The organism is Chryseobacterium nakagawai (assembly GCF_900637665.1).
Lineage (GTDB): Bacteria > Bacteroidota > Bacteroidia > Flavobacteriales > Weeksellaceae > Chryseobacterium > Chryseobacterium nakagawai.
Genome location: NZ_LR134386.1, coordinates 5,536,015 through 5,593,685, shown reverse-complemented (window position 1 = coordinate 5,593,685; position 57,671 = coordinate 5,536,015). Strand labels below are relative to the sequence as shown.

Below are 57,671 nucleotides of genomic sequence, written 5' to 3'. Positions count from 1 at the left end.
CAGACTCCTACGGGAGGCAGCAGTGAGGAATATTGGACAATGGGTGAGAGCCTGATCCAGCCATCCCGCGTGAAGGACGACGGCCCTATGGGTTGTAAACTTCTTTTGTATAGGGATAAACCTAGATACGTGTATCTAGCTGAAGGTACTATACGAATAAGCACCGGCTAACTCCGTGCCAGCAGCCGCGGTAATACGGAGGGTGCAAGCGTTATCCGGATTTATTGGGTTTAAAGGGTCCGTAGGCGGATGTGTAAGTCAGTGGTGAAATCTCACAGCTTAACTGTGAAACTGCCATTGATACTGCATGTCTTGAGTGTTGTTGAAGTAGCTGGAATAAGTAGTGTAGCGGTGAAATGCATAGATATTACTTAGAACACCAATTGCGAAGGCAGGTTACTAAGCAACAACTGACGCTGATGGACGAAAGCGTGGGGAGCGAACAGGATTAGATACCCTGGTAGTCCACGCCGTAAACGATGCTAACTCGTTTTTGGGTTTTCGGATTCAGAGACTAAGCGAAAGTGATAAGTTAGCCACCTGGGGAGTACGTTCGCAAGAATGAAACTCAAAGGAATTGACGGGGGCCCGCACAAGCGGTGGATTATGTGGTTTAATTCGATGATACGCGAGGAACCTTACCAAGGCTTAAATGGGAAATGACAGGTTTAGAAATAGACTTTTCTTCGGACATTTTTCAAGGTGCTGCATGGTTGTCGTCAGCTCGTGCCGTGAGGTGTTAGGTTAAGTCCTGCAACGAGCGCAACCCCTGTCACTAGTTGCCATCATTAAGTTGGGGACTCTAGTGAGACTGCCTACGCAAGTAGAGAGGAAGGTGGGGATGACGTCAAATCATCACGGCCCTTACGCCTTGGGCCACACACGTAATACAATGGCCAGTACAGAGGGCAGCTACACAGCGATGTGATGCAAATCTCGAAAGCTGGTCTCAGTTCGGATTGGAGTCTGCAACTCGACTCTATGAAGCTGGAATCGCTAGTAATCGCGCATCAGCCATGGCGCGGTGAATACGTTCCCGGGCCTTGTACACACCGCCCGTCAAGCCATGGAAGTCTGGGGTACCTGAAGTCGGTGACCGTAACAGGAGCTGCCTAGGGTAAAACAGGTAACTAGGGCTAAGTCGTAACAAGGTAGCCGTACCGGAAGGTGCGGCTGGAACATCTCATTTTAGAGCGTCTTTTAGACGATAAACAAAATTAGTATCTTCGGATACAGAACTTACTTAAAGTTCAAGCTTTAGTTTTTTGTTTGGTTGATTATATTAAAAATACAAAACCCACTAGAAATTAGTAAAGGGATTGAGAGAGACAAGGATGAAGATAGGATGGTCAGTTAAATCTGATATCTGTTATCTGAAATCTGTTAGTCTAACAGACAGTCTCGTAGCTCAGCTGGTTAGAGCGCTACACTGATAATGTAGAGGTCGGCAGTTCGAGCCTGCCCGAGACTACTAATTATAAGACGGGAAGATATAAGACATCAGATGTCAGACAATAAAGTCTGTAATCTGAGATCTAAAATCTGAAGTCTACTAGAGGGGAATTAGCTCAGCTGGCTAGAGCGCCTGCCTTGCACGCAGGAGGTCAAGGGTTCGACTCCCTTATTCTCCACAGTTTTGGAAGACTGATTTAAAAGTTACGGATAGAGCCAAAAACAATATTCGTTCATCAGTTAGACAAGAAGAATTTAAGATCATTGACATTAACGGTAAAGACATCACAAAGAGATAACCGAGCACTTTCGAGTGCCGAGTTTATAAAAATATCGATAAATTTATTTATCAAAAAAATACTGAACTAATTTAATATTAGGAAAGAAATCGTTAAGGGCGTATGGCGGATGCCTAGGCTTTCAGAGGCGACGAAGGACGTGGTAAGCTGCGAAAAGCTGCGGGGATTGGCACACACGAATTGATCCGCAGATGTCCGAATGGGGCAACCCGTCTGGTTGAAGACCAGTCACTCTAAATTTATTTAGAGAGCAAACCCGGAGAACTGAAACATCTAAGTACCCGGAGGAAAAGAAATCGAAGAGATTCCGTAAGTAGTGGCGAGCGAAAGCGGATTAGCCCAAAAGCTAATTTATGTTTAATAGAATGTTCTGGAAAGAACAGCCGTAGAGGGTGATAGCCCCGTATATGAAAGGCATATTTAAGTGATAAATGAGTAGGGCGGGACACGTGAAATCCTGTCTGAATATGGGGGGACCATCCTCCAAGGCTAAATACTCCTGAAAGACCGATAGTGAACAAGTACTGTGAAGGAAAGGTGAAAAGCACTTCGAATAGAAGGGTGAAATAGAACCTGAAACCGTACGCCTACAAGCGGTCGGAGCAGCATTAAGCTGTGACGGCGTGCCTTTTGCATAATGAGCCTACGAGTTAATTTTACTAGCGAGGTTAAGGACTTCAGGTCCGGAGCCGGAGCGAAAGCGAGTCTGAATAGGGCGGATAGTTAGTAGGATTAGACGCGAAACCTTGTGATCTACCCATGGGCAGGTTGAAGCTCTGGTAACACAGAGTGGAGGACCGAACCGGTTGACGTTGAAAAGTCTTCGGATGACCTGTGGGTAGGGGTGAAAGGCCAATCAAACTGGGAGATAGCTCGTACTCTCCGAAATGCATTTAGGTGCAGCGTCGTATATAAGTTTATTAGAGGTAGAGCTACTGATTGGATGCGGGGGTTTCATCGCCTACCAATTCCTGACAAACTCCGAATGCTAATAAATGTTCTACGGCAGTGAGGGCATGGGTGCTAAGGTCCATGTCCGAGAGGGAAAGAACCCAGACCAACAGCTAAGGTCCCAAAATATATGTTAAGTTGAAGCAACGCGGTTGGACTGCATTGACAGCTAGGATGTTGGCTTGGAAGCAGCCATTCATTTAAAGAGTGCGTAACAGCTCACTAGTCGAGCGGTCCGGCATGGATAATAATCGGGCATAAACATATTACCGAAGCTATGGATTTGTATTTTAGATACATCTGGTAGGAGAGCATTCTATTTGCGCCGAAGCAGTACTGTGAGGTATTGTGGAGCGGATAGAAAAGAAAATGTAGGCATAAGTAACGATAAAGCGGGCGAGAAACCCGCTCACCGAAAGACTAAGGTTTCCTCAGCCATGCTAATCAGCTGAGGGTTAGTCGGGACCTAACGCGAACCCGAACGGGGAAGTGGATGGACAATGGGTTAATATTCCCATACTTGCTCACACTAAAAAGGGGACGGAGTGCCGTACTTACTGGAGACTGACGGAATAGTCAAGGCCTAGCCTTCGGGCGAAGCTGCTGTAGGGAAAGTGCTTCCAAGAAAAGCCGAAGTGAAGCAACCCGTACCAAAACCGACACAGGTAGTCGAGGAGAGAATCCTAAGGTGCTAGAGTGAATCATGGTTAAGGAACTAGGCAAAATAGTCTCGTAACTTCGGGAGAAGAGACGCCATCAGCAATGGTGGCCGCAGTAAAGAGGCCCAGGCGACTGTTTATCAAAAACACAGGACTCTGCAAAATCGAAAGATGCAGTATAGGGTCTGACACCTGCCCGGTGCTGGAAGGTTAAGGAAGGTGCTTAGGGTTAAACCGAAGGCATTGACTGAAGCCCCAGTAAACGGCGGCCGTAACTATAACGGTCCTAAGGTAGCGAAATTCCTTGTCGGGTAAGTTCCGACCTGCACGAATGGTGTAACGATCTGGGCACTGTCTCAACCATGAGCTCTGTGAAATTGTAGTATCGGTGAAGATGCCGATTACCCGCAATGGGACGAAAAGACCCTGTGAACCTTTACTATAACTTCGTATTGACTTTGAGTAAGTAATGTGTAGGATAGGTGGGAGGCTATGAAGTGGGCACGCTAGTGTCTGTGGAGCCGACGTTGAAATACCACCCTTTACTTACTTGGAGCCTAACTTCTTTTAGAAGGACATTGCGTGGTGGGTAGTTTGACTGGGGTGGTCGCCTCCAAAAGAGTAACGGAGGCTTTCAAAGGTACCCTCAGCACGCTTGGTAACCGTGCGTAGAGTGTAATGGCATAAGGGTGCTTGACTGTGAGACCAACAAGTCGATCAGGTGCGAAAGCAGGACATAGTGATCCGGTGGTTCCGTATGGAAGGGCCATCGCTCATAGGATAAAAGGTACTCCGGGGATAACAGGCTAGTCTCCCCCAAGAGCTCACATCGACGGGGAGGTTCGGCACCTCGATGTCGGCTCGTCACATCCTGGGGCTGGAGAAGGTCCCAAGGGTTGGGCTGTTCGCCCATTAAAGTGGCACGCGAGCTGGGTTCAGAACGTCGTGAGACAGTTCGGTCTCTATCTATTGCGGGCGTTAGATGTTTGAGAGGGCTTGATTCTAGTACGAGAGGACCGAATTGAACAAACCTCTGGTGTATCAGTTGTACCGCCAGGTGCACTGCTGAGTAGCTACGTTTGGAAGAGATAAGCACTGAAAGCATATAAGTGCGAAACTCGCCTCAAGATGAGACATCTTTTAAGGGTCGTGGGAGATGACCACGTTGATAGGCTATAGGTGTAAAGACAGTAATGTCATAGCCGAGTAGTACTAATTACCCGTAGATTTATAGCCTGATATGGCGCACGAAAGTGCAGCAAGGTTAGCTCTTTGTGAAAGTTTTTATCGATTAAAACAGATGTCAGATATAAGACATCAGATAACAGACTTAAAGTCTGAGATCTGAAATCTATCCTCTGATATCTTATATAAAGCCTTTAGGGTGGTTTTAGCGGTGGGGCTCACCTGTTCCCATTCCGAACACAGAAGTTAAGCCCACCAGCGCCGATGGTACTGCTAACGCGGGAGAGTAGGCCGCCGCCAGTTTTTATTTTATTTTTAAAAGTCTCATACAGTAATGTATGAGACTTTTTTTTGTTATATACTCAAATCCCACAACACAAAACAAATCCAAAACACACCACATCACACTAAAACATTACAACCACAATACAACCACAAAACAACCACAAATCAGTAATGGGTAATCAGGACTGTTCTCAATACCCATCCTGATTATTTATCTAAGTCTTTACCTTTATTCTTTATTCTGAATTTATCCTGGATCTTTTCCTTGTTATCATTACAACTCTAATTATACCCTCTATTGCCATCCTGTAAGGAGTTTCAGCCATAACGTAAAAAGAGTTATAATACTTTTATTTTCAATAGTAAAATAATATTATGATAATTATGGATAATGCTCTTTTGGATGCCTGCAGAATGGCAAGGGGAGAAAGGTTGCTAACAAACTGAAGTATCATACTAATACTCATCATTCATTATAGATTACTTATTGCTCATTATTCATTATCTGACTTTCATCTATTATTTACAAATTGACGCCTTTTTCCCCTAAAATTATTTGTAGTATAGTTTATATTAAATAGAAGTAATTGTGGTAAAAATAAGGCTTATTTAAAGCCATGAAGGAAAGCTTGTAATGAATTACATTTAGATTTGAAAAAAGTCAAAGCAATTAATGATGTAGATAATGAAAAGGAAGAAGGTTTTATTGCTCTTAAGAATAAAATTAGATTGAATCAACCAATTATTGACCTGGCTTAGATAATCATAGAATCATTGTTTCCAATTTAATGTATAGAATTATATAGAAATAAAAAAAAGACTTACATTTCTGTAAGTCTTTTTGCTCCTCCTGCTGGGCTCGAACCAGCGACCCTCTGATTAACAGTCAGATGCTCTAACCAACTGAGCTAAGGAGGAATGTCCTTTGTTTTAAGTGGTGCAAATATAATAGGAAAATCCGTACTAAGCAAGTTTTTATAGCTTAATATTTAGCGAAAATTGCTATTGTTTTATTTCTCAGTAAATTAAAATTGCATAAAATAAATATAATTTAAAAGACAAACACTAAAAATGGGTTTAAAGACTCTATCTTTTGAAACAAGATAAGATATTTCAGCTATAAAATGATCTATACAGGATCACTTTTAACAGATCTGCAGTGCCAAGATCTTTTTTAATTATTCGAAATAATAGAATTTGAAGTGGCTTTATTCTTTGTCTACTAATGTATCCAAATCATTTGTTCTTATTTCTGAAATTAGATTATAATAGGCTCAATTCGTCAATTTTCCTTATGATTGAGAGGGTAATAAATAGAATTTTATTTTTGTTCACAGAATATACTATTTTTGTTATATTTGGTTATAACACTAAACTTGTATTACTTATGAGATCTTCATTCAAGGAGAAATTTTATGAACTTATTCATGATGAATACAAACTCTATTATATAGCTCCTTTTGTTGATGAAATTTCAAATTTCTTAGATGAAAATAGGGATACTTACACTAATATTTTAGACTTTGGATGTGGATTCGGAGACCTTTCTGATGTCTTTTATCAGGCGGGATTTGAGGTTACTGGAATAGATTCAGATATTGAAAGAATAACTGAAGCAAAAGCAAAATATTCAAATGTTAACTTTTTGAATTATAATTATACAGATGTACTGCCTTTTACCGATAATTCATTTGATGTAATTTTTTCAAGCAGTGTTGTACAGTATATAGATCATGATACTTTTTTTAGGGAGTGCCTCAGAGTTTTAAAGAAGGGAGGATGTGTCATTTTTCTTGAAAATCTAAAAAATAATCCCATTACAAGAGTTGGTAGAGCTTATCTGAAATTGAAAAAATTTGATTATCAATCATATCCATGGAATCATTTAACCTTAAAAGAAATTAAAGAAATGAAAAAGTTTTTTAACTTAATCAGGGTTAAAACCTATCATGTCTTTGGTCCTTTACTTTATATATCAGGATTTAAAATTCTGAAACCAATCTTAAAACGGCTTGATAAGATTTTGATGAATTTTAATTTTATAAAACATATTTCCTGGTTAGTTTTAATTATTGGTAAAAAATGATAACAAAAAAGTATTCGAAAGTAAATATAAAAAACTTTATACCGTTCGCTTTTAATATAGTTAGAGCCGATAAAACGGAAGAGTTTTTATCGTTTTTAATTTGGGAAGTTTCTTGGCGTTTTTGTAAAAAGAATATAAAACAAATTCAATTTAATAATACTCTCCCTGATTTGATGATTGAAGGTGGAGTAGATAACCTTCAGAAAGCTTTGAACTCAAAGCTTCGTGAAAGTTCAGTAGATTTTAGTTTAGTGTTTGCTAATGGAAATCATGGGATATTTGGATCAGGAGTAAAGCAGTGTTCAAAGCTATTTTTCCAAGACTATCATGGAACTATTACGGAATGTTTTGATTTTGGAGCTAAGATCGAGGGTATTTTTATAGATAGAAGAGAAAATATTTTCGTTTGTAGTTGGGGGATGGTATTTAAGTCGAGTGATTTTGGATTGACATTTAAAAAGGTTTTGGATTTTTCTTCAAATGAGAGTAGATTCTTATTTGAAACGATAACCGAAACTGAGGATCATGATATACTAATTGGAGAGTATGGAAATATTAAAAAAAATGGTAAATGGGCTTTTGTAGGTTATGTCTATGTATCAAATGATGAAGGAGAGACCTGGAAAAAAAATGACTTTTTAGAAAAACACATCAATAAGCATATTCATATACTAAAATGGGTTCATCAATTGAAATGTTTGATTCTTACAGAGGGTGATGATAAGAAGGGGATTTGGACTAACAAATCTAATAATTATTCATTACAAAGCAAGGATGAAAAATCCGGATGGTTTAAACGGAATAGATTTCATATTCAAAAAGGAGGGTATACAAGCCTCGCCGAGACCAAAGAAAATATAGTATTGGGTACCGATTACTATCATGGAACAAATTTTATTGTATCCACAACCGATCTTAAAACATTTGATTCTGCAATGGTTCCAGATCCATATAGAAGATCTGTAATATTCAGAATGCTTTATTTAGAAAACGAGATTATTTGGGCGAGTTTATACAATCATTTAAGCCCCAATAGAAGCCTACTTATGTATTCTGAAGATTGCGGTAAGTCTTGGTATAAATTTCTGGAATATGATGGTTCTCTACTTAAAATAAGTATAATCAGTAACCAAGTAGGGAACCATTTTTATATTTTGGCAGAAGATCTTATATCTGATGAACAGAAAACATATATCATTTCCCATTAGATAAATGAGTATAAATAAAAAAAGACTTACATTTCTGTAAGTCTTTTTTGCTCCTCCTGCTGGGCTCGAACCAGCGACCCTCTGATTAACAGTCAGATGCTCTAACCAACTGAGCTAAGGAGGAATGTCCTTTGTTTTAAGTGGTGCAAATATAGGACGAATATTTATACCCTGCAAATATTTTTAAGAAAAATTTTCAAAAAATTATAATGTTCCTGTAATGGCTTTAATAATATCGCTTCCAAAGATCAGAGCCATTAATCCTAACAGGAAAATAACTCCCACCATCTGAGCATTTTCCAATACTTTTTGTGGAACCGGTTTTCCTACGATCATCTCATATAGTGTGAATATAACATGTCCGCCATCAAGTCCCGGAATAGGAATAAGGTTAAGGAATGCCAACCATACTGAGAACATTGCTGTAAAGCCCCAGAATGCTGTCCAGTCAATAGAAACACCTCCTTGTGCATCTTTACTTACCGGCATATTCTTTACAATAGCAAGCGGGCCACCCACTTTTTTATAGCCCTGGACTTTCTTGTTGAAAATTAATTTAAACTGTTTAATCTGATAAGTTAAACTCTCAATAGTAAGGGTAAACCCTCTTTTTATAGAACCGAAAAAACTATATTCATTATGAACCATAAATTTCTCAGCTTCCTTGAAAGAAAGAATTCCAATAGTTCCTTCTTTAGATATGGGGATTTTAAGGTCCTCAATCTGATTGTTTCTTGATACCTGGAAATCTACTATTTTCCCTGCATTAGGAACTACCAAAGGTTTTACTTCATCATAATAAGAAACAGGTTTCCCATTGATGGCAACAATTTTATCACCCACCTTTAACCCTGCATCCATTGTAGATTGAGTAACGATCGTATCAATAATAGGAGACATTCTTGGGGTTAAGAATGATCTTGGTTCCGGATCATGAAATGCCATTACTTTTCCATCATCATTGGTTGGGAAAGTAACTTCTTTTCCATTTCTGGAAACGGTTATTTCATCACTTAATAAAACGTCTAGAGCTAGTTTTTTGAAGTCTTTCTGAACTTTTCCGTCAACTTTCAAAATTTTATCCCCATCCTGAAAGCCCATTTTCTTGGCTGCTGCAGTATAGTGAAGTGGGGTTTTGATTTTATCTGCATCAAAAATTGTTTCCCCGTTTTTCCCAACTAAAGCTGAGAATATGATCCAAGCTAGGAAGAAGTTTACTGTAACCCCTCCTAACATAATGATTAGTCTCTGCCACGCCGGTTTAGATCTGAATTCCCAAGATTCAGCCGGTTTTTTCATTTGGGCTGTATCCATACTTTCATCCACCATTCCTGCAATTTTCACATAACCTCCGAAAGGAAGCCATCCGATACCGTATTTGGTTTGCTCAGGATATTTTCTCCAATCGTCGTCAGAAAGTTTTGATATATCGATAGGAACTTCTTCCTTTTTTCCGTTTACCTCTATTACTTCAGTATCAGGTAAGTTCTGAGATAAGAATTTATACTTCCACTTTCCGTTGACTTTCTTCATAGAGAATATGGAGAAGTAAGGATCAAAAAACAAGAAGAATTTCTCTGCTCTGGTCTTGAACCATTTTGCCGGTAAGAAGTGGCCAAGCTCATGAAGAACTACAAGTATAGAGATACTCAGAATGAACTGGAAGAGTTTGATTGCTATTTCCATTAATAAATTTTAGATTTTAATTTGCAAAGGTAACAATTATCAAAACTATGCCAAATAAAAAAGCCTCTCGAAACGAGAAGCTTTGTCATATTTCAGGACTATTTGATTATAAATTGAATGAAACGCCAAGGCTTCCGTTATTACCTACCTCTGCAAATACGCCAATTCTTTCTGTAAAGAAGTATCGCGCGCCGATATGAGCTCCTATTCCAAAGTCTTTTCCAACAACACCTACATCAACACCAGGATAAATATCCAACTTTGGAGGAAGATTTAAAGCTTCTTGCAAGTGGAAATTCAATCTTCCGAAAACAAACACCCGATTGTCTTTATCGTTGTTCTTATAATTACTGAAGTAACCGTTAAGACCGGCCCCCACAGATATAAGCTTATTCAACCCATAATCGTAAGTTCCCGTTATCCCGGTTCCGTATCCCCAGGCACTTAGACCCAGTTGAACCTTTTGATCTCCTTTTCCTGTCCATGCTTGAGCATTGGCCGTGATTCCAAAAAAGAACATCATCACCATAAAAACCAATTTCTTCATAAATTTTATAATTTTTAATGATATTAATAAAAATTACCTGTATCAAAAATGAAACCGAAAGATGTTGAATGCTATGAAAATAGAAGACTTTAATAAATATTAAGATTTATAAGTCCATTTTCTTTATTAAGTATAAAAGCCGTATTTTTATACTTGAGATAATGAATAATTTTAAACAAAATAAAAAGATGGAGATTGCAGGACTCAATTTGGATATCATCTGGAAAAATAAAGCTGAAAATTTTAAAATAATAGAGAATGAACTTCAAAACCTTGAAGCAGATCTGTTTCTATTGCCTGAGATGTTTTCAACAGGCTTTTGTATGGATGCAGCTGAAGTTTCTGACAGGAATGATGAGTCTCTGGAGTTTTTGAAAAAAATCTCAAAAGAAAAAAATGCGGCATTCTGCGGAAGCGTTCCCGTAGAGGAAAATGGTAATTTTTACAATAGGATGTATTTTGTGCAACCGAATGAAGACGTTGCATTTTATGATAAAAGACACTTGTTTTCTTTTTCGGGAGAAGATAAGGTATATACTCCGGGAAAAGACAGAGTGATTGTAGAATATAAAGGAGTGAGATTTTTGCTTCAGGTTTGTTATGATCTTCGATTTCCAGTATTTGCAAGAAATAATGATGATTATGATGCTATTTTATACGTTGCGAACTGGCCTGAGAAAAGAGTGGGTGCTTGGGAACATCTTTTAAAAGCAAGAGCCATTGAAAATCTTTCTTTTGTGTTTGGTTTAAACCGAATTGGAACGGATGGAAATAATTTGTTCTATCAGGAAAGTTCTCATTGTTTCTTTGCAGAAGGGAGAGAAATTTCAAATAAAAATGGAAATATTGTATCAGCTGAGCTGGATATGAATGAACTGAACGATTTCAGAACTCATTTCCAGTTTTTAAATGATAGAGATCATTTCTCAATTGATGTATAAAAATAAAAAAGGCTGAGTTCATATCAACTCAGCCTTTTTTTATCTTAAATATATTGTTGCAGAAGATTAGTTAATGTATTCACATCATGCACTCCGCTTTCCTTCCAAAGAAGTTCCCCATTTTTGAAAACAGCTAAAGTAGGAACTCCTCTTACTCCATATTGTGCTGCAATAGCAGGGTATTGGTCTACATCTACTTTGATGATTCTGGCTCCTTCGCCTATATTTTCTTTTACAGTATTTAAAACCGAGGACTGAACCTTACAAGGCTGGCACCACGTGGCAAAAAAGTCAATAAGTACTGGTCTTTCGGAATTGATGATATCCTGAAATTTTTGTGACATAGTTTTAGTTTAATTAGTTACTTTTTATCTGCTTCGTCCTGGATGCCCTTTACATTTTTCCAACTCGTTCCATCATAGGCTTCCACTCCGTTTTTCTTTAATATTTCCATAGCCTGATCTGCCTGTACTCCTTTATTGCAAAAAACAACTACTTTTTTACCCTTCAGGGTTTCAATTTTGTTTTGAATTTCTGCCAGTGGAATATTGATGGCATTTTTAGCGGTTCCTGCAGCATATTGCTCGGGAATTCTTACGTCTACTAATGTTACATCTGAACTGGTCACTACTTCCTTAATGTTACTCTTGGGAGCGTCTGTTAAATGATTTGTTTTACAGCTACTTAACACTAAAATAGAATATAAAGCAATTCCAAAAAGATTAACTTTCATGAGGCTATGATGTTTTGGATTGACATACAAAATCTGTTGTTGGAAGTTTTTCTGTTTTTTTAATGCCATTAAACCCACCTTCTATTTCAGTAAAGTTTCTGATTCCGTGTGAATTAAGAATGCTGGCTGCGATCATGCTTCTATACCCTCCAGCGCAGTGAAGGAAGAAATGTTCAGAGTCATCAAGATTGCGAGCCCAGTCACTGATGGAATCCAAAGGTCTGTTAAAAGCATTGTCAATGTGCTCTGCAGAATATTCTGTTAATTTTCTCACATCAATTACTTTTGCATCTGGTGTAAACTGCTCTGCAAATTCAGTTGGAGTGATTCTTTTTACTTCATCAATTTCTTTACCTGAGCTTTTCCAAGCTTTAAATCCTCCTTTCAGATATCCAACAACGTTATCGAAACCTACACGACTTAGTCTGATGATGACTTCCTCTTCGGTTCCTTCATCAGTTATCAATAATAAAGGGTGCTTAACATCTACGATTAAAGTTCCTACCCAAGGGGCAAAATCACCTTTTAACCCAATATTGATGGAATTAGGAACAAAGCCTTTATGAAAATCTGCGGCTCCTCTTGTATCAAGAATTAAAGCTCCGGTTTCTTCTGCTATTGTTTCAAAATCTTCCGGAGAAACAGGATTTAGCCCTTTGTCCATTACTGTATCCAAACTCTCATAACCTCCTTTGTTCATGGCTACGTTCATTCCAAAATATTTTGGAGGTGCAGTAAGGCCATCAAGCACTTCTCTAATGAAAGATGCTTTGTCTGGTTGGTTAAGTGCGTAATTTGTCCTTTTTTGATTGCCTAAAATATCTACAGTCTCCTTCTGCATATTTTTTCCACATGCAGAACCAGCCCCGTGAGCAGGATAAACAGTGATGCTATCAGCCAAAGGCATAATTTTGTTCTGAAGACTGTCATACAAAATCCCGGCAAGATCTTCCTGAGTAAGGTTTGTTGCTTTTTGTGCAAGATCCGGTCTTCCTACATCTCCTAAGAATAGAGTATCTCCCGTGAAGATGGCTGTTTCTTTACCATTTTCATCTATTAAAAGATAAGTAGTACTTTCCATTGTATGTCCTGGAGTGTGAAGTACCTTTATTTTTATTTTTCCAATTTCAAAAATCTGATCATCTTCTGCAATAATCGCTACAAATTCAGGTGCTGCCGTAGGTCCGTATACAATTGGAGCTCCAGTTTTTTTACTTAAATCTAAGTGTCCTGAAACAAAATCAGCATGGAAATGAGTTTCAAAAATATATTTTAAAGTGACATTGTCTTTTTCCAGACGATCCAGATAAGGTTTTACTTCTCTTAAAGGATCAATAATGACAGCTTCGTTTTCTGATACAATATAATAGGCACCCTGAGCCAGACAGCCCGTATATATTTGTTCAATTTTCATTGGGTATTTTTTTAATAGTTAAAGATACAAAGTATTAGATAAATTCTAAATCAAATGTTAAATTCAATTGATAGTTTCTTTCAATACTTGTTAAACGATTGTTTAAGTTCTTGTGTTTTTTCAGCAAAAAGAATGCCTTACATAATGGTAAGATGGAAATGCTGTTTTTTATCATGTCTCTCTTGAAAGGCAATTCTTTATCAATACAGTTTTTTAAATTTCAGAAACCATGGTTTGAAATTTGCTTAAACAGGGAAAAGTTGTTTCCCTAGACTATTAATAAAAGTTAGGGGGAGAAATCACAAAATATTTTACAAAAACCTTTATATTTATAAGTTAAAAAACAATCAAATGGCAGACAAAGCACAATTTATTGAAGAATTAAATGCTAGATATACTCCAAAGGGAGATCACATTATACTAGGGAAAGGAATGTTGGATGGAGTAGTAGTTCCCGAAGTGAATGTAACCATTCCATTAAAAACAATCAACCGCCACGGTCTTATTGCAGGGGCAACCGGAACCGGAAAGACTAAAACATTACAGGTATTTGCAGAACAGCTTTCTCATCAGGGGATTCCGTCATTGGTTTTGGATATTAAAGGTGACTTTTCCGGAATTGCAGAAGCAGGACAGATGAACTCTATTATTGAAGAAAGGTATGCGAAAACTCAGCTTCCTTATACTCCACAGGGATTCCCGGTAGAATTGATGAGTATTTCAGGAGGAAAAGGGGTGAAACTGAGGGCTACTGTAACAGAATTCGGACCTATTTTATTAAGTAAAATTCTTCAGCTTAATGATACCCAACAAAGCATCATGTCTATTGTCTTTAAATATTGTGATGATAAAGGACTTCCTTTGATTGACCTTAAAGATTTAAAGAAAGTACTTCAGTATGTGACAGATAATGCACAGGGGAAAGCAGAACTTGCTGCCAACTATGGATCGATAGCACCAGCTTCTTTGGGAGCCATTCTAAGATCTATTGTGGCATTGGAACAACAAGGCGCTGGAGATTTCTTTGGTGAACTAAGCTTTGATGTTCAGGATTTATTAGAAACCAGGGATGGAAAAGGTGTTGTTAATATTCTAAGAGTAGCAGATATTCAGAATAAACCGCAATTGTTTTCTACCTTTATGCTTTCTCTTTTTGCAGAAATCTATATGACCTTTCCGGAAGAAGGAGACAGTGGTAAACCGAAGCTTGTATTATTTATAGATGAGGCACATTTGCTTTTTGATGAAGCATCAAAAACTCTTCTTTCACAGATTGAAACGATGGTAAAGCTTATTCGTTCAAAAGGGGTGGGGATTTATTTTATTACCCAGATTCCTGGTGATGTACCTGAAAGTGTTTTGTCTCAACTAGGATTGAAAATACAGCACGCTTTGAGAGGGTTTACAGCAAAAGATAAAAAGGAAATTTCGAAGGCCGTTGAGAACTATCCAACCACAGAATATTATAACGCTTCCAATCTGATTCAGAATTTAGGTATTGGTGAGGCATTCGTTACAGCTCTGGATGAAAAAGGAATTCCAACACCGTTGGTTCATACTTATCTAATTTCTCCAGAATCCAGAATGGATGTTTTGAGTGAAGCGGAGATTACGGAGTTAACATCCAGTTCAGCGATGGTAGCCAAATATGAAGAAGCAATAGATAGAGAGTCTGCTTATGAAATGTTAACCAGCAGAATGGAGCAAGCAGCCCAAAATCCAACATCCAACCAGAGAGCAAGGCCGGTAAAAGAAGAGCCAGGAATGTTTGAACAAGTGTTGCAGAGCCAGGCAGGTAGAACTTTTACCAATACACTAATGCGGGAAGGTGCAAAAGCTATTCTTGGAATGTTTGGTCTTGGAGGTAGAAAAAGATAATCCAAATGTTATATACAGTAACCTGCTATATTTTGATATATTTTTTGTTATTTTAGCAGGTTATCTTTACTGATGAGAAAATAGTATCGGGTTAAAGAATTGAAATTTTTAATAATAAACACAGCAGTTAACGGGAAAATCAATGTATTCAATTATAGACATAGAAAGTAATGGTGCAGGTTATAGAAATGAATGCATTATAGATATTGCCATCTACAGATATGATGGTCAGAAAATTACAGATCAGTTTATATCCCTTGTCAATCCAGAAGCAGATATTACTCCTTTTGTTCAGAAGCTTACCAATATCACCCCAAAGATGGTGAAAACTGCCCCCAAGTTCCACGAAATAGCCAAAAGAGTTATTGAAATTACCCAAAATACAACTTTGGTAGGGCATAATATTGATTTTGATTACAGAATGCTTCGCCAATCATTTAAAAGGTTGGGTTATGATTTTAAAATCAATACTTTAGATACCATTCCTTTAGCGAAAAAACTAATTCCTGATGAAGTAAGTTATTCGTTGGGTAAATTGGTGAAATCATTGGGGATTCCTTTGACGAATCATCACAGGGCTGATGGAGACGCCAGAGCTACCCTGGAGCTGTTTAAACTTTTAATATCTAAAGATACTGAAAACGAAATTATCCAAAAGCAGCACGAAGAAACCAATGCCAAGAATTATATCAACAAGATTAAGCAATTGACACAGGATCTTCCAAATGAAAAAGGATTTGTTTATTTTCAAGATGAATCAGGGAGGATTATTTTTTCAGACTATGTTCAGGATATCAATAAATTTTCAAAAAAAGTATTCAATTCCAAATCCAAAAAATGGGAACAGGTTCAAAAAGATGTTGAACAGATTAATTTTGAACTTACCGGAACAGATATTATTGCTAAACTGATCCTTAATTCCAAAAATAATAAGAAAAAAGAGGTATTGCCATTCGGCCTGTATTTTAGGAATAATAAATATATTGTTGAAAAAAATACCCTTAATAAAACAGAAAAAGCAATCTTGAAATTCAGATCATTTACTCAAGGAACAAAAGCCGTTCAGTTTATTGATGCTCAGAAAGAATACAATGATGTAGCTGTTTTACAACAGAAAATAGAATTCAGAAAAAGAAATGAGCTTTGGCTAGGTACCGGTAGAAAGTTAGGCGAGAAATTATTTTTAATTATTGAAAACGGGAAAGTATTATCTTTTGGGTTTTATGAGCTCTTTACACAGATACAGACGCTAAGTAAGCTTGCTAAATTAAAAATTAATCTCCAGCTGTCTTCAACGGATTTGAACAATGAGCTGCAGTTAGCTCTTTTGCGTGGCGATTTTGAGACCTTACCGCTGCCTAAATAATAAAGAAAAATAGGGCTTAAATTTTGATTAGAAAGAAGATACTTTTTAAATCAATTTTCTCAGAATAAAAAATAAATAGTATTTTTGCAAAAAATAAATAGAAGCAATGCAAATTCTTAAACAAATAAAAACTGGAAAAAAGGGAGCCATTAAGTTCTCTAAGGTTTGGAATATTTAAAAGACTTGTCTTGCATAAAAAATAATCAATGTGGCAGGCTCTTTTTCTAAGAATCTGCCTTTTTTTATGTTAAAATGAAATTATGAATTCACAAGAATTATTAAAGATCGCCAATGAGTTTGGCACCCCGGTGTATGTGTATGATGCTGAATCCATCAAAGTTCAATACGAAAAACTTACATCTTCTTTTTTAAAACATACTAAGTTTTTCTATGCAGCTAAGGCATTGACAAACATCAATATCCTTAAATATGTCAAAAAGCTGGGTGCATCTTTAGATTGCGTATCTATTAACGAGGTCAAATTAGGATTAAAGGCAGGATTTCCAAAAGAAAAAATATTATTTACTCCAAACTGTGTTGACTTAGCTGAAATAGAGGAAGCAATGTCTTTCGGAGTTCATATTAACATTGATAACATTTCTATTCTTGAGCAATTCGGAAATAAATACGGAAACTCTTATCCTATTTTTGTTAGAATCAACCCGCATATCTTTGCCGGAGGGAACTATAAAATTTCAACGGGGCATATCGACAGCAAGTTTGGAATCTCTATTCACCAGCTTCGTCACATTGAGAGAGTGATGAAGAGCACCAATCTTAATGTTGAAGGACTTCACATGCACACAGGAAGTGAAATTAAAGATCCTGAGGTCTTTCTTCAGGCATTGGATATCATGCTTGAGCTTTCTGAACATTTCCCTAATTTGAAATATCTGGATATGGGAAGCGGATTTAAGATTCCTTATCAAGACAGTGAAGAAGAAACTGACGTTAAAACATTAGGGAGAAAAGTAGAAAAAGTTTTAGGAGAGTTTTCTAAAACAACAGGCAGAAAATTCGAACTATGGTTTGAGCCTGGGAAATTTTTAGTAGGAAAAAGTGGTTACCTTTTAGTGAAAGCGAATGTAATCAAACAAACTACTGCCACCGTTTTTGTTGGAGTAAATTCAGGGTTTAATCACCTGATCCGCCCTATGTTTTATGATTCTTACCACGCTATTGAAAATCTATCCAATCCAAAAGGAGCAGAAAGAATTTATACCGTTGTAGGAAATATCTGTGAGACGGATACTTTTGCATGGGATAGAAAATTACATGAAGTAAGAGAGGGTGATATTCTTGCATTTCACAATGCAGGAGCTTATGGTTTTGAAATGAGTTCAAACTTCAATTCAAGATTAAAACCAGCCGAAGTTTTATTCCTTGATGGAAAAGCTCATCTGATCCGTAAAAGAGATGAATTTGAAGATTTATTAAGAAACCAGATTGAAGTGGTTATCTAATCAATAGAAAATAATATACGAACGGCTGTCCTTTAGGATGGCCGTTTTGTTTTTATGCAAGAGTGGCCAAGTTCAAACAATATGGCTGAAAAAATGAACCCTAAGTCTGGTAGAAAGTATTTTAAAACCGTAAATTTTTAGTTCGCAAAGATACTTCTTTCAGCAAAGGACTTATTTAGAATAGCTGAGTAAAACGCTTTTGCGAACTAAAAGTTATTATACAATGCAAAATCCTAGCGGATGTTGCGTTAAAATAAAAACAATTGAATTAGAGTTTGATGAAAAATTTACAATTTTTTTAATAGTTAAACGTCCCGAAAACTCCAATTAATTGGCTAAATTTGATAGAGCTAGGATGTCTTTATCCTCGATTATTATAATAAAGAACAACCACCAAATCTATTATTTATGGCTAAAAATATAGCAGAGCAAATTGTTGAAATGCTCGAAAGCGCCAATGTGAAAAGAATTTATGCATTAACAGGAGACAGTCTCAATCACCTAAATATTGCGGTGAAGAAAAGCAGTATCCAATGGATTCATGTACGACATGAAGAAGTGGGAGCTTATGCTGCTGCTGCAGAAGCCGAACTTGATGGGCTTGCGGTATGTGCGGGAAGCTGTGGGCCGGGGCATGTACACCTGATTAATGGAGTGTATGAGGCGCACAGATCGCATGTTCCGATGCTGGTGATTGCGTCTACAATTCCCAGTGATGAGATGGGGATGGATTATTTTCAGGAGACCAATACAATAAAGTTATTTGATGATTGTAGCTATTATAATCAAATGATCACGCGTCCTGAACAGGTTCAACGAACAGTTCAAACAGCTATTCAACATGCCATTTCCAAAAAAGGAGTAGCCGTAATCGGTCTTCCGGGCGATGTTTCAGAACTGGATGCGCAGGAAGCAACAACTTCTACTCAAATTTTTAAAACAAATCCCATAATAAGGCCATCAGATGATGAATTGAAAAACTTGGCCACCCTCATCAACGAAAGTAAAAAAGTAACTGTTTACTGCGGGATTGGAGCCGCTGAAGCCAATGTTGAGGTTATCAAGTTAGCTCAATTATTAAAAGCTCCGGTAGGGTATTCATTCCGTGGGAAAATGGCAATTCAGCCTAATAATCCTAATGAGATTGGTCTAACAGGTTTGTTAGGATTTCCTTCTGCCTATCATGCCATGCACGAAGCAGATCTTGTTATTCTTCTTGGGACAGATTTTCCCTATCAGAAGTTTATGCCGGTAAAAAATAAAATCGTTCAGATTGATGAAAGCCCGGAAAGGCTGGGGAGAAGAGCAAAGCTTGAATTGGGTCTTACAGGAGATGTTAAACATACCATTATGGCTTTACTTCCTATGCTGAATGAGAAAACAAATGTTGATTTTCTCAACGAGCAATTGGCATTTTATGATAAAGTAAAAGAAAATCAACTGGAATATGTAAAGGATTCCGGGAAAGAAGATGCTATTCAACCGGAGTATGTTGCTCATACGTTGGACTGGTTGGCTAAAAAAGATGCAATTTTCACTGTAGATACAGGAATGTGCTGTGTTTGGGGAGCGAGATTTATTACAGGAACCGGAGAGAGAAAGATGCTGGGATCCTTTAACCATGGGTCCATGGCTAATGCAATGCCAATGGCTATCGGAGCTTCTCTTTCCCATCCCGATAAACAGGTTATTGCAATGTGTGGCGATGGTGGTTTATCTATGCTGTTAGGAGATATGGCAACCATTTTCCAATATAAGCTTCCCGTAAAATTGATCGTTTTTAATAACAGGGCCTTGGGAATGGTAAAACTGGAAATGGAAGTGGGAGGAATGCCAGATAACGAAACAGATATGATTAACCCGGATTTTGCATTAGTAGCACAAGCCATGGGATATCCCGGAAAAAATGTTCATCAACCTGAAGAAGTAGAAAATGCCATCAAAGAATGTCTGGAGCATAATGGGCCTTATCTACTCAATATTTTTACCAATCCTAATGCGCTGGCTCTTCCTCCAAAGATTGAACTGGACCAGGTTTTCGGTATGACTAAATCTATGGCTCAGCTAATGCTGGGTGGAAAAATGGATGAAGTTCTTGAAACAGTTAAAAGTAATTACAAGCACATTAAAGGGTTGCTATAAAGGTTTGATACAACTATTTTGAAAGCCAGCAGCCTCTATTTTAAAAACTTCATACTTTGTGTGAAGTTTTTATTTTTTATAAATAGGGTAAATATTTACCTTTGCTTATTAATTGATATAAGTAAACAAAATTATGAAAACTATATTCTTATTTTTAGCATTGTGTGTTGTTAACTTTTCATTTGCACAAGATCAGGAAGATCGTGATGATTCTGTTATCAGAGAGAGCAATAAAAATATTTTAAAAATAGATATTAAAGAGCCCTTCATGCAGATCGCAGTGAAGTGTAATGATTTTAAACCTGCTGCTTTCGAAGGAGGAGTTGCTTTGTATAAAAATATCCTGAATAAATATATGTATTCTTATCTAAACTCTGATTTTTATGCTTTAACAGGTGATTTTACATTCATACTATCACTTGATGCTACGGGGAAAGTTGTTGATGTAACAGGTTCACCTAAAGTGGCCAATAGTGAAGTATTTTTTGATGATATGCAGTATGTTGTCAGAAGAATTAAGAGAAACTGGATTCCCGCATCTTGCAGTGGAAAACCTGTACCTTCACAAGTAAAAATGAATATAAACTTTTCTTCCGTATCAGTGGATATGTAAGATTACCGAACTTTAACTATGAAAAAATATCTTTTAATTTTACCTTTATTGATGCTAAGCGGTAAGGCTTTTTCGCAGGCAGCAACAGCTCAATATGAATATCAGAATAGTGCAGATTTTCAAAAAGCAGAATTTCCCGGTGGGGAAGATGCATTTAGAAAAGAGTTTCTGAATATGGTCTATGCTTATGTTGATGTCGCTTTATATGCAATTCAAGGTGAAGTAACCTTCATTTTTAATATTAATTCAAAAGGTAAAATTGATAAACTGGATATACTTCCCAAGTTCAAAAATAATGAGATGTTCATTGATGATATGAAGTATGCTCTTAAAAGAGTAAAAGGAAAATGGAGTCCGGCAACAAAAAGCGGTATTCCGGTAGATTCTAAGGCAATCATGAAAATCAGGTTTAATAATAACACTTATGATCATGATTAAAAATTATCTTCATATGCCCTGAATGATTATGTTTGGGTATGAATTTTTCCAATACATATAAGTCTTTAAAATAGGTTATATTCAGATTATAATTTTGTTAAAATAATCTCCTGACATTCTGTCACAATATTTTGTATCTTTGCAGACTCATTTGTTCGTAGTTTAAAATTCACGGAAAGAATTTGTGTGTTTTTAATCCGAACCTTAAATTGATTATCGTGCAGGAAAAATATATAGACGAAACAAAACAGGGTGAAGCATTTGCGATTGCCGAAAGACCTGAGAATTCTAAAAAACTGTTTTTAGAAAGCTATGGTTGTCAGATGAACTTTTCTGATTCCGAGATTGTTGCCTCCATTCTTAATGAACAGGGGTATAATACAACAATGAAAGTGGAAGAAGCTGATTTGATCCTGTTGAATACATGTTCTATCCGTGAAAAGGCAGAACAGACCGTAAGAATGCGTCTTTCCCAGTTCAAAAATCTTAAGAAAGAAAAACCCAATATGACGGTAGGGGTTTTGGGATGCATGGCGGAAAGATTGAAAACGAAATTCTTAGAAGAAGAACAGCTGGTAGACCTTGTAGTAGGGCCAGATGCCTATAGAGACTTACCCAACTTATTGAAAGAAACTGATGATGGTAGAGATGCCATCAATGTAATTCTTTCCAAAGAAGAAACGTATGCAGATATTAATCCGGTTCGTTTAGGCGGAAACGGAGTTACTGCTTTTGTTACCATTACGAGAGGTTGTGATAACATGTGTACATTCTGTGTCGTACCATTTACCAGAGGAAGAGAAAGAAGCCGTGATCCACATTCTATTATCGAGGAATGTAAAGACCTTGCGAACAGTGGTTATAAAGAGATTACCCTTTTAGGACAGAATGTAGATTCTTACTTATGGTACGGAGGCGGTCCTAAAAAAGATTTTGCCAAAGCATCTGAAATGCAGAAAGCAACTGCGGTTAATTTTGCTCAGTTATTAGATTGGGTTGCTAAGGCCGTTCCGGAAATGAGAATCAGATTTTCTACATCAAACCCTCAGGATATGAGCCTTGATGTATTCAGAATGATGGCAAAGCATCATAACATCTGTAAATATGTACACCTTCCTGTGCAGAGTGGAAGCAATAATATGCTTGAAGCAATGAACAGACAACATACCCGTGAAGAATATCTTGAGCTGATCAGAAAAGCGAAGGAAATAGTTCCGGAAGTTGCTTTCTCTCAGGATATGATTGTAGGATTCTGCAGCGAAACTGAAGAAGATCATCAGGATACATTAAGTCTGATGAAAGAAGTGCAATATGACTATGGATATATGTTTGCTTATTCAGAAAGACCGGGAACACCTGCTCACAAGAAAATGGAAGACAACATTCCGGCTGAAGTGAAACAGAGACGCCTTGCTGAGGTGATTGCCCTTCAAGGAGAGCTTTCCAGAACGAGAATGCAGTCTTATGTGGGAAGAGTTCATCAGATTTTAATAGAAGGAACTTCCAGGAAGAATGAAAACCAATGGAAAGGTAGAAACTCTCAAAATGCAGTTTGTGTCTTTGATAAGCTTGAAGGCCAGAAAATAGGTGACATTGTGGATATTTTTGTATATGATAATACCCAAGGCACACTTTTAGGGAAAATCACAGAATAAATTTAAGTGTTGAAAGCAGTTTACCTTTTTACTCTATTTTCTTTTGTTCTGTTTTCTTGTCAGGCAGAGAAAAATAGGAGTAAATATCCGGATACCGTGGGTGATATAGCTTTTGACAGCAAGTTAGATGAAGCAGGTTTTAAGAAATGTGGAGCAGGAAAAAACAAGCATTTCAGTTTTCAATATTATCACGGACCGCAAAAGTTCGACTATAAGGGAGAAAAAAATGCTATCGTCGAAAAACTTAAAAAAGAAAATATATATTCAGAAAAGAAGATCAATGGTTATATTACCGTTAGATTTTTAGTAAATTGTGAAGGAAAAACAGGATTGTTCAGACTAAAGCATATGAATTCAGAGTTGAAAGATATTGCTTTGGATGAAGAACTGGAAAATAGGCTGTTGAAGTTCACAACATTATTAAATGGCTGGATGCCGAAAGAGATAGAAGGTTTAAAAGTAGATTACTATCAGTATTTAACCTATAAAATTGAAGATGGAAAAGTTTCAGAGGTATTACCTTAGCTTTTTGTTACTTATCGTGTACACCAATACTATTGCACAGGTCAACTGTAATGCAATAGAGGGGGAGGACTGTAAAAAAGCGTGTGAACTTTATAACAAAGCTTCAGAGTTACAAGGTTTCCGCGAGTCTCAGGAAGGTTTTGATAAAGCTATTGAACTTTGTCCGGATTTCTCCAATGCTTATATGGAGAAAGCGGTACCTTATCTTAAAAACGGAGATTTTTCAACCTGGAAAATCCTGATTGATAAAGCCGTTGCCTTAAATCCTAAAATGCACCTTGGTTACAGAGGCTGGTGTAAATTTCAATTTTTAGGGGACTATAAAGGGGCAATTCAGGACTTAGAAGAGTTCCGTCAATATTATCCTGAAGACCTTGGAAGATCTTTAAATGGAGATTATCATTTGGATGTGGTGAAAGCCATGTCCTACAGTGGTTTAGGGAAGAAAGAAAAAGCGGCAGGCATTATCGAAAAGCTTCTGGCTACAAGAGGGTATGTAAAGGGAATGTTTGACCATTACCAGCTTGGCGTTACCTATTTTGAACTGGGCAGATATGATAAAGCTCTGGAAAATTTTGAAAAACAAAGCAAAGAGTACAACTTTGCCGAGAATATATACTTTAAAAGTAAAGTTTCTAAGATCAGAAACAAGGATTATTTGGATTTAAAAATGTTAGCCTTAAAAACGTATGATGAAGGCAAGACAATGAAAGATGTCTACACTCATCATTTTAACAAAGTTTACAGACAGCAGATTGAAGAGCTGTAAAACATTAAATCAATAATCAAAAATTTACTTATGAGCAACGAGCTACAAAACATAAAAAACCGCTTCGGAATTATCGGGAACTTTCCGGCACTTAACAGAGCATTGGAAAAATCGATACAGGTTGCCCCTACAGATATCTCCGTCCTTGTGATTGGAGAAAGTGGAGTAGGGAAAGAATTTATTCCGAAAATCATTCATTCAGAATCCAGAAGAAAACACCAGCCTTATATCGTAGTCAACTGTGGAGCTATTCCTGAAGGGACCATAGACTCAGAATTATTTGGCCATGAAAAAGGAGCTTTTACAGGAGCTACTGCCACCAGGAAAGGATATTTTGAAGTAGCGGATGGCGGAACAATCTTTTTAGATGAGGTAGGAGAACTTCCGTTACAGACACAGGTTCGTCTTTTAAGAGTGCTGGAAAGCGGTGAATTTATGAAAGTAGGATCTTCGCAGGTACAAAAGACAAATGTAAGAATTGTAGCAGCTACCAACGTTAACATGATGAAAGCGATTCATGATGGAAGATTCCGTGAGGATTTGTACTATCGTCTGAATACTGTTCAGATTGATATGCCTCCTTTAAGAGAAAGAAAAGGAGATATTCATTTGCTGTTCAGGAAATTTGCAATAGATTTTGCAGAAAAATACAGAATGCCGGAACTGGAACTGGAGCCAAGTGCTGTTCATTATGTAGAAAATTATTCTTTTCCGGGTAACGTCCGTCAATTGAGGAATCTTGTAGAACAGATGACCGTTGTGGAAAGAAACAGAAATATCACGGCAGAAAAGCTTGCAGAATATATTCCGATGGAAACCCATCTTCCAATGGTCGTTAATAATCAGAGTACACCAAAATCGAATGATTTTGGAAGCGAAAGAGAAATCATGTATAAGATTCTATTCGATATGAGGAACGATATTAATGATTTAAAATCCTTAACTTCGGAATTGATAAAGAACAGAGGAACAGCAGATCTAAGCAATCATGAAAAAAGTCTCATCAACAGAATTTATACTCCTGAAGCTCAGCCACAGGTAAATTCCGGTTCTTTACTATATTTTGAGAATAACGATGCGCCGGCGGTACAAACCCCTACAATCATTTCAAGTCCGGATGACAGCTATGAAGATATTGAGGATATTGAAATAGAAGAAAATAGGCCAGAATCACTTTCTCTTCAGAATAACGAAAAAGACTTGATTATCAAAGCTTTGGAGAAACATAAAGGAAGAAGAAACAGAGCAGCAGATGAACTTGGAATTTCACAAAGAACTTTATATAGAAAAATAAAACAGTATAATCTGGAAGATTAAAAGCACAATAAGTCATGAATGTAAATTTAACACCTAGACCAGTCAATTTTAAATTCGGGGAATATATTAATAAAGGCTTCGAATTTTTAAAGAAAGATTTCGGAAATATTTTTGTTGCATTTTTAGTGTGCATTGTGATGTCAATTATTCCCTTTTGCGGATTGTTAGCAATGGGCAATATGTACAAATATCTTCAGAAACTGAATAAAAACCAGCCTGCAAGCCCCGGGGATATTTTCGACTTTAAAGACTTTATGCCTTATTTTATTTTGCAGCTCATTGTTTTTGCAGCTGTTTTCGTTATTTACATTCCACTAATTATTGTATTGGCATTAACAGGATCAATATCCGGTAGTGATGATCCTAGCCCATTGGCAGCAATTTTTATCATTCCTTACATTATTGTTATAATGATAGCTGTCTATTATTTTGCGTTAAAGGCTTTCTATATTGCTCCTTTAATCAGTCTTAAAGGAATTAAGGATATCAAAACTGCCTGGAATATTTCAAAAGTAATGACTCGTGGGAATCTTATCGCCATTCTTCTTTTCTCATTTGTTATAGGTCTTTTGGCTCAAATTGGAGTTCTTGCCTGTGGGATTGGAATTTTCCTTACCATTCCATTTGTATATACTGCTAATTATTTTGCTTACGAAGATGCCCTTCAACAAATTGAGTTTGATGAAATCACTGAAATTGGATCTAAAAATGAATTTTAAAATTAAAAATATCAGTCTGAAACAGCCATTATTAATGATGGTATTCTTTGCTTTGCTGGGAGTGTTGAATTCATGCTACAGTTTTACCGGATCTTCTCTTACAGATGAAAAAACGGTTCAGATCAATGAGTTTCCGAACAATGCATCTCTTGTAAATCCGTCATTGTCACAACAGTTCTCAACAGATATTCAGAACAGGTTTTTACAAAGAACCACTCTGAAAGGAACAAAATCAAATCCTGATATCCTGATAGAAGGAGAAATTACAGATTATGCGATTACACCTACAACAATCAGTTCCAATACGCAGACCAACCCTGCTGGTGGTGTAGTACAACAGGCTCAGAATAAGCTTACAATTACTGTGAAGGTGCATTACGAAAATAAAGTACACCCGGACTCCAGTTTTGACAGAACCTATAGTGATGAAGCTGCTTTTAACAGTAGTTTATCACAAAGTGAGATTGAAAATTCTCAAGTAAAGATTGTGACAGAAAGAATTATTAATAAGATATTTAACGATATTGTAGCGAATTGGTAAGATGAATCCCAGAGTTTTAGAATTAATAAAAAATCCGAAAAATATTCAGTCAGAAGACCTTGGACTTTTGAAGGAAGAGATTCACGCATTTCCCTATATTCAAAATATAAGGGCTCTCCATCTGTATGGAGTACACCTGTATGAAAAAGAAAACTATCAGAAAGAGCTTTCTATAACGGCAGCTTATACCACTGATAAAAAAATTCTTTATCAACTGATCAACGGGAAAATTCAGCAGGAAGTAAAAGAGAAAATAACAGAAGATAAAACTTCTGTAATAGCAGCTGAAAAGCCTGTTAAGTACAATTATAATGTCAAAGGTTTTCCGATAAAAAGAGAAGAAGCTGCTCCCGCTCCGGAAAAAAATGAGGAAGAAGAAAAGGAAACATGTCTATTACAGACAGAACAGGAGATTAAACATCTCTATGTAAATGGAGAGCGTAACAGAATTCTGTTTGAAGGTGAAGAAAATTTCCTTGATGAAAAAAATACTGAAACCATAGATCTTGAATCTACATTAGAATCAGGAACGCTGGTTACTCAAAAATCTGAACCGGAAACGACAGTATCGGTTCAACAAGAAGAAGAGAAAGTACAGGAGGAAATCGAAGAGAATGCAGGAGAAGATTTTACGCCGGAAACAGTTATTAATGAAGACCAGATCGCTTCAGAAACTGTAGAAGAAAAAGTTGATGAAGAAGAAAATCTGAGTTTTGAGGAAACAGAGTCTTTATCTCCGGAAACAGCTACTAAAGAAAATGTATCTGAAGTTCCAACAGAAGACGCCGAAGCGATTGCCGATGAAGAAGTTCCTGTTTCAGAAATTGAAGAAGAGCTTACAGAACAACCGGATGCAGAATTAAGTTTCCACGCAACAGATGCATTCCTTCCGGATGTGAAAATCCAGGCCAATAATGAAGAAGGTATTGAAGCTGTTGAAGTTTCTCCACTTAATGTAAATAAGCATGAGGAGGAAATGAGACGTCTGATTGAGGAGGTTGAGAAAAAGATGAAGGAGACTAAATCTGTTCTGCAAGATGAGCAGGCAGTGCCGGAAGTTGTTGAAGATCATGAAATCAGCTTTGCAGAAACTCAAAGTTTCCACTTCTGGTCAACCGATCAGGAAAGTTCAGAAGCATCAGAAGAAGTAAATGAAGAGCCAGTACAGGAAACAATAATTGAGGATACAGAATCTGAAGTAGAAGCTACAAAAGAAGATGTTATAGAAGAAGTTGCTCCTGAAGTTCAGACAGCATGGAAGCCTATGAGTCTTGAATCTAATGTGCCTGATTCTTTAATTAATAAACCGGCAGCTCCCGTTGTTCCTGTTGCAAACATTCCTGCAGCTGAGGTCAAAACAGAAAATGCAGAAGTTGTTGAAGAGTCTGAAACAATACTAGAGACCCCTACTGAAGACATTTCTATTGAAGAAGTGGAAGAACAGGCTAAAAATACGGAAGAAATACAAGAAGCTCCAGAAACAGATCTCCAGAAGAATGAAGAAGTTGCTGTAATGAATGTTTCATTCTTTGGTTCAGATATTTCGAGTTTGAAAGTTGGAGAAGCGAAACAAGATACAGAAGAGCCTATAAAAGAAGAGCCAATGAAGGAAGCAGCAATAGAAAGTAGTCCCCAGTCTCCAATCAACAGCAACGTCCCTGGATTTATCAATACTTGGCAAAGCTGGCTGAAAATAGACAGACCAGATGAGGTTGTAAAAGAAAAAGAAGAGATCAAAGAGAAAGCGATCGAAACCTTTATTGAAAATAACCCTAGAATCAGTCAATTAAAAGAGGAAAGTTCATATGTTGTCAAAGAAAAGAATGATGATATTTCCCACTTGATGACCGAAACATTGGCGAATCTTTACTTCGAACAGAAATTATATTCAAAAGCAATTAAGGCATTTGATATACTGATTAAAAAGCATCCGGAAAAGAAAGAATATTTCGAAACCAGGATTAAAGAGATCAAAGATTTTAGAAGTAAAAACTAAAATATAATATAAAAGGTACAGCTGTAATAGACTGTACCTTTATTTTTTATTGAGTTGAAGGCGTTTTTTTGCCCCGAAGTTTCCTCCAGGCTTTTCGCCCGTATACAATTACTAGTATTAATAAAATAATAGCCAGAACAGCCGCAATAATAGGTGCTACCATGGCAAGGATAGTCATGATGCCGGCTCCTGCTGTCTCGGTAGTTCCTACTACAGAATTTCCCAACCCTCCTGTGGTCGCCGTAGAAGCAGCCCTTATTCCTGCAAAACCTGAACTTATGGTAGCTGCCGTTCCGCCACCTGCAATTAGGGCCAGTGCCCATTGTGGAAATGTGCCCAATTCGGCAAACTGACTGGCAAATAGAATAGAACCGGCAACTGTTGCCATAGGAACAGAGATCGTATCCAATAAATGATCTACGAAGGGTATATAATAAGCCAGAATCTCGACAACCGTTGCAATTCCCGTAGTGATGAGGGCAGGCAAGCCCGCCAGCCATTCAAAACTCTCACTCATCGGAATCCAGTGAAAATAGGAAGCGAGACTTACGGCAAACAACGGAAGAAAGACCCTGAAGCCTGTAGCAGCAGATAGGCCAATGCCGATAAAGGCACTAATGACATACGAAAGATAGGGAACTTGATCCAACATATTAATTTTCAGATTTATTGTTTCCTATAAAATTACAAAAAGTATGTGAGATTTGAAGTGTTATGAGGAGGTTAGATTCGGGATTCGGTTGACAAGGTGTGTAGTCTCAGGTTGTATATGCATAATAAGCAAAACCCTATGAAATACAGACTCTATAGAAGTTTGTATAGGCAATTATCTGTGTTACTCTTATCTGTAGTAAGAAAATAATATGCCGAATAAGAAATAAAAACCTGTGATAAGCATTAAACACAGATTTTCACGGATTCTTATTATGTAAAGGAAAATTATTTTTTCTGGGCCTCACAAAGCTTGATAAACTGTGTTTCCACATCCTGAAATTTTGGTGGCATTTCAGAAGAAACCCAAAAAAGCATGGCCATCGTCTTTTCACCAAAAGCTTCTTGGAATAAAACTTTATTTAATCTATAGCATTCCCTAAGCAATCTTTTGATGCGGTTTCTGTGAACCGCTCTCTTGAAATATCTTTTAGAAACAGAAACCCCAAATTTTCCGCTTTCAATCGGAAGAGTAGGCTTATCTTTGAGAATAATGATTCTCAGATTTCCAGAAGTCCTCCATTTACCTTTTTCGAAAAGTAAACTGATTTCTGTATTTTTTTTGAGCTTTTCCGCTCTGGGATATTTGGAATTCTGCATTAATCTTTTTCCACTAAATAATTAATCACTTCAGCAGCAGCATAAAGTCCAAAAATGGCAGGCATATAGCTTATCGTTCCGTAAAAAGATCTTTTATAATTCGTTCCGTCGGTCATTTTCAGGCTTTCTTCGTCCTGAATATCATTGGCAAAAACGCAACGTACTCCTTTGTCAATTTTTACTTTTCTCAGTCTTTTTCTTATCTGTCTTGCAAGATGGCAGTGCTCGGTTTTACTGATATCTCTTACCAATACCTTGCTCGGGTCTGTCTTTCCACCAGCTCCCATTGAGCTTATCACCTTTATTTTTTTTCTTTTAGCAGCAATAATTAAGCTTAATTTTGGAGTTACGCTGTCTATACAATCCAGGACATAATCAAATGGTGATGAATCCAGCACTTCCTCCATTCTTTCAGGATTCAGAAACTCATTGATTTTTGTTAATTTAAGATCAGGATTAATATCCAGCAATCTTTCGGCAACAACGTCTACTTTATGTTTCCCAACAGTAGATCGTAAAGCTGGGAGCTGTCTGTTCACGTTGGTAATGTCTACAGTATCTCCATCTACGATAGTCATTGTTCCTACACCAGCTCTTGCCAGAAACTCAGCTGCAAAAGAACCTACTCCGCCCAGTCCTACTACCAGAACATTTGCTTTAATAAGTTTTTCTAATCCCTCTTCCTTCACCAAAAGTTCCGTTCTTTCCAGCCAGTATTTATCCATTTCTTATCGTGTGTAAATTTTCTAAAATTTGTTCGTTGAGATCTTCCACAGAAATTCCTTTTATTTCCGAAACTTTCAGGTACAATTCTTCGATTTTAAAATCTTCATTGTCAGTTTCTAAAAAGAATTTATCTAAGGGAGTGTTTTTTAAAATATCCTGCAAAGATAAATTATACAAAACAGCTTTTCCAAAACTCAGGTAAAAATTATTGGCCAGAAGATCCTCAGCAATTTTCTGTTTTTTATTAAAACCATGAATAATCATGGGCTGTTCTGCTTTTTTCTTAAAAGAAATTACCTCGTAAAATTTTTTTACACAGTGTACAATAACAGGTTTTTTTGCCTCATTGGAAATATTGATCTGTCTTAAAAAAACTTCCTCCTGAATTTTCTGATCGATTGGAACCAAAGAATCCAATCCACATTCACCTATGGCAAAACAATTCTGGAACATCACGTTTCTCATCCAGTTCAGCTGATGGTCTATATTATTACTATCAATGTCATTGGGATGTATTCCTACTGAATAAGGGGAATTCGGCGGAATTTGATCAATGTCCAAATTGTAAATTCCGTCTCTGATGTATTTTTTATGATGATGAAAATCAAAAAATTCCATAGTCAAAAATACGACTATTTGGAATTAATATAAAATTATTAAACGATCGTTTACAAATGTGTTAAAAATTTCTTAACTTTACTCAAAGTGCACTTCATGAAAAAAAAATTTACTGAAAAACAGATTCACATACTGGATATTGCAGAAGAATTAATTGCAAAAAAAGGGTACGAAGGAACTTCTGTGAGAGATATTTGCTCTAAAGCCAATATCAATGTCGCTATGATCTCCTATTATTTCGGTTCTAAGGAGAAAATGATGTCTTATCTTTATCAATATAGAGTATTAAAGACCAGAGAGAATTTTTCAGAATTTGCGGATACCATTAAAGAAGGAAAGCCAGAAATGCAGATGCGTGAAATGATAAAATACATTGTTTCTCAGCTGTTCAAATACAATTATTTCCATGGGTTTGTCACCCAGGAACTCCGTCATACAGATAATTTAAAAGATGAATTGCTGGATTTTTACCAGTTGTTTGTAAAAAAGCTGGATGAAGTCATTAAAAAAGGAGTTGCATCCGGAGTATTTACCTTTACGCCTAAGCCGGAAGATATTCTTACCATGATTATCGGTTCTACCTTATTTGTGATCCGGAATAAAAATTTTTATGAGCTTTACGTTCCCAGTAAAAATGAAGAAGCCTATGCAAAAGAGGCTGAAAAGAAAGTCAGAATGAATCTTTTATTAAGTGTTTTTGCAATTTTAGGATACGCTGCAGACTAAAATTACGTTAAATATTCATAAAAAAAAATCTATTGACAAAAAAGTTATATTTTTGCAAATTAGTAAATCGGCTGTATAATCCGAAAACTGTTGAACTTTTTATATGAAAAAATATATTTTAGGTCTTTTTGCTGTAGCAGTGGTGGCATCATGTGTAAGCCAGCAAGAAAGAGCAATGAAGAGTGCTGATAAAGATTTTATCTTAAAAGCAGCCAATGAAAACTTTGCTAAGAAAAAGTGGAAAAATGCATTGGCTCTTTATGACAGACTTGCGAACCTTGTAGCAGGAACGGATGACTTTCCTAACGTAGGTTTCAATACAGCCTATGCCAATTACTATGATAAAAGTTATAAACTGGCAGGACATCAGTTTAAAAACTTTGCCGTAAACTTTCCAAAAGACCCAAGAGCTGAAGAAGCAGCTTATATGTCTGCATTATGTTATTATGAAGGATCTATGGATTACAACCTGGACCAGTCAAGTACAGAATTAGCGGTCAATGAGCTTCAAGACTTCCTGAACAACTATCCGAATTCAGAAAGATCAAAAAATATCAGTCAGCTTATTGATGAGCTGTCTTATAAACTAGAATTTAAGGCTTATGAAAACGGAAGACAGTACTTTAAAATGGGAGAGTACAAAGCTGCTAACGTAGCATTGGAAAATGTATTGGAAGATTTCCCAAGTACAAAACTTCGTCCGAAAATTTATGATTATATCATGAAGTCTCGTTATGAATTAGCTTTAAAATCAATTTATAGTCTTAAGGATGAGCGTATTGAAAGTGCTTTAACTTATGTGAAAATGGTTGAAAAGGAACTTCCTAATACAGAATATTCTAAGACGGCCTCTGATCTGAGAACAAAACTGGAAAAAGAAAAGGAACATTTTGTAGTGGTTAAAAAAGAAACCGAAGCAAAAATTGCAGCATTAACAGCTAAGCAAAAGAAAGAGGCAGAAAAGCTTGCCAGCCAGGATAAAAAAGAGCAGCAAGTTAAAGATCAGATTAGCAATGAAAAGCAGGCAAAGCAGATGCAGAGGGATAGTGCGGCACTTCAGACCCCTCCACCTGCAGCGACTTTCAAAATTAAAAGATAATTCGTAAATTTGCCATCTTAAAATAAAAATAATTTTCTCAAAATGAGTGTAAAAGATACAAAAGCAGAAGTAAATACTATTACTTACGACAAAGACAAGATTGAAGATAAAGTAGGTTCAATCTACGAAGCTATTGTTATCATGGGAAAGAGAGCAGAGCAAATCAATGCGGAGATCCGTACGGAGCTTCACAACAAATTAGATGAATTTGCTGTTCACAATTCTACATTAGAAGAGGTTTTCGAAAACAGAGAACAGATTGAGATCTCTAAGCATTACGAAAAACTTCCCAAGCCAACTTCAATCGCTATTGAAGAATGGTTAAATGGAGACGTATATTTTAGAAAAACAGAAGAAAGAAAGTAATTTTCTGTCTTTTTTATAAACAAAGGTCATAAGGGAATTAAGTTCTTTTATGACCTTTGCTGTTTTAAACCCTTATTGTAAGAAAAAATAAGTATTTTAGTATTTCAAAAAAATTAAAGCTAAATGAGTGTTTCCGGTAAAAAGATCCTTATTGCCGTTTCTGGAGGAATTGCAGCCTATAAAGTTCACTTTCTGATAAGAGATTTTGTAAAACAAGGAGCCGAAGTACAGGTGATTATGACCTCCGATGCAGAACATTTCGTAACCAAATTAAGTTTGGCTACCTTATCGAAGAAACCAGTTTATTCCGATTTTTATGATCACAACGGAACCTGGAATAGCCATGTGGAACTTGCTTTATGGGCAGATGTGATGATTGTAGCTCCGTGTACAGCTAATACCTTGTCTAAAATGATCCACGGAATGTGCGATAATCTCCTTATTGCAACATATATGTCTGCGAAATGTCCAGTATTTATTGCCCCGGCTATGGATTTGGATATGTATGCACATCCTTCTACGAAAAGGAACCTCGAATTAGCAGAAAGCTATGGACACATTATCATTCCTGCTGAAAACGGAGAGCTGGCAAGTGGCCTGATCGGGCAAGGAAGAATGGCTGAGCCATCAACGATTTTCAGTTCAATTGAAGCTTATTTTGCAGATCATACAACTGAAAAAAGTTTGGAGGGAAAAACCGTTTTAATTACTGCAGGTCCTACCTATGAGGCAATTGATCCTGTGAGATTCATCGGAAACCATTCTTCAGGAAAAATGGGATTTTCTTTGGCTGAAGAGGCTTCAAAAAGAGGTGCAAAAGTTATTCTAATCTCAGGACCAAGTTCACAAATCCTTACCGATAAAAGGATAGAACTGCATAAAGTAACTTCTGCAAAAGAAATGCTGGCTAAAGTATTTGAGTTTTATGACAGGATCGATATCGGGATTGCAAGTGCTGCTGTGGCAGATTATGCGCCGAAGGATATTGCCAAGGAAAAGATCAAAAAAAATGATGAAAATCTAACCATTGAATTGGTGAAAAATCCAGATATTCTTAAAACAATGGGTGAAAAGAAAACCCATCAGTTTCTGGTAGGTTTTGCTTTGGAAACTCAAAATGAAGAGGAAAATGCCAAAGGAAAACTACAGAAGAAAAATCTAGACATGATTGTGTTGAACTCTTTACGTGATGAAGGGGCAGGTTTTAAAAATGACACCAATAAAATTAAAATATTCACCAAAACAGAGAAAAGAGAATTTGATTTGAAGTCGAAGGGAGAAGTCGCAAAAGATATTCTCAATTTTGTTGAATCTCAGCTTTTAAAATAATTTCAATAAATTTCCGTTTTCAATTTTTAATAAGCAATGAAATCGTCAGAATTTACAAAGGCAATATCTACGGAGATAGTACGATTACATATGACATTAAAAAAAAACAATAAGCATCTCCATATGAAAAAAATTATAAGTTTATTTTTTCTGTTATTTATCTGTAATCTTGGTTTTTCCCAGGAGTTGTTGGCAACTGTTCAGGTAAACTCCCAGCAGATAGGAGGAAGTAACCAACAAGCCTTTAAATCTTTGGAAAAAAGCCTTAGGGATTTTATCAACAATACCAGCTGGACGGGGAAGAAATTACAGAACTTTGAAAAAATCAAATGTGGTTTTTCCATTGTCATTGCTGAAAGAGATGTTAACAAATTCAAAGGAAGTATCGTTGTACAGGCAGTGCGTCCAGTATATAATACTACGTATGAGTCTCCTTTACTGAACCTTCAGGATCAGAGATTTAATTTTGAATACATTGAGAACGAAAATCTTATTTTCAATGAAAGACAGTTTTCCGGAAAGAACCTTACTGATGTAATCAGTTTCTATATTTATCTTATTTTGGGTTATGACGCAGACAGCTTCCAGTCTATGGGAGGGACTCAATGGTTTTCAAAAGCTCAGCAGATTGCTCAAAATTCTCAAAACAGAAACTATGACGGCTGGAATACAATCAACGAACCGAGAAGCCGTACTATATTAATCAATGAAATTATGAATCCCAACTGGAGCCAGTTGAGATCTACCATGTATACTTATCACAGATCAGGAATGGATAATCTTTTTAACCAGGATCAAACTCCGGGTAAAAAAGTGATTTTTGATGCCCTTATGCAGCTTAAGATGTATGAGAATACTTTCCAACAAGGGTTTTTCTTCAATCTTTTCATGGATACAAAGAGCGATGAAATCTTCAATGTTTTCAATTCCGGTAATAATGGCGGACTTATCCTTAATGATCTGAAGCAGACTATGATCATTCTTTCTCCTAAAAATAGTGATAATAAGTGGAATAAGTGGAAGGTTTAGAATCTTTCTTATATGAGAGGTGAATGCATGAAATGGCTCCGTTGTTTTTGGGATAATGATTTTGAATTTTTCATTGGTGTTTGATATTATTTTCTATATTTGTTATTATAATACTTAATTATTACTAAATCTTAATATTATGAAATCAAAAATCAAATCACAAAAGTTAACCAGAGATCAACAAAAAAACATTTTGGGAAGTGGTCCAATCTCTTACGGATGCAGTGGCTGCTGCTTGTGGGCAACTCAAGACGGTGTAAGAACATGTGTAGGATATTATCCTCCTAACAGAGATTGTACTTGCATGGTTTAAAATATTGTATTGAGATATATATGAATTGATCTCAATTCTAATAAAGATAAAAGCCATATAAAAACAGGAATTGTATTTGTAGTCGGCTGTAATTTTAAGAGTAATCCTCAAAAGCCTCAGATCGCTTTAAGGATTACTTTTTTTAATATGTTTATTAAGCTATGTTGGGTTGTTATTTCAGTATTGTGATTTTTGAAACTGGTCTAATGGTAGGTTTTCCCCGTTTCAATATGGAGATTTAAAAATTTCACAGGATTGCCATTCTCAGATATTGAATACTGACTTCTAAAGTTCTATATTTGCATTTAAAGTAACTCGTCGTTTATCCATGCTTTCAAGAATTTACATTAAGAATTTTGCCCTGATTGATACCCTTGAAGTATCATTGAATAACGGTCTTCAGGTAATTACCGGAGAAACAGGAGCTGGGAAATCCATTATTTTGGGTGCATTGCGCCTTATTCTCGGAGAAAGGGCAGATGTAAAATCAATCTCAAAAGCAGAAGAAAAAAGTGTTGTAGAAACTGAGTTTGCATTAAATAATCAATTCAAGAAATTCTTTATTGAAAACGATCTTGATTATGAATTGCAAACCATTATCAGAAGAGAAATATTACCATCCGGAAAGTCAAGAGCATTCATCAATGATGTTCCGGTAACGCTGGATATATTGAAAGAACTTTCTTCTCAATTAATTGATATTCATTCTCAATTTGAAACTTCCAATCTTTTTACCTCAGAATATCAGTTTAAAATCATTGATGGACTTTCTGAAAATAAAAAGATCATTGATGATTATCAGCAGGAGTTTTCAGCGTTTCAGAACTTGAAAACATTGCTGAAAAAGTTGAAAACACAACTTTCAGAAGCCAATAAAGAAAGTGATTATAAAGATTTTCTGCTTAACGAACTTGAAGAATTAAAACTGGATGATGTAGACTATGAAGATATTCAAAACCAGTTATCTATTCAGGAAAATGCAGGAATGATCTCTGAAAATGTAAGTCAGATTCTGTCAAGGTTCCATCAGGAGGAAATTGGAATTCTTTCATTCTTTAATGAAGCCAAAGCTAAGCTTTCCAGAATTGCGGGTATTTCAACCAGTTTTGCTGAATTGGATCAAAGACTTGAAATCTCATTTGTAGAGTTAAAAGATATTATTTCCGAGTTGGAACATGAATCAGAAAAACTGGAGATCAATCCGGAAAATATTATCGTTCTTACCGAGTTGAATAACAAAATCAATGCTTTATTCCTTAAACATAATGTTTCAGACCTTACTGAGCTGATTGAGATCAGAAATGAACTTGCAGGAGATCAGAAAGGAGCTTCAGAGCTGGAAGCACAAATTATTGAAACTGAAGACAATATTACTATAAAAGAAAAGTCTCTTCAAATTTTAGCTGCAAAACTTTCCAAAAACAGAAAAAAAAATGTTCCGGTTTTTATTAAAAAAGCAGAGGGACTTCTTAAAAAGCTAGGTCTTGAAAAAGCGAGAGTAGATATAGAATTGCAGGATGCTGAAGAGTTTAATCTATTTGGAAAAGAAAATATCCAGCTTTTATTTCAGGCCAATTCAGGGTTTCCTTTAAAGCCTATTCAGACAGCTATTTCCGGTGGGGAAAGATCAAGGGTGATGTTGGCGGTAAAAAAGATCATTGCAGAAAGTGATGAGTTACCAACATTGATTTTAGACGAAATTGATACCGGAGTTTCAGGAAAAGTAGCTGAAGAAATCGGAAATCTTATGCGTGAAATGTCTGAAGATATGCAGCTGATTGTTATTTCCCACCTTGCACAGGTTGCAGCCAAAGGAAATGATAATTATAAAGTGGTAAAGCAGGATATTGCCGGGAAAACTCAATCTACCATCATTCCACTGAGTGATGGTGAAAAACTGAATGAAATTGCACAGTTGCTTTCAGGAAGTAAGATTACTGAAGCAGCTCTTGCTCAGGCTAAAGAACTTATTGGCTAAGAGGCTGTAACGTTTTTTACCTTATAGTTACTAATGTAAAAAACTCAACTATGTTTCTAAAGTTCCTTAAGCTAGAAATTAAAAGCTTTTTTCGTGGTACCTCTTTAGGGATCAATCTTACCATGAAGATTTTAAGATTCATTGCGATTCTTTATTTCATGGGTTGTCTTACTGGTGGGGCCTTTCTGGTCTTTATGTATGTACAGGAAGAAATGCATCAGGATCCTTTAAAGATTGTTTCCAAATTCTTACTTATAGGCTGGGTGGCAGATTTAGCCATTAAATATCTCTGGCAGGAAATTCCAACGCAGAATATTAAGCCCTTTCTTACTTTGAATATTAAAAAGAGAACCCTGGTCAATTATCTTTTAGTAAAAACCTTTTTTTCAGCCTTCAGTTGGCTGAACTCTCTCTTTTTTATTACATTTTCTGGAATTGCATTATTTCACGGCTATAGTGTCGTGGGAGTTTTGTCGTGGCTGATTGGTATTTCATCATTATTTTACCTGAATAGTTTTATCAATATTTTTCTGAACAGTACAGAAAAGATTGCCATTGCTGTGGCGATAGTATTTGCGATAGTAGGCGCGTTAGGGTATTATAATATTATCCCGGTACTTTCTTATTCAGAAATGACCTTCTATAGTCTTTATGAAAATCCATATCTTTCACTGATTCCTATTGCTTTGTTTGCCCTATTTTGGATCTTCTGTTTTAGGTATATCCGTAAAGAATTTTATCTGGATCAGGGACTTGAGGCTAAAAAATCAGTAGGAAAAACAGAAAATATTGCATTTCTGAATAAATATGGCGTCATAGGAACGTTCATCAATAATGATATTAAAATGTTGAAGCGTAATAAAGTAGCCAAAGGGATTCTTTTGGGAAGTTTTATGTTTCTTTTCTATGGATTGCTGATGTATACTTCTAAAGCTTATAAAACTCCGGCAATGACTATGTTTATGGGACTTTTTGTAACCGGTGGTTTTCAGTTTCTGTTTGGACAAAGAGTTCCTGCGTTTGACAGCTCTTATTACCCTCTGATGATGACCCTGAATGTCCCTTACAAAGAATATTTAAAAGCCAAGTGGTGGCTGATGAATATTGTGACTGGAGTTTCAATTATTATAGCCGCTGTCTATACTTATTTTGGATGGGAAATTTATGTTACTTTTTTTGCTGCCGGACTTTATAATATTGGAGTGAATTCACAATTTACCCTTTGGTCCGGAGCCTTTAATAAGACTCAGATTGATCTTAATTCAAAAGAAAAAAGATTTGGCCAGAAAAATAGTTTCAATCTAAAGTCAATGTTGTTGATGATTCCTAAAATGTTGCTTCCTATGGCTGTATTCGCCGGTGCAAAATCCCTTTTTGGAATTACGGCAGGCGTTATAAGTATTGCCATAATGGGACTGATAGGATTTTTACTGCGGGAAAAAATCTCTAACATCATTGTAAGGCATTATAAAAGAGAAAAATACAGCACATTAGATGCATTTAAAAATAAAGACTAAGCTATGATCACTATCAATAATTTATCTAAAACATACGGAACAGCAACCGTTCTGAACATTGAACATCTTGAAATTCCTAATGGTGAGACTTTTGGTCTCGTAGGAAATAATGGGGCTGGGAAAACGACTCTTTTCAGTTTAATGCTAGATCTTATTCAGGCAAGTACAGGTTTTGTAAGCATTGATGGAATAAAAGTAAATGAATCAGAGATCTGGAAAAACAAAGTTTCCGCATTTGTAGATGATTCCTTCCTTATTGGTTATCTGACTCCGGAGGAATATTTTTATTTCATCGGTGAATTGAGAGGACAGAATAAGGCTTCCGTAGATGATTTTTTAAAGCCCTTTCACGATCTTTTTAACGGTGAGATCCTTACATCCGGTAAATATATCAGGGATCTTTCGAAAGGGAATCAGAAAAAAGTAGGAATTGTAGGAGCCATTATTGGAAATCCTGAAATCATTATTCTGGATGAACCATTCGCTAACCTGGATCCCTCTACCCAGATCAAGCTTAAAAATCTCATCAAAGAATTATCAAAACAGGACGGTGTAACTTTTCTTATTTCCAGTCATGATTTATCCCATACTACAGAAGTTTGCGACAGAATTGTAGTGTTAAACAAAGGACAATTAGTAAAAGATATTCAAACAACACCTGAGACCCTGAAAGATCTGGAACAGTATTTTTCAGATCAGGTATCCGGCCCGAATGAATTGGCCGGATTATAAATTTAAAAGTCAGGAACGTTCTATTTCCTGTCTTTTTTTACCATTCAAATAATTCAAAGTAAAAATATTTTTTTTTGTGTAACCTTTTACAATTTTGATTGTCATTATAGTAGAAACAGTATTAGAATGAAATTTTTGTTCGGAAATAAAAAAGATGATTTGTTGAGCCTTCTGAAAAAACAGGATCCGGCTGCACAGAAGCTTTTCTATGAACAGAATGTAAAGAGATTTCTAAGTGTGGCAAAAAGTTATGTAAGTGACTTGTACCAGGCGGAAGATTGTCTTATTAAAGCATTCTGTAAAATATTTAAGCATATAGAAAGCTTCAGGGAAGAAGCAAATCTGGAAAGCTGGGCAAGGAGAATTGTTGTAAATGAATGCTTGAACTTTATTAAAAGTCATAAAACGGTATTTTATCTCGACGAGATCAATCAGTCTTTTCAGGAAGATATTCATGAACCGAACATTGAATTTGATTTTAATGCACAGGAATTGCTGGATCAGTTGCCGGATGCTTACAGGATGGTTTTCAATCTGTATGTATTAGAAGGCTATTCTCATCAGGAGATTGCTGATACCTTGCAGATTTCTCTTGCAGTGAGCAAAACACAGTTGTTCAGAGCAAAAGAAAAATTAAGAAAGATCTACTTTCAACAACAAAAAAAATTGAAAAATGAACACGTCTAAAGATAATTTTGAATGGCACATCAGAAAACAGATTGAAGAACGGGAAATTATTCCTTCCAGAGATTTGTGGTCTGAAATTGAGCTGCAATCCGAAAATAAAACGATCACAGGATCAAAAATAAACTGGTTTTTAGTCGCTGCATGTATTGTGCTAAGTTTCAGCTTAGGAACGGTTTTATTTTTACTGAAAGACTCATCATCTGTTCAACCCGAATTGGTAAAGAAAACACCGCAACATGATGTGGAACAAGTAATCACTATGCCGGAGCAGGAGCCTGCTCAGCTTGCAGAGAAGAACAACACAAAGAAAGAACTGAAAAACACTTCCATTCCAAAAGGAACTGAAGAGATAGCAGCTTTACCTATAACGAAAGAAAGTAAATTGAGCTCCAAAGAAATAATGGCTGAAAAGAAACTTGAAATACTTCAAATTCAGACTCCTAAAATTCTTGCAAAGACAGACTCTTCAAAAGTTCAGATAAAAAAGAAAAAATATGTGGATCCCTCCACACTTCTCTTCTCAGTAGAACATAAAGATGTGATTGAAAAAACAAAAGGTGGAAGCAATGTGGCTACTATAGAACTGAATACTAAATAATTATCTCCAAATAATAAAAAAATAATAACATGATCAAGAAATTAATCGTAATGGGAATGGTGTGCCTTGTTTCGACATCATTTTTTGCGCAAAAGAAGTTCAATATCAATTTGTCTAAAAAAGATACTGAAGTAAGCCCTATTGTGAAAGAGAAAGTTGAAGAATATGCAACAAAAATTAATGCAATTATTCAGGAAGAAAAGAAATTGATGGGTGAAGAGATTGAGGTATTGAAATCCAGAAATCTTGATACTGCAGATTTTAATAGAGAAAAAGCTCAGATTGCAGACCGCTATTCAGAAAAAATGGATAAAAGAATTGAAGATCTTGGATTTGATCTGGATGAGGTCATCCAAAAGCAGGTCAGATATTCACTTTTAAATACTGATGTGAACTCTAATGAAGAACTTAAAGCAAAGCTGTTAAAGAAATTTCGCCCAACGAGAAACCTTACCGGATATTTTTCTTATGGTGTAATGACGCTTACCAATAATCTGCCAGATAATGAGTTAGATAAGAATATAGGATACGCTAATAATCTTGAATTTGGATTAAAGCTAAACTATCAGCTAAGCAGAACAAGCCCGTGGGCAGTAATTTCCGGATTAGGATTTTCATGGAGGACCATTAGAATGGATAATAATATGTTATTTACAAAAGGTCCGGAGTATGGAGTTGCTCTTGAGCAATATAACGGAAACCTGAGTAAAAATAAATTGAGAACAGGCTATATTATGGTTCCGCTAGGAATGCAGTATAATTTTTCAAAACTTAAAAATGGAGGAATGGATATTCAGTACCGAAATTATTACAGAGGGTTCAAAGTAGGAGCCAATGTATACGGAGGAGTGAAAATGACGACCAATAATATTGTAAAAGGAAACGAAGGCGAAATAAGAAACAAAGGAAATTATCAGGTAAATCCTTTTGTGTATGGAGCCCAGCTTACCTTTTCGTATAACAGTATCAGTGTATTTGTGAAGAAAGATTTTAGTAATTTCTTTAAAGACAATTATTTTAAAAATGATAAAGCTCTTATTTTCGGAGTTTCTATTGGAATAGAATAATACTTATTCATATCAATTAAAAAACACTGGAGAAAGCTCTCCAGTGTTTTTATTTAAAGTCTATGAATGAAAATTAGAATTGTTATTTCAGACTGCCTACCATATCTTCAGGTTTTACCCACTCATCAAACTGTTCCGCAGTTAAAAGGCCAAGGTTAACGGCCTCTTCTTTGAGAGTTGTTCCATTTTTGTGGGCTGTTTTTGCAATTTTTGCAGCATTTTCGTATCCAATATGAGTATTTAAAGCCGTTACAAGCATTAGAGATTTATCTACAAGTTCTTTAATTCTCTCGTGGTTGGGCTCAATACCTACAGCACAGTGGTCGTTGAATGAAATACATGCATCAGCAATAAGTTGTGCAGATTGAAGGAAGTTATAGGCCATTACCGGTTTGAAAACATTCAGCTCGTAATTACCCTGAGTTCCTGCAAAAGAAATCGTCGTGTCATTCCCTAGAACCTGTGCACAAACCATTGTTAAAGCTTCATTTTGAGTAGGATTTACTTTTCCAGGCATGATGGATGATCCAGGTTCGTTTTCCGGAATATAGATTTCCCCAATTCCTGAACGAGGTCCGGAGGCCAGTAATCTGATATCCTGAGCAATTTTGAATAAAGAAACCGCAAGTTGTTTTAAAGCGCCGTGGCTTTCGACAATCGCATCATGAGCGGCTAATGCTTCAAATTTATTCTCAGCTGTAATAAACGGATGGTTAGTAAATTTTGCAATATATTCTGCGACCTTTACATCGTAGCCAGCGGGTGTATTTAAGCCTGTTCCTACTGCGGTTCCCCCCAAAGCAAGTTCAGAAAGGTGAGGGAGTGTGTTTCTTAAAGCTCTTAATCCAAATTCCAATTGAGCAACATACCCGGAAAACTCCTGTCCCAATGTAAGTGGAGTTGCATCCATTAAGTGCGTTCTTCCGATTTTTACGACATCTTTGAAAGCTTTGGATTTTTCAGCAAGCGTATTTTTTAATTTTTCAACCGCCGGAATGGTAACTTCCACTACTTTTTTATAGGCTGCAATATGCATAGCCGTTGGATAAGTATCATTGGATGATTGGGATTTATTCACATCATCGTTTGGGTGAATTTCAGATTTCTCTCCTAATGTTCCGCCATTATTCACATGAGCACGGTTAGATACTACTTCATTCACATTCATGTTTGACTGAGTTCCTGAGCCGGTTTGCCAGATCACCAGAGGAAACTGGTCATTTAGTTTTCCTTCAAGGATTTCATCACAAACTTTAGCGATCATGTCTCTTTTTTCAGAGGAAAGAGCTCCCAAATCAGTATTGGTGTAGGCTGCAGCCTTTTTTAAATAGGCAAAAGCCTCAATAATCTCGTGAGGCATAGATCCTTCAGGACCAATTTTGAAATTGTTTCTTGAACGTTCGGTCTGCGCACCCCAAAGTTTATCTGCAGGTACCTGCACTTCTCCCATGGTGTCTTTTTCTATTCTGTAATTCATTGTGGTTGAAATTTTATAGTATTTTTATTCCTGAAGCCTTGTTTTTATCTTTTTTGGCTTCATTATTTGATTAGTATAAAGGTACTTATAAACTCAAAAACTCGCAATTTATAATCATTATAAATATCAATTTTAATGACTGATTTTGCTCATATTTTTTTATTGGAAGCCGTATTTTTGTACAAACAAAAAAATTGAATGGAATTTAGATATCAGGATCCGTATCCAATTCAGAAAGATGATACGGTGTATAAAAAGCTTACATCAGATTATGTAAAGATTGAAAAACTGGGTGACAGAGAAATTTTAACAGTTGACCCAAAGGGATTGGAATTATTGGCTGAAGAGGCTATGGCAGATGTTTCTTTCATGTTGCGTTCTTCACACTTAGAAAGCCTTAAAAGAATCATTGATGATCCTGAAGCTACCGATAATGATAGATTCGTTGCTTATAATTTATTACAAAATGCTGCTGTAGCGGCTGAAGGAGCTCTTCCTTCTTGCCAGGATACAGGAACGGCAATCGTAATGGGTAAAAAAGGAGAAAACGTTTATACAGGAGTGGATGACGGTGAATTCTTAAGCCGCGGAATCTATAATACGTATCAAAAAAGAAACTTAAGATATTCTCAGGTGGTTCCTTTAACGATGTTTGATGAGAAAAATTCAGGATCTAACCTTCCGGCTCAGATTGATATCTATGCTAAAAAAGGAGATTATTATGAATTCTTATTTTTAACAAAAGGAGGAGGTTCTGCGAACAAAACATTTCTTTACCAAAAAACAAAATCTTTATTAAACGAGAAATCTCTTGAAGAATTCGTAAAGGAAAGAATCTCAGATCTTGGTACAGCAGCTTGTCCGCCCTATCACTTAGCATTGGTCATTGGAGGAACTTCAGCTGAAGCGAACCTTGCCGCGGTGAAAAAAGCTTCTGCAAAATACTATGACAACCTTCCAACAGAAGGAAATGAAGCCGGTCAGGCATTCAGAGACCTTGAATGGGAAGCGAAAGTTCAGAAAATCTGCCAGGAAAGTGCTATTGGAGCACAGTTTGGAGGAAAATACCTTACCCACGACGTAAGAGTAATCAGACTTCCAAGACACGCTGCTTCTTGTCCGGTAGGAATGGGAGTTTCATGTTCTGCAGATAGAAATATCAAAGGAAAAATTACAAAAGACGGGATCTTCCTTGAGCAGTTGGAACAGGAACCAAAGAGATTCTTACCCGCTACACCGCCACACCTTGAAGAAGCTGTTGAAATTAACTTGAATAAGCCAATGCCTGAAATCCTGGCTGAGCTTTCAAAATATCCGATCAAAACTAGACTAAAACTTAACGGAACTCTGATCGTAGCAAGAGATATTGCTCATGCTAAGATCAAAGAAATCATCGACAGCGGAAAACCAATGCCGGAGTATTTCAAAAATCACCCAATCTATTACGCAGGACCTGCAAAAACACCAGAGGGAATGGCTTCAGGAAGTTTCGGACCTACAACAGCAGGGAGAATGGATGTGTATGTAGATGAATTCCAAAGCCATGGCGGAAGTATGATTATGCTGGCAAAAGGAAACAGAAGTCAGGATGTTGCCAATGCTTGTAACAAATACGGAGGTTTCTACCTAGGATCAATTGGAGGACCTGCTGCTATTCTGGCAAAAGATAATATTGTATCCGTAGATGTAGTAGATTTCCCTGAGTTAGGAATGGAAGCGGTAAGGAAAATTGAAGTAAAAGATTTCCCTGCATTCATCATTACCGATGATAAAGGAAACGATTTCTTTGCAGATCTAGCTCATTAATCAGACAAAAAGACCTTGAGAGCGGAGATATGAGCTGTTTATATGAGCCTCAAATCTCCTTTCTCACCGTCTCAAAATCTATATAGAATTAAAATAAATTAAAAAATAGAGCCGGTATCTTTTGTGTAAAAAAGAAAAAAGCTTTATTTTTGCCTAAAATCTTTAAGAGAATGATAACTATTTTATCAGCATTTTGGCCGTTCTACCAGTTCCTTTGGACTGTATTCTTTATTACTATGTTCTTAGTAGGATTCTGGTGTATTTTTATGTTCTTCGGATTAGTTATCCCAATGTGGCTAACTGAAGGTTTGAAAGAGTACTTCGGAAAAGTGAAGCCTTTCGATCCTGAAGATATCAGAAGAAAGCTTGTTACTGAGCAGGAAGGTGTAGAAACTATTTACAGCCAGCCTAAAGGAAACGGACCTTTCCTTCATCACGATCACGGACATCATCATTAATTGATTGTCATTGCTTTTTCACCTGAATTCTGAAAAAGTAATATCAAAGCAAAACAACATATATAAACCGCTTAATTTTTTTAAGCGGTTTTTCTATTTATTATTCCTCAGATGCTCCGGAGATAGCCCAAACTTCTTTTTAAAAGCACGGGTGAAATTCTGAAGATATTCGTAACCACACTCTATGGCGATTTCTTTAATCATAATGTCTCTGTCTGTAATCAGTTTTCGGGCTTTAAGCATTCTAAGTTCAGAAATATAATGACTGATTGTAACGTGATATTCAGTTTTGAATTCTTTTCTGATGAGGTTTTGATTGACCCCAATCAACTTTCCAATTTCCTCTGCTTTAATATTCCGGTGATAATTTTCATCAATGAATTTTTTTGTCATTTCAGGAATTTTTGATCCTGCCTCCATGTTATTCTTTTCGTTAAACTGCTCAAAAATAAGAATTAGAAGTTTGATAATTTTTGCTTCAGTAAACAACTTCTGCATAACTCCCTTTTTAGAATAAGCTAAAATTTCTTTTAAAATTATATGCATTTCAACGGTCATATTTGGGGGAGTAGATTTTTGGAGAAAAATAAAGTTATTATGGATCATATTCTCCAGAATTTCTGCCCCTTCTTTGTTGGTTTCCGGATTGATAAGGTTTAAAATATATTGATAATTAAGCTGGATATGCAGATACTTTAAACTTTCTTCGTTGTTAGTCCATAATTCAGCTTTATTTTTCTGTGATGAATAATGGAGGATGTACTGATTTTTCTTGAATAAGAATTGGGTATCACAATCATGAGCCTTCAAATAAATATCCGGACTTAATAAGAATAAAAGATTGAAGCTTGAAGTAGATTCAAGCAAATATGATCCTTTAGATGCAGAAGAACTCTGTATACTAATTTCAATATTCTCCGATCTGAAAACCACCTCTTTTTCCTGTTGATCCCCCATACAACACATTTTTACAGCCATAGTACCACTTAAAGCTTCCTTTATAGGATAACTAAAAATTCGGAAATGATAACCCGGAATTAATTTTGAAAGGTACTTTTGCGCAAAATTAAATTAAATTTAGAATAATTAAAAATAATATTTATGATTAGAGATTTATATTTTGCAGTGCGAAATCTGGGAATTGGAATATTGCTGATGGGAGGAAGTGCATTAAGTGCCCAGCAAAGCTGCAATAATACAAATCCGGGAAATAATGCTGGGGATTTGGGGTGTGTAACCTTTACATATCAGGGGCAATTAGTTACTTATACTACGGTAAGGACTGCGGATGGAAAAATCTGGCTTCAGCAAAATCTTGGAAGTGAAAGGGTTGCGGAGTCTATAGATGATGAACAATCTTACGGAGATTTGTTTCAGTGGGGAAGATGGGATGATGGGCATCAATTACGGGCTTCTTCTACAACTTCTGTACCTGCTGTTAACTCTCCGAATGGTCTAGAAGGAGGATTCTTTATTACAGGATCTCCTGCATGGTGGTCTACTAATGGGCTCAATGATAAATGGGCTGGTACTGGTTTTTCAGAAGTAGCAGAGTCGGTGGGTATTGATCCATGTAAAGCAATAGGGGATGGCTGGAGATTGCCCACTCAGGCAGACTGGACAGACGCTATTGAAGTTACAGGAATTCATTCACCAATAAAAGCATATGCAGGATTTTTAAAATTACCTATGGGAGGTTTCCGTAGTTCATCCAATGGAGGTATTACTTCTGCAGGACAAAAAGGATACTTCTGGAGTTCTACTCCTACTGGTATTGGAGGAAAATATTTGTACATAGGAACTACCATTACTAATGCCTCTGCGGGAGCTTCACGAGGACAAGGGTCTTCAGTAAGATGTATGAAAGTAGAGTCAGAACTTGGAACTTCTGATCTCAATTTGAAGAAAAAAACGGTTGAGGTCTTTCCAAATCCTGTGAAAGGAATTCTTACGGTAAAAAGTACTTCTGTGATTGAAGGAATCAAGATCATTAATGCTGTTGGGCAAAGTATAATGGCTCCATTCTCAGATAATCAGATCAACATGAATACTCTTCCCTCTGGTTTATATATGATAGAGTTAAAATTAAAGAACGGAGAATCTGTGGTAAAGAAAATTATGAAAGACTAATTTTTTTAACATTTGAATCAATATATCTGTTAGATTTCCGTTACATACGATAGTTCATTACAATTACTTTTATTGAAAGGCTCATGGAATTTTTTTCATGGGCCTTTTTTATGCTATGTTGATCCTTGTTTAATCAAAAAAAGAATAAAATCATCACTGCAAAAAAGAAATTAATATTATATTCGATAAAAATAAAGATATGAAAAAATTCTATTTTGTTGTTTTGTTGATCATTACAACGGTTGTTTTCGGGCAGATTAATTATACCATTTCACCCAATCCGTTTAATGAAACAGATGCAATTACCCTGACAGTTCCAGGCGATCAGATTGATGAATCGGTCTGGGGAGTAACTAATCATTCAATTTATATGTGGTCCTGGTCCTTTGATACCAATTATCAGAACAGCCAGGATTGTCCAACCAACGGAAGCTGGAACAACTCCAATGAATTGAATAAGCTTAATTACAATATTTCAACAGATACATATACTCTAACATTAACGCCAACGGCTTTTTTCGGTAGAACAGGAATCGGAAGATTTGGATTTTTATTAAAGGATAAAACCGGATCACATCAGACTTCACCTGATATTTTTGTGAATGTAGGGGTACTGAATTTAAATTTAACGAATCCAACTGCAAACAGCCTTACAACAGTTCCAACAGGGAATTCAATTAATATTACGGCAACAACGAACGTTAACGCTACTTTTCAACTTAAAGCCAATGGGGTTGTAGTAAATTCTACATCTACACCCTCTCAGTCTTATTCCTATAATTACATGGTATCTCAAGACGCGAATATGGAAGTAATCGCCACAGAGGGAAGCAGCTCAAAAAATGTAACATTTATTTTACAGGTTCCCCGAAATGTTGTTTCTGAAGCCATACCAGGTTGGATCAAACAGGGAATAAATTATGATCCGGCAGATCAAACGAAGATTGGGCTTGCTTTGTATGCTCCTCACAAAAACTTTGTCCACGTGATCGGAAGTTTTAATAACTGGGTTGTGAATGATACCTATCTGATGAAAAGAGATACCGCTAATCCCGATCTTTACTGGATTGAATTAGATGGATTAACTCCACAACAAATGTATACGTTCCAATACAGGACTAATGATTTGAAAAAAGTGGCTGACCCTTATTCTCCTCAGATCTTATCATCTTATGATGACCAGTGGATTTCATCTTCTACCTATCCGAATCTTCCGGCATTTCCGGCGGGACAGGATTTTGAGGTTTCAACATTCAAAACGGGGCAAACTCCTTACAACTGGCAGGTGACCAATTTTCAAAGGCCTGCAAAAGAAGATCTTATGGTATATGAGTTGTTGTTAAGAGATTTTACACAGGAAAAAAACTGGCAGTCTTTAATTAACAAAATTTCTTATTTAAAAAATCTAAAGATTAATGCCATTGAATTGCTTCCTATTATGGAATTTGAAGGAAATCTTTCCTGGGGATATAATACCTCTTTTCATTATGCTTTAGACAAAGCTTATGGAACACCTGAAAAATTCAAAGAGTTTGTTGATCTGTGTCATCAGAACGGGATTGCTGTCATTCTTGATATTGCCTTTAATCATGCAACAGGGCGTTCTCCTTTGGTAAGACTCTGGAATATAGATCCGGATGGTGATGGTTACGGAGATGTGGGAGCTAATAATCCTTATTTCAATCAGGTTCCTAAACATTCATATAATGTGTTTAATGATTTTAACCATACCAGTCCTTCAACTCAATACTACGTTGAAAGGTGTCTTCAGCAGTGGTTAAAGGAGTATCGTATTGATGGGTTTCGTTGGGATTTGACAAAAGGCTTTACGCAAAACTGTTCTGAAAATGATGAAAACTGTACAAATGCTTATCAGCAGGATAGGGTAGATATTATGAAGAACTATGCAGACAGACAATGGGCACTGGATCCTAATTCTTATATGATATTTGAGCATTTGGGAACTGATGCAGAAGAACAGCAATGGGCCAATTACAGAGTGGCCGAAGGAAAAGGAGTAATGCTTTGGAATAAACAAACAGAGCCTTATAATCAAAATACGATGGGGTATAAAGATAATAGCAATTATGACCGCATGAATCACAATCTTCATGGTTTTACCGATATGCGTGCTGTGGGATATGGAGAAAGTCATGATGAAGAAAGGCTGATGTTTAAAAATCTCGCTTATGGAGCGATCAATGGAAGTTATAGTGTAAAGAATTTAAATACGGCTTTGGAAAGGATGAAAACATTTGGAGCTACCTTCTTTACCATTCCCGGTCCTAAGATGATCTGGCAGTTTGGAGAATTAGGCTACGAATTCAGCATCAACCGATGCACGGATGGTAGCATTAACAATGGATGCAGAACTGATGAAAAACCTGTAGCCTTCACATTAGGATATGATACCGATGCCAACAGAAAGGCAGTTTATGATACTTGGGCAAAGATTATTGATATCAGAAATACCAATCCGGTATTCAAATCAAAGACTTACACCATAGAGTCAAACAATCTTGCCAATGATCCTGATGGGCTTATCACAAGAATTTATGTATATGACAATACAATCAACGGAATGAAAAACGTAGTAGTTCTGGCAAATTATTCTACTGCTGTACAAAATGTTGTTCCTTATTTTCCTTATGCTGGCCAGTGGAAAAACCTGATGGATGATACAGTTTCAAACATCGCTTCAACAACAGCTCCTATCACTTTACAGGCCGGAGAATTCAGAATTTTTGGAAACTATGCCGGTGCTTTATCTACGTCTGATGTGAATGCTGCAAACAAGCTATCCCTTCAGATTGCTGATAACCCGATCAAAAATGGTGTTGCAAAATTAATATTTAATAAAGCCAGAAATGGAGAAATCATGATCTTCGATAGAAGTGGTAAAAAGTTGGATTCATTTAAGTTGAATAAAGAAAATGGGACTTATGAACTAAGAGTCAATTATCCGTCGGGAATGTATCTGGTTCATCTGAAATCAGAAAACGGAATGGCTATTGAAAAAATGATCGTGAAATAAATACAAAGGCAAATTGGCAATTCAGCGAATTTGCCTTTTTTCTTGGTAGTGATTATCCGCTTTTTGCATATTTGAAAAATTAGTCTACCTTTGCACTAGATTTATCAAGAAAGGTGGAGGGATTTGGCCCAATGAAACCTTAGCAACCTACACGATTCCAAAAGTGTAAAGGTGCTAATTCCAACCCGATGGGGAGATAAGTGAAGTCAATATTTCTTATACGAATTCCATTTCTTGAAGTCTTGTGTAGCTGCAGAATCATCTGCGGAAGAATATTATTAATTGGCAAGAACAAAGATGAAAAAATTAAGCACCGCTCTATTACTGCTAGGGACAATTTTAGTCGCTGCCCAGGAGGAGGAGGAAAAAGGAAAACAAATCGAAGACATTATCATCGTCGGAAACCGTAATGTTAAAAGAACAAAATTGGAGACGCCGGTTCCTGTAGATGTAATCAATATTGATAAAGTCCAAAGATCATCTCCACAAATGACGGCTCAGGACATTCTGAATTATGTGATCCCTTCATTTAATGCTGTAAGACAGTCTGCTTCTGATGGAACGGAGCATATTGATCCTGTAACACTAAGAGGAATGGGGCCGGATCAGGTGTTGGTATTGCTTAACGGGAAGAGAAGACATACGACTTCCCTGGTAAACTATCAGAATACGGTAGGAAATGGATCTGTAGGAACAGATTTAAGTACAATTCCTGTCATTGCTATTGAAAAAATTGAAGTGTTAAGAGACGGTGCAGCAGCACAATACGGTTCTGATGCCATTGCAGGAGTAATTAATATTATTCTAAAAAAGAATGCAGGCGCTTCAGCAAGTTTAACTTATGGATTAAGCGGAAGAAATGATGGTGATACTTACCAGGCCGGCGTTAATTATGGAACTTCTTTGGGTAAAGATGAAGGTTTTATCAATCTTTCATTGCAGCTAAGTCACAGAGGAAAAACAACGAGAACCCAAAATCACGATCTTGATATTTTCGGAAATAATTTTGCCTACGAATTTGCAGATAACCCAGATATTGCAAGACAAAATGATGATGATGAAATAAATAAAAGAGGATTAACAAGAGACTATTTTAATTTCCAGATCGGAGATGCCCAAATCAGACAAGGGCAATTGTTTTTCAATGCAGAATACCCTTTGAACGATAACTTTAAATTCTATTCCTTTGGTGGTTTCAGCATTAAAGAAGGAAAAGGGTATGGTTTCAGAAGACTTCCCAATGAAGATTTTAATATTGTTAAAGAAATATACCCTAACGGTTTTCAGGCAGTTCTGAATTCTCAGATCTACGATATTTCCTATGCTGTGGGTGCGAAATATAATGTTAATAATTGGCTGATAGACCTGAGTAATACCTTTGGGAGCAACACCTTCAATTATAACGTAAGCAATACCAATAATGCTTCTTTAGGTATAAAATCACCCACCCGATTTTATGCAGGAGCTCATAGTTTTCTACAAAATACCATTAATCTTGATGTTTCAAAAAAGATAAAGAACTTCAATATTGCATTCGGAGGAGAATTCAGGTTTGAACAATATCAGATCAAAGCAGGAGATGAAGCTTCTTATACCCAATATGATGAGAATGGAAATATTGCTACAAAAGATTCTAAAGTGATCGGGGCAGGAGGTTCACAATCCTTTATTGGTTTTTCAACAGATAATGCCTTAAAAAAAGACAGACATGCAACAGCGGTGTATGCTGATATTTCCTATGATCTTGCTAAGAAACTGAATATTGATGCTGCTGCCCGATTTGAAAACTATTCAGATTTTGGAAGTACCCTGAACGGGAAGTTGGCTGTAAGGTATGAGTTTGTGAAAAATTATGCAGTAAGAGCAGCCGTAGGAACAGGGTTTAGAGCGCCATCACTTCAGCAGCAGTATTTTAATAACTCTTTTGCGGATATTTCTACTTCAGGTGATGGAATTGTAAGGAAAGGAATTTTTAATAATGATAGCCAAGCCGCACAGGTTCTGGGATTTGATAAATTAAAACAAGAAACATCTGTAAACGGAAGTGCGGGATTTACCTTACAACCTGCCAAAGGCTTATTCATTACGGTAGACGGATATATCATTAAAGTGAAAGACAGAATTGTCATTACCAGCAATATCACAGATTCCAGATTATCTGATATTTCAGTAGTAGGAGAAGGAAATGCAGTAGAAAGCGGCAGATTCTTTGCCAACGCGATTGATACGGAAACAAAAGGAGTAGATGTAGTGGTTTCCTATGATTGGAAACTGGCAGGTGGAAACTTAAATATCAATCTTGCCGGAAACTATACAGAAACAAAAATTACAGACTTTCATTTTCCTGAACATCTGGGAACGCCTCAGAATGAATTTTTTGGCCCGGATCAGATTAATATTATTGAAACTTTATCCCCAAAAACAAAAGCTTCATTAGGGTTGACATATGGAATTGGGAAATTCAATTTTCTCGTAAGAAATACCTATTTTGGTAAAGTCATAAGAGACGGATTTCCTTTCGGAGAGGTTCAGGAGTTTTCACCAAAGGTGGTTACCGATATAAGTGTAGGGTATGATATTACAAAAAATATCAACTTTACGGTAGGAGCTAATAACGTATTGGATGTTTTCCCGGATCTTCAGATCTATAAAAATTCATATTATGGAGTGTTTAAATATGCACCGGTTCAAATGGGTACATTGGGAAGCTATTTCTTTGGAAGGCTTAATTTTAATTTTTAATGAGTAAATGAGTACTGCTTCACATCAGATTGGCTGGAAAACAGCCGCAGCTATTGTCGTTTCCAATATGATAGGGACAGGGATTTTTACAACCCTGGGATTTCAATTATCAGATATTACCAATACCTACAGTATTTTCCTGTTATGGATAATCGGAGGAATTCTGGCGCTGTTCGGAGCTTTCTGTTATGCGGAATTAGGCTCCCATTTTAAAGGAAACGGCGGTGATTTTATTTATCTTAAAGAAACGTATCATCCTTTATTTGGATACCTGATAAGTTGGATTTCCTTAATTATTGGGTTTTCTTCACCAGTCGCATTGGCAGCTTTAGCCATGTCGAAATATCTTTCTGTATTTGATTATTCATTCGGAAATGGCTTTGCGATTGCAGCGATCTTTTTGGTAGCTATTTCCTTGTCGTTCAGTTTAAAGACTTCAAGCCGGTTCCATAATTTTTTTACATTTATCAAAATTGCTTTTATCATTATATTGATAATTTTGGGTGTGGGATTATCAGACTCTCCACAAATAGGAAATAGTCTGAATTTCAGTGACAGCTGGCAGAATGAAATGATGCTTCCTGCCTTTGCTACCTCATTGGTTTTTGTTACCTATTCCTATACCGGATGGAATTCAGCGTCTTATATTGCCGGAGAAATAAAGGATGTTCAGAAGAGTCTTCCTAAATCACTGATTATAGGAACCGTTTTTGTGACGGTAAGTTATATTCTGGTAAACTATATCATGCTGAAACATGCTCCGGTAAGTCAACTGGCAGGAAAAGAAGATGTAATGGGTGAGGCTGCGGTGAATATGTTTGGGATTTCCTTGGGAAAAATTGTCAATATTTTTATTGCATTACAGCTTATTGCAACAATTAGTGGATACTTATGGGTAGGTTCAAGATTGACTCAGGCCTTTGCAAAAGATACCCGTATCTGGAAACCTCTTTCAGTAGGAAATAAAAAAGGAATTCCGGTGAGAGCGATCTTTGCTCATGCAGTTATCGCGACCATCATAATTTTAACAGGAAGCTTCAAGGAGATTTTTGTATATACCGCATTTATCCTTCAATTATTTGCCAGTTTAGCAATTTCGACGGTATATTTTCTAAAAAAGAAGGATAGAAAAATATTTAAATCTAATGCTTTTTATATTTTTCCGACTGTTTTTTTACTATTCAGTTTTTATATCCTTTATTTTACCTTTATTCATAACCCCAAAGAAAGTTTAATAGGACTAGGAATTATTGCTGTAGGACTCATTTTATATTGGATTGACAGAAGACTTTCCAAAGGAGTTTAAAGGAATATTGAAAACCTAAAAAAGAGGACGGGCCAATTCGTAAAGAGATCTTTTTATTATTTTGTTTCCTTGATCCCTAATGCTCAAAAATTTATACTTTACTTTTGAATTAATAATCCTTATCTTTGCACCCACAAAAATTCGACAATGTCTAAATCATTAATTCCAAAATTAGAAGCTATAAAACAAAGATATAATGAGGTTGCAGACCTTATTATACAGCCTGATGTCATTTCAGACCAAAAAAGATATTCTTCTTTGAACAAAGAATATAGTGATTTGGGAAAAATTGTAAGAGTTTACGATCAGTATAAAGGTGCCTTAGACAGCATCGAAGAATCTGATGAAATTATTGCAGATGGCTCAGACAGAGATCTTGTAGATCTTGCAAAAGAAGAAAAGCTGGAAGCACAATCTAAACTTCCGGGGCTAGAAGAGGAACTTAAAGTTCTTTTAATTCCTAAAGATCCTGCCGATGACAAAAACGTTATCGTTGAATTACGTGCCGGAACCGGAGGTGATGAAGCTGCAATCTTTGTGGAAGATGTTTACAGGATGTATACCATGTATTTCAAAACAAAAGGATGGAGACATGAAGTAACAGATTCTAATGAAGCTGCAAAAGGATACAAGGAATTGATCATGAAGGTGGAAGGAGAAGGTGTATATGGAATCATGAAATTCGAGTCTGGAGTTCACCGTGTACAACGTGTACCGGAAACAGAATCTCAGGGTAGAGTTCATACCTCTGCAATTACGATAGCCGTTTTACCGGAAGCGGAAGAAGTAGACTTTGAACTGAATCCTGCTGATATTGAAATGCAGACTTCACGTTCAGGAGGTGCCGGAGGTCAGAACGTAAACAAGGTTGAAACAAAAGTACAGTTAACCCACAAACCTTCAGGAATGGTTGTGGTTTGTCAACAGGCTCGTTCTCAGCTGGCTAACCGTGAATTGGCAATGGAAATGCTAAGAACCAAGCTATACGATATCGAACTTCAAAAAGTACAGGGAGATATCGCTGCACAACGTAAATCTATGGTTTCTACGGGTGACCGTTCTGCAAAGATTAAAACGTACAATTATCCACAGGGAAGAGTAACAGATCACAGAATCAACAAATCGATGTATAATCTGGATGCTTACATGAATGGAGATATTTCTGAAATGATTGATGCTGTAATTATGGCTGAGAATGCAGAAAAAATGAAAGGAGAAGAAGAAAACTACTAAAAGTTTCAAAAAATAAAACAAAGCCTCTGATTTTTTCAGGGGCTTTTCTTTTAAACGTACAACGAATTCAAATTATTAAACCTATGAAAAATTACAAAATTATTTTTTTGCTGTTACTCACGATGATGGGGCAGCAGCTTAGTGCACAGACAGAAGTAAAGAAACCAAAAGAAGTATTTGAGCTTTTCTTCGGATCTTTTTTGAATAACGATGAAGCCACCCGTCTTAAACTGAATGATTATCTGAGACCTACAGTGGAAGGGAAAGACGCTTTTGATGTAAACTTTAAAGAAAATGAAGAGGGGATGATAAAAGCAAGTGCAGAGAGTTTTCTTTCAGTATTTCCTAAAGCGGCCACTTCAGCCTGTCAAAAGGAAGCTGAGGATTATTTCAGAATCTTATTTTCCAATTTCAGAAATGCTAAACTTATAATTAAGGACATCAAAGTTGTTCAGAATGAATATATAGAAGATCAGAAAATTGCTGAGGTGAAGTATACTGTAAGTTTTAAGGTACCTGCA

Annotated in this window: 47 protein-coding genes, 4 tRNA genes, 3 rRNA genes and 1 riboswitch (2 of these 55 only partly in view); of the genes, 41 read left to right on the top strand and 13 right to left on the bottom strand. The window is 36.4% G+C overall.

Going from position 1 to position 57,671, the window contains the following annotated elements:
• From EL260_RS25300 to rrf, 5 genes are all read left to right on the top strand, one after another.
• Nucleotides 1-1,189 (top strand): 16S ribosomal RNA (locus EL260_RS25300); it begins 328 nt to the left of the window's first position.
• 208 nt (nt 1,190-1,397) lie between these two features.
• A tRNA-Ile gene (locus EL260_RS25295) sits at nt 1,398-1,471 on the top strand.
• Nucleotides 1,472-1,557: 86 nt separating this feature from the next.
• Nucleotides 1,558-1,631: transfer RNA gene (locus EL260_RS25290), tRNA-Ala, on the top strand.
• Between the two features lie 202 nt (nt 1,632-1,833).
• Nucleotides 1,834-4,597: ribosomal RNA gene (locus EL260_RS25285) — 23S ribosomal RNA — on the top strand.
• A gap of 144 nt (nt 4,598-4,741) precedes the next feature.
• Nucleotides 4,742-4,849: ribosomal RNA gene (gene rrf, locus EL260_RS25280) — 5S ribosomal RNA — on the top strand.
• Together the 16S, 23S and 5S rRNA genes with 2 tRNA genes alongside form the textbook arrangement of a ribosomal RNA operon.
• 826 nt (nt 4,850-5,675) lie before the next feature.
• Here the strand turns inward: rrf and EL260_RS25275 are convergent.
• Nucleotides 5,676-5,749 (bottom strand) — tRNA-Asn (locus EL260_RS25275).
• 469 nt (nt 5,750-6,218) lie between these two features.
• Between EL260_RS25275 and EL260_RS25270 the strand changes: the two genes are divergently transcribed.
• Both EL260_RS25270 and EL260_RS25265 read left to right on the top strand, forming a co-directional pair.
• The gene (locus tag EL260_RS25270; protein WP_164466580.1) at nt 6,219-6,917 is read left to right on the top strand and encodes a class I SAM-dependent methyltransferase; all 699 of its coding nucleotides are present in this window, start codon (nt 6,219-6,221) and stop codon (nt 6,915-6,917) included.
• Complete coding sequence (locus EL260_RS25265) at nt 6,914-8,125, top strand: beta propeller repeat protein (protein WP_123858267.1); 1,212 nt, start codon at nt 6,914-6,916, stop codon at nt 8,123-8,125. The genes EL260_RS25270 and EL260_RS25265 overlap by 4 nt, the downstream gene beginning before the upstream one ends.
• Nucleotides 8,126-8,175: 50 nt before the next feature.
• Here EL260_RS25265 and EL260_RS25260 read toward each other — a convergent pair.
• The 3 genes from EL260_RS25260 to EL260_RS25250 form a co-directional block, all read right to left on the bottom strand.
• Nucleotides 8,176-8,249, bottom strand: a tRNA-Asn gene (locus tag EL260_RS25260).
• Nucleotides 8,250-8,329: 80 nt separating this feature from the next.
• Nucleotides 8,330-9,811 carry an RIP metalloprotease RseP gene (gene rseP / locus EL260_RS25255; protein ID WP_123858266.1) on the bottom strand — a complete coding sequence of 494 codons (1,482 nt, stop codon included), beginning with the start codon at nt 9,809-9,811 and terminating at the stop codon, nt 8,330-8,332.
• Nucleotides 9,812-9,917: 106 nt separating this feature from the next.
• Nucleotides 9,918-10,358 (bottom strand): DUF6646 family protein, encoded by a 441-nt coding sequence (locus EL260_RS25250; protein ID WP_089738896.1) that lies wholly within the window; start codon nt 10,356-10,358, stop codon nt 9,918-9,920.
• 161 nt (nt 10,359-10,519) lie between these two features.
• Between EL260_RS25250 and EL260_RS25245 the strand changes: the two genes are divergently transcribed.
• Complete coding sequence (locus EL260_RS25245) at nt 10,520-11,299, top strand: nitrilase-related carbon-nitrogen hydrolase (RefSeq protein ID WP_164466579.1); 780 nt, start codon at nt 10,520-10,522, stop codon at nt 11,297-11,299.
• A gap of 44 nt (nt 11,300-11,343) precedes the next feature.
• On the opposite strand, the gene EL260_RS25240 is transcribed toward EL260_RS25245, so the two are convergent.
• From EL260_RS25240 to EL260_RS25230, 3 genes are read right to left on the bottom strand one after another with little or no spacing between them, the layout of a single operon-like run.
• Nucleotides 11,344-11,643 carry a thioredoxin family protein gene (locus EL260_RS25240; protein ID WP_123858265.1) on the bottom strand — a complete coding sequence of 100 codons (300 nt, stop codon included), beginning with the start codon at nt 11,641-11,643 and terminating at the stop codon, nt 11,344-11,346.
• Nucleotides 11,644-11,660: 17 nt separating this feature from the next.
• Nucleotides 11,661-12,032: a rhodanese-like domain-containing protein gene (locus EL260_RS25235; protein ID WP_164466578.1), complete on the bottom strand. Its 372-nt coding sequence runs from the start codon at nt 12,030-12,032 to the stop codon at nt 11,661-11,663.
• Nucleotides 12,033-12,036: 4 nt separating this feature from the next.
• On the bottom strand, nt 12,037-13,446 hold the full coding sequence (locus EL260_RS25230) for an MBL fold metallo-hydrolase (protein ID WP_123858263.1): 1,410 nt from the start codon (nt 13,444-13,446) through the stop codon (nt 12,037-12,039).
• Between the two features lie 351 nt (nt 13,447-13,797).
• Here EL260_RS25230 and EL260_RS25225 point away from each other — a divergent pair, with 351 nt between their 5' ends.
• The 13 genes from EL260_RS25225 (at nt 13,798) to EL260_RS25165 (ending at nt 28,868) form a co-directional block, all read left to right on the top strand.
• Nucleotides 13,798-15,324: a helicase HerA-like domain-containing protein gene (locus EL260_RS25225; protein ID WP_123858262.1), complete on the top strand. Its 1,527-nt coding sequence runs from the start codon at nt 13,798-13,800 to the stop codon at nt 15,322-15,324.
• Nucleotides 15,325-15,466: 142 nt separating this feature from the next.
• Complete coding sequence (locus tag EL260_RS25220) at nt 15,467-16,690, top strand: 3'-5' exonuclease (protein ID WP_123858261.1); 1,224 nt, start codon at nt 15,467-15,469, stop codon at nt 16,688-16,690.
• 260 nt (nt 16,691-16,950) lie between these two features.
• Nucleotides 16,951-18,153: a diaminopimelate decarboxylase gene (gene lysA, locus EL260_RS25215; protein ID WP_185145557.1), complete on the top strand. Its 1,203-nt coding sequence runs from the start codon at nt 16,951-16,953 to the stop codon at nt 18,151-18,153.
• A 408-nt stretch (nt 18,154-18,561) separates the two neighbouring features.
• Nucleotides 18,562-20,295, top strand: a complete 1,734-nt coding sequence (locus EL260_RS25210; protein ID WP_123858259.1) for a thiamine pyrophosphate-dependent enzyme — start codon at nt 18,562-18,564, stop codon at nt 20,293-20,295.
• A gap of 133 nt (nt 20,296-20,428) precedes the next feature.
• Complete coding sequence (locus EL260_RS25205; protein WP_123858258.1) at nt 20,429-20,908, top strand: hypothetical protein; 480 nt, start codon at nt 20,429-20,431, stop codon at nt 20,906-20,908.
• 18 nt (nt 20,909-20,926) lie between these two features.
• Nucleotides 20,927-21,346, top strand: a complete 420-nt coding sequence (locus tag EL260_RS25200; protein ID WP_123858257.1) for an energy transducer TonB — start codon at nt 20,927-20,929, stop codon at nt 21,344-21,346.
• A gap of 218 nt (nt 21,347-21,564) precedes the next feature.
• Nucleotides 21,565-23,001 (top strand): tRNA (N6-isopentenyl adenosine(37)-C2)-methylthiotransferase MiaB, encoded by a 1,437-nt coding sequence (gene miaB, locus EL260_RS25195; protein WP_123858256.1) that lies wholly within the window; start codon nt 21,565-21,567, stop codon nt 22,999-23,001.
• Nucleotides 23,002-23,010: 9 nt separating this feature from the next.
• Nucleotides 23,011-23,526, top strand: a complete 516-nt coding sequence (locus EL260_RS25190) for a hypothetical protein (protein ID WP_123858255.1) — start codon at nt 23,011-23,013, stop codon at nt 23,524-23,526.
• The gene (locus EL260_RS25185; RefSeq protein ID WP_123858254.1) at nt 23,498-24,295 is read left to right on the top strand and encodes a tetratricopeptide repeat protein; all 798 of its coding nucleotides are present in this window, start codon (nt 23,498-23,500) and stop codon (nt 24,293-24,295) included. Before EL260_RS25190 ends, EL260_RS25185 begins: the two co-directional genes overlap by 29 nt.
• 30 nt (nt 24,296-24,325) lie before the next feature.
• Nucleotides 24,326-25,612, top strand: a complete 1,287-nt coding sequence (locus tag EL260_RS25180; protein ID WP_123858253.1) for a sigma-54 interaction domain-containing protein — start codon at nt 24,326-24,328, stop codon at nt 25,610-25,612.
• Nucleotides 25,613-25,626: 14 nt separating this feature from the next.
• The gene (locus tag EL260_RS25175) at nt 25,627-26,331 is read left to right on the top strand and encodes a hypothetical protein (RefSeq protein WP_123858252.1); all 705 of its coding nucleotides are present in this window, start codon (nt 25,627-25,629) and stop codon (nt 26,329-26,331) included.
• A complete protein-coding gene (locus EL260_RS25170; RefSeq protein WP_123858251.1) occupies nt 26,321-26,872 on the top strand; it encodes an LptE family protein in 552 nt (183 codons plus the stop codon). Before EL260_RS25175 ends, EL260_RS25170 begins: the two co-directional genes overlap by 11 nt.
• Before the next feature lies 1 nt (nt 26,873).
• Complete coding sequence (locus EL260_RS25165; RefSeq protein ID WP_123858250.1) at nt 26,874-28,868, top strand: hypothetical protein; 1,995 nt, start codon at nt 26,874-26,876, stop codon at nt 28,866-28,868.
• A gap of 46 nt (nt 28,869-28,914) precedes the next feature.
• On the opposite strand, the gene EL260_RS25160 is transcribed toward EL260_RS25165, so the two are convergent.
• The 4 genes from EL260_RS25160 to EL260_RS25145 all read right to left on the bottom strand — a co-directional run bounded on the left by EL260_RS25160 (nt 28,915) and on the right by EL260_RS25145 (nt 31,523).
• Nucleotides 28,915-29,520 carry a DUF4126 domain-containing protein gene (locus tag EL260_RS25160; protein ID WP_123858249.1) on the bottom strand — a complete coding sequence of 202 codons (606 nt, stop codon included), beginning with the start codon at nt 29,518-29,520 and terminating at the stop codon, nt 28,915-28,917.
• 287 nt (nt 29,521-29,807) lie between these two features.
• Nucleotides 29,808-30,179 (bottom strand): ribonuclease P protein component, encoded by a 372-nt coding sequence (rnpA, locus tag EL260_RS25155; RefSeq protein ID WP_123858248.1) that lies wholly within the window; start codon nt 30,177-30,179, stop codon nt 29,808-29,810.
• The gene (locus EL260_RS25150; protein ID WP_123858247.1) at nt 30,179-30,904 is read right to left on the bottom strand and encodes a tRNA threonylcarbamoyladenosine dehydratase; all 726 of its coding nucleotides are present in this window, start codon (nt 30,902-30,904) and stop codon (nt 30,179-30,181) included. Before EL260_RS25150 ends, rnpA begins: the two co-directional genes overlap by 1 nt.
• Entirely contained in the window at nt 30,897-31,523 is a 627-nt protein-coding gene (locus EL260_RS25145) for a TatD family hydrolase (protein WP_123858246.1), read from the bottom strand. Before EL260_RS25145 ends, EL260_RS25150 begins: the two co-directional genes overlap by 8 nt.
• Before the next feature lie 96 nt (nt 31,524-31,619).
• On the opposite strand from EL260_RS25145, the gene EL260_RS25140 reads away from it, so the two are divergent.
• The 12 genes from EL260_RS25140 (at nt 31,620) to EL260_RS25090 (ending at nt 42,964) form a co-directional block, all read left to right on the top strand.
• Entirely contained in the window at nt 31,620-32,249 is a 630-nt protein-coding gene (locus EL260_RS25140; protein WP_123858245.1) for a TetR/AcrR family transcriptional regulator, read from the top strand.
• 103 nt (nt 32,250-32,352) lie between these two features.
• Nucleotides 32,353-33,348 (top strand): outer membrane protein assembly factor BamD, encoded by a 996-nt coding sequence (locus EL260_RS25135; protein WP_123858244.1) that lies wholly within the window; start codon nt 32,353-32,355, stop codon nt 33,346-33,348.
• 42 nt (nt 33,349-33,390) lie between these two features.
• Nucleotides 33,391-33,714, top strand: a complete 324-nt coding sequence (locus tag EL260_RS25130) for a DNA-directed RNA polymerase subunit omega (RefSeq protein ID WP_029298198.1) — start codon at nt 33,391-33,393, stop codon at nt 33,712-33,714.
• A gap of 123 nt (nt 33,715-33,837) precedes the next feature.
• Nucleotides 33,838-35,043: a bifunctional phosphopantothenoylcysteine decarboxylase/phosphopantothenate--cysteine ligase CoaBC gene (gene coaBC / locus EL260_RS25125; RefSeq protein ID WP_123858243.1), complete on the top strand. Its 1,206-nt coding sequence runs from the start codon at nt 33,838-33,840 to the stop codon at nt 35,041-35,043.
• A gap of 123 nt (nt 35,044-35,166) precedes the next feature.
• Nucleotides 35,167-36,072 (top strand): type IX secretion system protein PorD, encoded by a 906-nt coding sequence (gene porD / locus EL260_RS25120; protein ID WP_123858242.1) that lies wholly within the window; start codon nt 35,167-35,169, stop codon nt 36,070-36,072.
• Nucleotides 36,073-36,211: 139 nt separating this feature from the next.
• Complete coding sequence (locus tag EL260_RS25770) at nt 36,212-36,385, top strand: hypothetical protein (RefSeq protein WP_164466577.1); 174 nt, start codon at nt 36,212-36,214, stop codon at nt 36,383-36,385.
• Between the two features lie 328 nt (nt 36,386-36,713).
• The gene (locus EL260_RS25115; RefSeq protein ID WP_123858241.1) at nt 36,714-38,363 is read left to right on the top strand and encodes a DNA repair protein RecN; all 1,650 of its coding nucleotides are present in this window, start codon (nt 36,714-36,716) and stop codon (nt 38,361-38,363) included.
• 50 nt (nt 38,364-38,413) lie between these two features.
• Nucleotides 38,414-39,880 (top strand): DUF5687 family protein, encoded by a 1,467-nt coding sequence (locus EL260_RS25110; protein ID WP_123858240.1) that lies wholly within the window; start codon nt 38,414-38,416, stop codon nt 39,878-39,880.
• Between the two features lie 3 nt (nt 39,881-39,883).
• Complete coding sequence (locus tag EL260_RS25105) at nt 39,884-40,612, top strand: ABC transporter ATP-binding protein (protein WP_123858239.1); 729 nt, start codon at nt 39,884-39,886, stop codon at nt 40,610-40,612.
• Between the two features lie 126 nt (nt 40,613-40,738).
• Complete coding sequence (locus EL260_RS25100) at nt 40,739-41,299, top strand: RNA polymerase sigma factor (RefSeq protein ID WP_123858238.1); 561 nt, start codon at nt 40,739-40,741, stop codon at nt 41,297-41,299.
• Nucleotides 41,286-41,897 (top strand): hypothetical protein, encoded by a 612-nt coding sequence (locus EL260_RS25095; protein WP_123858237.1) that lies wholly within the window; start codon nt 41,286-41,288, stop codon nt 41,895-41,897. Before EL260_RS25100 ends, EL260_RS25095 begins: the two co-directional genes overlap by 14 nt.
• A gap of 29 nt (nt 41,898-41,926) precedes the next feature.
• Entirely contained in the window at nt 41,927-42,964 is a 1,038-nt protein-coding gene (locus EL260_RS25090) for a porin family protein (RefSeq protein ID WP_123858236.1), read from the top strand.
• Between the two features lie 82 nt (nt 42,965-43,046).
• Here the strand turns inward: EL260_RS25090 and fumC are convergent, their stop codons facing one another.
• Entirely contained in the window at nt 43,047-44,441 is a 1,395-nt protein-coding gene (gene fumC, locus EL260_RS25085) for a class II fumarate hydratase (protein WP_123858235.1), read from the bottom strand.
• 198 nt (nt 44,442-44,639) lie between these two features.
• Here fumC and EL260_RS25080 point away from each other — a divergent pair, with 198 nt between their 5' ends.
• Both EL260_RS25080 and EL260_RS25075 read left to right on the top strand, forming a co-directional pair.
• Nucleotides 44,640-46,247 carry a fumarate hydratase gene (locus EL260_RS25080; RefSeq protein ID WP_123858234.1) on the top strand — a complete coding sequence of 536 codons (1,608 nt, stop codon included), beginning with the start codon at nt 44,640-44,642 and terminating at the stop codon, nt 46,245-46,247.
• Between the two features lie 170 nt (nt 46,248-46,417).
• Nucleotides 46,418-46,705 carry a hypothetical protein gene (locus EL260_RS25075; protein ID WP_185145889.1) on the top strand — a complete coding sequence of 96 codons (288 nt, stop codon included), beginning with the start codon at nt 46,418-46,420 and terminating at the stop codon, nt 46,703-46,705.
• Between the two features lie 93 nt (nt 46,706-46,798).
• On the opposite strand, the gene EL260_RS25070 is transcribed toward EL260_RS25075, so the two are convergent.
• The gene (locus tag EL260_RS25070) at nt 46,799-47,662 is read right to left on the bottom strand and encodes a helix-turn-helix transcriptional regulator (RefSeq protein ID WP_164466576.1); all 864 of its coding nucleotides are present in this window, start codon (nt 47,660-47,662) and stop codon (nt 46,799-46,801) included.
• A gap of 144 nt (nt 47,663-47,806) precedes the next feature.
• On the opposite strand from EL260_RS25070, the gene EL260_RS25065 reads away from it, so the two are divergent.
• The 6 genes from EL260_RS25065 to EL260_RS25040 all read left to right on the top strand — a co-directional run.
• Nucleotides 47,807-48,835 (top strand): T9SS type A sorting domain-containing protein, encoded by a 1,029-nt coding sequence (locus tag EL260_RS25065; protein ID WP_123858232.1) that lies wholly within the window; start codon nt 47,807-47,809, stop codon nt 48,833-48,835.
• A 199-nt stretch (nt 48,836-49,034) separates the two neighbouring features.
• Nucleotides 49,035-51,869 (top strand): alpha-amylase family glycosyl hydrolase, encoded by a 2,835-nt coding sequence (locus EL260_RS25060; RefSeq protein ID WP_123858231.1) that lies wholly within the window; start codon nt 49,035-49,037, stop codon nt 51,867-51,869.
• Between the two features lie 98 nt (nt 51,870-51,967).
• Nucleotides 51,968-52,072, top strand: a riboswitch (SAM riboswitch).
• 94 nt (nt 52,073-52,166) lie between these two features.
• Complete coding sequence (locus EL260_RS25055; protein ID WP_123858230.1) at nt 52,167-54,611, top strand: TonB-dependent receptor plug domain-containing protein; 2,445 nt, start codon at nt 52,167-52,169, stop codon at nt 54,609-54,611.
• A 7-nt stretch (nt 54,612-54,618) separates the two neighbouring features.
• The gene (locus EL260_RS25050) at nt 54,619-55,917 is read left to right on the top strand and encodes an APC family permease (protein ID WP_123858229.1); all 1,299 of its coding nucleotides are present in this window, start codon (nt 54,619-54,621) and stop codon (nt 55,915-55,917) included.
• Between the two features lie 147 nt (nt 55,918-56,064).
• The gene (gene prfA, locus EL260_RS25045; RefSeq protein ID WP_068939070.1) at nt 56,065-57,150 is read left to right on the top strand and encodes a peptide chain release factor 1; all 1,086 of its coding nucleotides are present in this window, start codon (nt 56,065-56,067) and stop codon (nt 57,148-57,150) included.
• An 83-nt stretch (nt 57,151-57,233) separates the two neighbouring features.
• Nucleotides 57,234-57,671: the 5' portion of a hypothetical protein gene (locus tag EL260_RS25040; RefSeq protein WP_123858228.1), read on the top strand. 228 nt of this gene lie beyond the right edge of the window; only the first 438 of its 666 coding nucleotides appear in the window; the start codon lies at nt 57,234-57,236; its stop codon lies off the right edge, out of view.

What these genes read in the sequence shown, in the direction of transcription:
- fumC (WP_123858235.1), bottom strand. Translation starts at nt 44,441, where the DNA reads ATGAATTACAGAATAGAAAAAGACACCATGGGAGAAGTGCAGGTACCT.
- EL260_RS25090 (WP_123858236.1), top strand. Translation starts at nt 41,927, where the DNA reads ATGATCAAGAAATTAATCGTAATGGGAATGGTGTGCCTTGTTTCGACA.
- EL260_RS25245 (WP_164466579.1), top strand. Translation starts at nt 10,520, where the DNA reads ATGAATAATTTTAAACAAAATAAAAAGATGGAGATTGCAGGACTCAAT.
- EL260_RS25050 (WP_123858229.1), top strand. Translation starts at nt 54,619, where the DNA reads ATGAGTACTGCTTCACATCAGATTGGCTGGAAAACAGCCGCAGCTATT.
- EL260_RS25100 (WP_123858238.1), top strand. Translation starts at nt 40,739, where the DNA reads ATGAAATTTTTGTTCGGAAATAAAAAAGATGATTTGTTGAGCCTTCTG.
- EL260_RS25180 (WP_123858253.1), top strand. Translation starts at nt 24,326, where the DNA reads ATGAGCAACGAGCTACAAAACATAAAAAACCGCTTCGGAATTATCGGG.
- EL260_RS25220 (WP_123858261.1), top strand. Translation starts at nt 15,467, where the DNA reads ATGTATTCAATTATAGACATAGAAAGTAATGGTGCAGGTTATAGAAAT.
- rseP (WP_123858266.1), bottom strand. Translation starts at nt 9,811, where the DNA reads ATGGAAATAGCAATCAAACTCTTCCAGTTCATTCTGAGTATCTCTATA.
- EL260_RS25170 (WP_123858251.1), top strand. Translation starts at nt 26,321, where the DNA reads ATGAATTTTAAAATTAAAAATATCAGTCTGAAACAGCCATTATTAATG.
- EL260_RS25080 (WP_123858234.1), top strand. Translation starts at nt 44,640, where the DNA reads ATGGAATTTAGATATCAGGATCCGTATCCAATTCAGAAAGATGATACG.
- EL260_RS25070 (WP_164466576.1), bottom strand. Translation starts at nt 47,662, where the DNA reads ATGGGGGATCAACAGGAAAAAGAGGTGGTTTTCAGATCGGAGAATATT.
- EL260_RS25075 (WP_185145889.1), top strand. Translation starts at nt 46,418, where the DNA reads ATGATAACTATTTTATCAGCATTTTGGCCGTTCTACCAGTTCCTTTGG.
- EL260_RS25055 (WP_123858230.1), top strand. Translation starts at nt 52,167, where the DNA reads ATGAAAAAATTAAGCACCGCTCTATTACTGCTAGGGACAATTTTAGTC.
- EL260_RS25160 (WP_123858249.1), bottom strand. Translation starts at nt 29,520, where the DNA reads ATGTTGGATCAAGTTCCCTATCTTTCGTATGTCATTAGTGCCTTTATC.
- lysA (WP_185145557.1), top strand. Translation starts at nt 16,951, where the DNA reads ATGAATTCACAAGAATTATTAAAGATCGCCAATGAGTTTGGCACCCCG.
- EL260_RS25105 (WP_123858239.1), top strand. Translation starts at nt 39,884, where the DNA reads ATGATCACTATCAATAATTTATCTAAAACATACGGAACAGCAACCGTT.
- EL260_RS25225 (WP_123858262.1), top strand. Translation starts at nt 13,798, where the DNA reads ATGGCAGACAAAGCACAATTTATTGAAGAATTAAATGCTAGATATACT.
- EL260_RS25235 (WP_164466578.1), bottom strand. Translation starts at nt 12,032, where the DNA reads ATGAAAGTTAATCTTTTTGGAATTGCTTTATATTCTATTTTAGTGTTA.
- EL260_RS25115 (WP_123858241.1), top strand. Translation starts at nt 36,714, where the DNA reads ATGCTTTCAAGAATTTACATTAAGAATTTTGCCCTGATTGATACCCTT.
- porD (WP_123858242.1), top strand. Translation starts at nt 35,167, where the DNA reads ATGAAAAAAATTATAAGTTTATTTTTTCTGTTATTTATCTGTAATCTT.
- prfA (WP_068939070.1), top strand. Translation starts at nt 56,065, where the DNA reads ATGTCTAAATCATTAATTCCAAAATTAGAAGCTATAAAACAAAGATAT.
- EL260_RS25065 (WP_123858232.1), top strand. Translation starts at nt 47,807, where the DNA reads ATGATTAGAGATTTATATTTTGCAGTGCGAAATCTGGGAATTGGAATA.
- EL260_RS25770 (WP_164466577.1), top strand. Translation starts at nt 36,212, where the DNA reads ATGAAATCAAAAATCAAATCACAAAAGTTAACCAGAGATCAACAAAAA.
- EL260_RS25110 (WP_123858240.1), top strand. Translation starts at nt 38,414, where the DNA reads ATGTTTCTAAAGTTCCTTAAGCTAGAAATTAAAAGCTTTTTTCGTGGT.
- EL260_RS25165 (WP_123858250.1), top strand. Translation starts at nt 26,874, where the DNA reads ATGAATCCCAGAGTTTTAGAATTAATAAAAAATCCGAAAAATATTCAG.
- EL260_RS25135 (WP_123858244.1), top strand. Translation starts at nt 32,353, where the DNA reads ATGAAAAAATATATTTTAGGTCTTTTTGCTGTAGCAGTGGTGGCATCA.
- EL260_RS25230 (WP_123858263.1), bottom strand. Translation starts at nt 13,446, where the DNA reads ATGAAAATTGAACAAATATATACGGGCTGTCTGGCTCAGGGTGCCTAT.
- EL260_RS25130 (WP_029298198.1), top strand. Translation starts at nt 33,391, where the DNA reads ATGAGTGTAAAAGATACAAAAGCAGAAGTAAATACTATTACTTACGAC.
- EL260_RS25265 (WP_123858267.1), top strand. Translation starts at nt 6,914, where the DNA reads ATGATAACAAAAAAGTATTCGAAAGTAAATATAAAAAACTTTATACCG.
- EL260_RS25210 (WP_123858259.1), top strand. Translation starts at nt 18,562, where the DNA reads ATGGCTAAAAATATAGCAGAGCAAATTGTTGAAATGCTCGAAAGCGCC.
- EL260_RS25150 (WP_123858247.1), bottom strand. Translation starts at nt 30,904, where the DNA reads ATGGATAAATACTGGCTGGAAAGAACGGAACTTTTGGTGAAGGAAGAG.
- EL260_RS25140 (WP_123858245.1), top strand. Translation starts at nt 31,620, where the DNA reads ATGAAAAAAAAATTTACTGAAAAACAGATTCACATACTGGATATTGCA.
- EL260_RS25145 (WP_123858246.1), bottom strand. Translation starts at nt 31,523, where the DNA reads ATGGAATTTTTTGATTTTCATCATCATAAAAAATACATCAGAGACGGA.
- rnpA (WP_123858248.1), bottom strand. Translation starts at nt 30,179, where the DNA reads ATGCAGAATTCCAAATATCCCAGAGCGGAAAAGCTCAAAAAAAATACA.
- coaBC (WP_123858243.1), top strand. Translation starts at nt 33,838, where the DNA reads ATGAGTGTTTCCGGTAAAAAGATCCTTATTGCCGTTTCTGGAGGAATT.
- EL260_RS25200 (WP_123858257.1), top strand. Translation starts at nt 20,927, where the DNA reads ATGAAAAAATATCTTTTAATTTTACCTTTATTGATGCTAAGCGGTAAG.
- EL260_RS25175 (WP_123858252.1), top strand. Translation starts at nt 25,627, where the DNA reads ATGAATGTAAATTTAACACCTAGACCAGTCAATTTTAAATTCGGGGAA.
- EL260_RS25185 (WP_123858254.1), top strand. Translation starts at nt 23,498, where the DNA reads ATGGAAAAGTTTCAGAGGTATTACCTTAGCTTTTTGTTACTTATCGTG.
- EL260_RS25205 (WP_123858258.1), top strand. Translation starts at nt 20,429, where the DNA reads ATGAAAACTATATTCTTATTTTTAGCATTGTGTGTTGTTAACTTTTCA.
- EL260_RS25270 (WP_164466580.1), top strand. Translation starts at nt 6,219, where the DNA reads ATGAGATCTTCATTCAAGGAGAAATTTTATGAACTTATTCATGATGAA.
- EL260_RS25095 (WP_123858237.1), top strand. Translation starts at nt 41,286, where the DNA reads ATGAACACGTCTAAAGATAATTTTGAATGGCACATCAGAAAACAGATT.
- EL260_RS25060 (WP_123858231.1), top strand. Translation starts at nt 49,035, where the DNA reads ATGAAAAAATTCTATTTTGTTGTTTTGTTGATCATTACAACGGTTGTT.
- EL260_RS25250 (WP_089738896.1), bottom strand. Translation starts at nt 10,358, where the DNA reads ATGAAGAAATTGGTTTTTATGGTGATGATGTTCTTTTTTGGAATCACG.
- EL260_RS25240 (WP_123858265.1), bottom strand. Translation starts at nt 11,643, where the DNA reads ATGTCACAAAAATTTCAGGATATCATCAATTCCGAAAGACCAGTACTT.